Below are 56,483 nucleotides of genomic sequence, written 5' to 3'. Positions count from 1 at the left end.
ATCGCGGGCCAGGAGACCCGCCTCGAATCCTATGTGCTCCGGGCGTCCATGAGCGGCGTCGTCCTGCGCCAGGACGGCGAGGTGGGGGAGGTCGCCGAGCCTGGGACGGTTCTGTTCTGGGTGGGCGAGCCCAAGCCCCTCTGGGTGGTCGCCGACGTGAACGAGGAGGATATTCCGCGTGTGACGGTGGGTCAGCGCGCCGTTCTGAAGGCCGATGCCTTTCCAAACCGGATCCTGGAAGCCCATGTGGATTCCGTGACACCGAAAGGCGACCCCGTGGCCAAGACGTATCGTGTGCGCCTCGCCCTGCCGGACACGACGCCGCTGCGCATCGGCATGACCGTGGAGGTGAACGTGATCGTCCAGGTCTCCGCCGGCGCGCTGCTGGTGCCGACCAACGCCTTGCGCGGGAACTCTCTTTTCGTGGTGGAGAACGGCGCCGCCCGGCGGCACGACGTGACGGTCGGAATCCGCGGCGCGAGCAAGACGCAGATCGTGACCGGTCTCGATGAAACGGAGCGCGTGATCGTACCGTTTCCGGAAGATCTCGCGGACGGAGCGAAGGTGAAGGAAAGGAGAGGCTAGCATGCGCCTCATCCTGGAGCTGGCACTCACCCATATCGCCGGGCGCGGCCGCCAGACCATCGTGGCCATTCTCGGCGTGGCGCTGGGCGTGGGCTTCTCCATCGCCATGGCCGCCCTGATGCAGGGCACGGAGAAGGATTTCATCGCGCAGCTCGTCGACACCATGCCCCATGTGCAGATCTCGGACGAGCGCCGCACGCCGCGCCGGCAGCCGGCGGAGGACCTCTTCTCCGCCGTGCAGTTCGACGGCCTGCGGCCGAAGGAGGACCGGCGCGGCATTCTCAACCCGGCCGCCGCCTTCGCGTCGTTGCGGTCCTGGGTACCGGGGCGCATCGCGCAGAGCCTGCGCACGCAAGGGGTGGCGCGCTATGCCGGGCGGGATGTCGGCATATCGATCATCGGCATCGAGCCGGAGATCGAGGCGACGGTCTCCTCGGTGGTCGGCGATTTCGTGGAAGGAAGCTTCGACGCCCTGCGCGCCGGCGGCAACAACATCGTCGTGGGCGACCGTCTGGCGCAGCGCCTCGGCGCGTCCATGGGCACGACCATCCAGCTCGTCTCGGCCACGGGCCAGTCGCGGGGCTTCAAGATCGTCGGGCAGTTCCACACGGGCAACAATGCCCGCGACGAGGGCGAGACCTACGTGCTCCTGAAGAACGCCCAGATCCTCTCGGAGCGCCCCAACGCCATCAACGACATCCGGCTGCGCCTCAACGATCCCGAAGCCGCCCCGCGCGTCGCCCGCCAGGTCGAGGCGGAGCTCGGCTACAAGGCCGTGCCCTGGCAGGAGGCGAACGAATCGCTCCTCGAGGCCCTCGTGGTGCGCAACGTGGTCATGTACACGGTCGTCGGCGCGATCCTGCTGGTGGCGGGCTTCGGCATCTACAACATCATCTCCACCATCACCCACGAGAAGGCCCGCGACATCGCCATCCTGAAGTCGCTCGGCTTCACGCAAGGCAACATGCGCCGCCTGTTCCTCATCGAGGGGCTGGCCTTGGGGATGGCCGGATCGGTCGTCGGCTGGATCGTCGGTTTTCTCCTGTGCTTCGCGCTCTCGCAGGTGGAGTTCAAGGTCTCGGGAGGCGCCTTCGGTCACGAGATGACCCGTCTGCCGCTCTTCTGGTCGCCCTGGCATTACGTGATCGCCTCGGGCTTCGCGCTCGTATCCTCCGGCGTGGCCGGCTATCTGCCCGCCCGGCAGGCGGCGCGGCTCAATCCCGTCGACATCATCCGGGGGGCCACATGAGCGCGCTGATCGAGGCCGATCATCTCACCCGCGTCCTTCCCGCCATTGTGCCCGTGACGCTGGTGCGCGACGTGTCGCTCTCCGTCGGCGAACGGGAATTCGTGGCGATCACCGGCCCATCCGGCTCCGGCAAATCGTCGCTGCTCTATCTGCTCGGCCTGCTCGACCGCCCCACCAGCGGGACCTTGAGGATCGCGGGGCAGGACACGTCGCAGCTCGATGACGACGAGCTTGCCCGATTACGGCTCGAGAGCCTCGGCTTCGTGTTCCAGTTCCACTTCCTGCTGCCGGAATTCAGCGTCCTGAAGAACGTGGAGCTGCCGATGCGCAAGGCGGGGCGCCTCTCGGCCTCCGCGATGCGCGACCGCGCGGCGGGCCTTCTGGAGGATCTCGGCCTCGCCGGTCATCTCGACAAGATGCCCGACCAGCTCTCCGGCGGGCAGCGCCAGCGCGTGGCGGTCGCGCGGGCCCTGGCCAACGATCCGCACGTGCTCTTGGCCGACGAGCCGACGGGGAGCCTCGACAGTAAGAGCTCCGAGCAGGTCTTCGCCATCCTCCAGGATCTGGTGAAGAAGCGCGGCAAGACGGTGATCGCCGTCACCCACGACATGGGGATCGCCGCGCGCGTCGACCGGCGCATTCATCTCGTCGACGGCAAGGTGGTGAGCGACGAGCGGGCGGCCGAAGCGACCGCGTGAGCGTCCTCAAATCCGAACGAAGGTCAGGTAGCTCGGCATGCGGCCTTCGCGGATGGCCTTCGCTTCGTAGCGGGTGCTGGGCCAGCCCTCGTAGGGCCTGCGCCAATCGTCGGCGCGCTCGGCCGTCCAGCGGAAGTGCTCGGAGCGCAAGGCCCGGGCCAGGACCCAGCCGATGTAATCGTCGATGTCGCTGGCGAAGCGCAGCTCCGCGCCGGGCTTCATGACGCGGGCCAGCATCTCCAGCATCTCGTCGGACACGAGGCGGCGCTTGCGCTGGCGGCGTTTCGGCCACGGATCGGGGTAGAGAATGTAGACCCGGTCGAAGGTTTGGTCGGGCAGGCTCGGCAGGAGCTTGGTGACGTCGTCGTCCCACACCCGGATATTGTCGAGCCTCTCGTGATCGATGGCGGCGAGCAGTTTCGCCATGCCGTTCACGAAGGGCTCGCAGCCGATGAAGTTGACGTCCCGGTGGGCGCGGGCCTGGGCAGCGAGATGCTCGCCGCCGCCGAAGCCGATCTCGAGCCAGGTCTCGCGAGCCTTCGCGTTCGGAAACTGGCCGGAGGGGGCGCTGCCCGGGACCACGCGGATCGCGGGCAGCAGGTTCTGGATCAGGTCGTCCTGACCGGAGCGAAGCTTCTTGCCTTTCCGGCGCCCGAAGAATGCGCCGGCGCGCTGTTGTGCCTCGCTCATGACGATTAGCGGAATGCCGCCTTCAGGGTGTCGACGAGATCGGTGCGCTCCCAGGAGAAGCCGCCGTCCGCGTCGGGCTTGCGGCCGAAATGGCCGTAGGCCGAGGTGCGCGCATAGATCGGCCTGTTGAGGCCGAGATGGGTGCGGATGCCGCGCGGGGAGAGGTCCATGACCTCCATGAGCACGGCCTCGAGCTGGTCCTCGCCGACCTTGCCGGTCTCGTGCAGGTCCACGTAGATCGACAGGGGCTTGGCCACGCCGATGGCGTAGGAGACCTGCAGGGTGCAGCGGTCCGCAAGGCCCGCAGCCACTACGTTCTTGGCGAGATAGCGGGCCGCGTAGGCCGCCGACCGGTCCACCTTGGTCGGATCCTTGCCCGAGAAGGCGCCGCCGCCGTGCGGAGCCGCGCCGCCATAGGTATCGACGATGATCTTGCGTCCGGTGAGGCCGCAATCGCCGTCGGGGCCGCCGATCACGAACTTGCCGGTGGGGTTCACGTGCCAGGCGGTCTGGGGGGAGATCCAGCCCTCCGGCAGGGTCCGGCGGATAGTGGGCTCCACGATGGCGCGCACGTCGTCGGAGGAGAGGTTCTCGTCCAGGTGCTGCGTCGAGAGCACGATCTGCGTGGCCGCGACCGGCTTACCGTTTTCGTAACGCACCGTGACCTGGCTCTTGGCGTCGGGGCCGAGCTTCGCGGCGTCGCCCTGCTTCGCCTTGCGGGCGACGGTGAGGTTCTCGAGGATCTTGTGGGCGTAGTAGATCGGCGCCGGCATCAGCTCGGGGGTCTCGTTGCAGGCATAGCCGAACATGATGCCCTGGTCGCCCGCGCCCTCGTCCTTGTTGCCGGAGGCGTCGACGCCCTGCGCGATGTGCGCCGACTGGGCGTGCAGGTAGACGTCGATCTCGGCGGTCTTCCAGTGGAAGCCTTCCTGCTCGTATCCGATGTCCTTGATGGCGTCGCGGGCGAGCTGGATCACCTTGTCCTTGGTGATGGACTCGGGCCCGCGCACCTCGCCGGCGATGACCACGCGGTTGGTGGTCGCCAGGGTTTCGCAGGCGACGCGCGCCTCGGGCTCGGCCGCCAGATAGGCATCGACGACAGTATCGGAGATCCGATCGCAAACCTTGTCCGGATGTCCTTCGGACACCGACTCGCTGGTGAAGAGATAGCTTGACCGCCGCACGACAGAATTCCTTTGAGGCAGATGGGGATGAGGCTGCGCCTTGATGGGCCCACAGGCTCGCATTTTGGTCATGCCTTACGGCAAAGGAAAGGTCAAGCGAACGCGTTCTTTATGACGAACGTTCCTGCTCTTCCTGGGTAGCCAGCGATGCCACGAGCTGCACGATGCTCTTGCGGACTTTGGGGCTCTTGATGCCGGTAAAGGTGCGGATCAGCTGGAGCCCTTCCGGGGTCGACATGACGTCGGCGATGTAGGGCGGGGATTCCGCCTCCGCGAAGCTGGATTCCTCCTTGCCGCTCCTGATGCCGTCGAAGAAAAAGTGGATGTCCACTCCCAGAATCTTCGCGATGTCGACGAGACGGCCGACGCTGATCCGGTTCATCCCCTTTTCGTATTTCTGGACCTGCTGAAAGGTAAGGCCAAGCATCTCGCCAAGTTTTTCTTGGCTCATGCCGATCGAGATACGGCGCATGCGGACACGCGTGCCGATTTCCTTGTCGATTGAGCTGGTCGACTTCTTCATAGCCCCATGCTTTCTTGTCAAAGCCGATGTACCGTCGTGTCCAACTTATCCGATCAGAATGTGGCTCTTTGTTTTCGACGTACAATCACGGCCATTAAGCAGATCGTCAGCAGGGCCGTCAAAGAAAAGCTTCTTGTATTTGCAGAATAAAACGGCTCCAGCGCAACCGGTAGATCTGTATCCAGAATTCCCGCAACTCCCAGTGGAAGGCTGTCCACGATCCGGCCGTATGGGTCGACGACTCCCGAAATTCCCGTGTTGGCCGCCCTCACCAGGGGTAGTCCTTCTTCGACGGCCCGCAGGCGCGCCTGCGCGAAGTGCTGATAGGGCCCGGTGGTCTGGCCGAACCAGCCGTCATTCGTCACGTTGAGGATCAGGCTGGGTCGCGGTCCCTCCCCGGCGGCCAGGATCTCTCCGGGGAAGATCGCCTCGTAGCAGATCGTGGCGGCGACCGGCGGCAGGCCGGGAATAGCCAGGGCCTCACGCTTGTCGGCGGGCTCGAACCCGCCGGGGATATGCACGAACTGGCGCAGGCCCATGGCCCGGATCAGCGTGTCCAGAAAGGCGGGGACGTATTCGCCGAAGGGCACGAGGTGCACCTTGTCGTAGGAGCCGAGGATAGTGCCGCGGTCGTCGATCACCTGGATCGCGTTGAAGAACTTGCCGACGGCTTCACCCGGCGCCGGTTTGTCCATGCGCGCGGCGCCCGTGAGCAGCACCGAGCCGGGCTCCAGAAGCCCACCGATCTGGGCGAGCGAGGCCGGATCCCGGTGCAGCAGGAACGGGAAGGCGGATTCCGGCCAGATGATATGGGTGGCGTCCGCAAGGGTGCGCCCGTCGCGGCCGGGGCTGGCGCTCAAGGCGAGGTAGTGCCGCATGATCGCGTCACGGTTGCGCGGGTTAAATTTCGCGTCCTGGGCCAGGTTGGGCTGCATGATGCGAAGGCGCACGTTCTCCACGCTTGCAACGGGAGCGGCGGGCACGCGCCAGAAGCCGAAGGCCGCCATGGCGAGGAGAACGGCCGCCGCGAGCCCCGGCGCGAGCCAGCGCGCGTGGGGCGTCGGCCCCGTGAGGATCGCCGCCGGCGAGGCGCAGATCGCAAGGGCGAGGAAGCACAGGCCGTAGAGGCCGAGGACCGAGGCGCTCTGCATGAGCCAGAGGTTCTGGCCGAGCGCCATGCCGGGATTGTTCCAGGGAAAGCCGGTAAAGAGATGGCCCCGCAGCCATTCGCTCAGCGTGAGCGCGAAGGCGAAGGCGAGAATGCGCGAGGCGTCGGGCAGCCAGAGGAGGCGGGCGAGGGCGAAGCCGAAGGCCGTGAAGAAGGCGAGCAGGGCCGGAAGCCCCAGGACTCCGAAGGGCAGGGCCCAGGCGAATTGATCCGCCTCCACGAGAAAGGCCGCGCCGAGCCACCACAGCCCGGCCACGAAATAGCCGAAGCCCCAGAACCAGCCGATCAGCGCCGCCGATGTGAGGGATTCCCGTCGGGTCAGGCCGGGCTTGGCGGTTCCGTCGATCAGCCAGACGGCAGGCGTCAGCGACAGGACGAGCGCCGGAAGGAAGCCGAAGGGCGGCATGGCGAGCGCGCCTGCCGCGCCCGCCGAGACGCTCAGGATCCAGCGGCGCCATCCCCGGGCGAGGATGACGCGATCGGCCAGAGGGATCATTCCAGGATCATTCCGCCGCAGCGCTTTCAGGGCGCGGAGCGGCGTTCGCGGCTTCTCCGAGGATCGTCTCGGTCGCGGCGACGTGCCGGAGGATGCGCAGGCGCTTCACCCGGCGGGGATCCGCGTCGAGCACCTCGAATTCCAGGCCTCCCGGGCCCTCGATGACCTCGCTGCGGGAGGGCACGCGACCCGCCAGGGTCACGATGAAGCCGCCGATCGTGTCGATGTCCTCGGCTCCTTCCTCCTCCGAGAGGTCGACGCCGAGGGTTTCGGTCACTTCGTCGAGGCTCGCGCGGGCGTCGGCGATGTAGGTGCCGTCCGCAGCCTGCACGATGGTGACGTCCTCGTCCTCGTCATGCTCGTCCTCGATGTCGCCGACCACCATCTCCACGAGATCCTCGATGGAAACGAGGCCGTCCGTGCCGCCGTATTCGTCGATCACGAGGGCCATGTGGGTGCGGGTCGCCTGCATGCGCACCAAAAGGTCGATGGCGGGCATGGACCGGGGCACGAAGAGCACCGGGCGCAGGATGTTGGCGTCGGCCAGGGTCATGGAAAGGTCGATCTGGCCGAGGCTCGGCGGGGGCGTGTCGTCGCTCGCGCCGCCTTCCGAGGCGCCGCCGTCGGCGCGCATGGCGATGAAATCGAGGAAGTCCCGGATATGGACCATGCCCTTCGGGTCGTCGAGGGTCTCGCCATAGACGGGGAGGCGGGAATGGCCCGCCGTGCGGAAGAGGCTTAAGAGCTCGCCGAGATTGGTGCCGGCGGCTACGGCCACGATGTCGGCGCGGGGCACCATCACGTCTTCCACCCGGATGCGGTGGAAGGAGAGCACGTTCTTGAGCATCGCCCTTTCCTGGGGCGAGAAGTCCGTGTCTTCGACGGATGATTCCTCGAGGGCGTCCTCGAGATCGTGGCGGATGGAATCGCGGGGCTTCAGCCCCAAGCGGACGAGAACACGATCATACCAATGTTCTCGTGGGTCTTCGTCGTCCGAGAGAGAGCGGACAGGACGGTCGTTACGACTTCGATCTTCGTTCATATCAGTGTGAGTATCAGCTCAAACGTATTTGCGTTTACGCTGCCATATCGCGATAGGGATCGGCGATTCCAAGGGTGGCGAGCGCCTTCACCTCGAGAGCTTCCATGATCTCCGCCTCCGCTTCGGTTTCGTGGTCGTAGCCGAGCAGATGCAGAACTCCATGGACGATCAAATGGGCGAAATGATGCGCGAGTTCCTTGGATTCCTCCTCGGATTCGCGCACCAAGGTCTCGTAAGCTAAAGCAATATCGCCCAAATGGCGAGGCCCCGTCGCACCCGGCTGTTCCGGGGCCGGAAAGGACAGCACGTTCGTGGGCTTGTCCTTGCCCCGCCAGGTGCGGTTCAGCTCATGGACATGGGCGTCGTCGGTGAGCATCACGCTCGCCTCGAACTCCCCGGCGGCCTCGTAGGTGACGGCGAGCGCGGCCTCCGCCGCCTTCTGGGCCAGGGCCTCGACGTCCGGGATGGTTTCCTCCCATCCGCCGTCCTCGATCATGATGTCGAGCTCGATCACGGTCTCAGATTCCGTTCGCGGTAGGGCTGTTCCTGCGGCGGCGCCTCGCGCGCGGCGCTGTCGTAGGCCGCCACGATGCGGCGCACGAGATCGTGGCGCACCACGTCCGCCTCCTTGAAGGTCACGCGCGAGATGCCTTCGACGCCGTGAAGGATGCGCACGGCCTCGACGAGACCCGATTTCTGTCCCGGCGGAAGGTCGATCTGGGTCGGATCGCCCGTGATGATCATGCGCGAGCCTTCGCCGAGGCGGGTCAGGAACATCTTCATCTGCATGGAGGTGGTGTTCTGCGCCTCGTCCAGCAGCACCAGGGCGTTGGTCAGGGTGCGGCCGCGCATGAAGGCCAGCGGCGCGATCTCGATCATGCCGGTCTGGAGGCCGCGGTCCACGTGGCGCGCCTCCATGAAATCGTAGAGCGCGTCGTAGATCGGGCGCAGGTAAGGATCGACCTTCTCGCGCATGTCGCCGGGCAGGAAGCCCAGGCGCTCGCCCGCTTCGACGGCGGGGCGCGAGATGATGAGCCGGTCCACCTGTCCCGCCTCCAGGAGCGAGACGGCATAGCCCACGGCCAGCCAGGTCTTGCCGGTGCCGGCGGGGCCTTCGGCGAAGACGAGCTCGTTCTGCTTGAGCGCCTTGATATAGGCGTTCTGCGCCGCGTTGCGGGCGCGCACGGGGCCGCGCTTGCGGGTGGCGATGTGGTCGAAGGCGGAGAGGCCGGGGGCGGGAGCCTCCTCGGGCGAGAAGAGCGAACCCTGAAGGGTGGCCTCCTCGATGGTGCCGTCCACGTCGCCGGGGCCCAGCGCCACGCCCTGGCGGGCGCGGTCGTAGAGGCCCTCCAGAACGCGCCGCGCCATCTCGGACGATTCCGGCGTGCCCTTCACGGTCACCCGGTTGCCGTTGGCGTTGGCGGCCACGTTCAGGCGCCGCTCCAGATGAGCGAGGTTCTGGTCGTATTGTCCGAAAACCAGGCTGGCGAGGCGGTTGTCTTCGAAGGTGAGGACGATTTCGGCCTCTTCCTCGACGCCAGGATGCAAGGTGCTGGGGGATCTGCCCTTTTGCGCTCGTGCGGTCGCGTTGTCCGCTGGCCTCAAATGCCTCTCCTTACGTGCTTCGCGGCAGGATCGCCGCGAAAGAAACTCTCGAAGTCGCGGAGAGGGATGTCAGGCCGCGGCCTGACCGCCGGGCTGCACCACTTCCCCGAACAGGCTGTTAGAGCCTGCCTGCGTGATCCGCACCGTCACGATATCGCCGATCCGGTGGCTGTTCGTCTCGAACTGAACAGCCTGAAGATACGGCGATTTGCCGGCCATCTGGCCCGGGTGACGACCCGGCTTCTCCAAGAGAACGTCCAGAGTCTGACCAACGGTTCCGTGATTGAAAGCCTGTCTTTGCGTTTCCAACAGATTTTGCAGGCGGCTCAGGCGCTCCGACTTCACGGATTCGGGCAGCTGCTCCGCGATCTCCGCGGCCGGCGTGCCGGGGCGGGGGCTGTATTTGAACGAGAACGAGCTCGCAAAGCCCACATCGGCCACGAGGCGCATGGTGTCCTCGAACTCCGCATCCGTCTCGCCGGGGAAGCCCACGATGAAGTCGGAGGAGAGCGCCAGATCGGGCTGCGCCTCGCGGATGCGCGCGATCAGGCGGCGGTACTCGTCGCCCGTATGCTTACGGTTCATGGCGTCGAGGATGCGGTCGGAGCCGGACTGCACGGGCAGGTGCAGATAGGGCATGAGCGCCGGCAGGTCGCGATGGGCGGCGATCAGCTCCTCGTCCATGTCGCGCGGGTGGCTCGTGGTGTAGCGAAGCCGCGCGATGCCGGGGATCTCGGCCAGGTGATGCAGCAGGCGCCCCAGGGACCAGATCGCGCCGTCAGGGCCCTCGCCGTGATAGGCGTTCACGTTCTGGCCGATGAGGGTGAGCTCGCGCACGCCCGCATCCGCCAGGCGCAGGGCCTCGTCGAGGATCTTGGCCACGGGGCGGGAGACCTCCGCGCCGCGGGTATAGGGCACCACGCAGAAGGTGCAGAACTTGTCGCAACCCTCCTGGATCGTCAGGAACGCGGATACGCCTCGGTTCCGGATCATGGCCTTCGACGGCTGGGGTAGGTGGTCGAACTTGTCCTCGATGGGAAACTCGGTGTCGACCACGCGCTCCGAGCGCGCCTTGTTCAGCAACTGCGGCAGGTTGTGGTAGTTCTGCGGGCCCACCACCACGTCGACGGCGGGAGCCCGGCGCAGGATCTCCTTGCCCTCGGCCTGGGCGACGCAGCCCGCGACCACGATCTTCGTCTCCTGCCCTTGCGTCGCGCGCTCCTTCTTCAGTTCGCGCACGCGGCCGAGCTCCGAATAGACCTTCTCGGCGGCCTTCTCGCGGATATGGCAGGTATTGAGGATGACGAGGTCCGCCTCCTCCATGGCCTTGGTCTCGGCGTAGCCTTCGGACGTCAGCATGTCGGCCATGCGCTCGGCGTCATAGACGTTCATCTGGCAGCCATAGGATTTGACGAAGACTTTTTTCACGAGATCGGCCTGTCTGCTGGGTGTCGGCGGTCCATAAGCGAGCGCCCATTTAAGCCTTTTGGGTCTCAATGAGAATAGCGGCCTTTCGACCGATCGCGAGGACCTATTGAGGGAAGGGCCAGTTGAGCACCCATCCCTGCTCTCTCAGCACGGCATCGGTCTCGACATAGTTCTCGTACGTCTCGGCGGGGCTGACTTTGAACCGGATCCGAGTTTCGTCATCCCAGCCCACGAATTCCCAAGTCTCGTTCGTTCCATTGCTGTCGTATTTGTACAGCAAGTCCTGTTTGGCCTTGCCAGCACCGAGAGACCAGATGCTGAGGTGGTGTTCATATTCACCACCAAAGACCACGAACCAGCGTCCGGAAGGCGAGAAGTGTGGCTCGTCAGGCAAGTCCAACCGTTCTCCGGTCTTTGCGTTCAGCAGCAGAACGCTGTTGGTCTCCCATCCATGCTCGATCAAGACATAAACATTTTGAGCGGGGCGATAACCACGAAGCGAGTAACCCACGCACGCCAGTTCTTTCTCACCCTCGCAGGCTTTCGAATCCCGGATCTTCTTGATCCTCCCGTTTTCGAGCCTGATCGTCAGCACGTCGCCCTTCCGGCTCACCTTGCCCCGCAATTCGGCAAGACAATCCTCCTCCACCTGACAGGAGATAGGCTCCTGACTTGGAGGGCTCTTCTGCGCAACCGCAGGAACTGCCAGGAGGACAATCAGGAAGATCGCAGTACGCCGCATGGTCGGTCCGTCAACAAGGAACGGTAATTGTTACAATAGAACGCCCATGCTTCAAAGCAGGCTTTACCCACCTTCAGCGCCCTGCGCTCTCGGCGACGGTGGCTTCTTAGGCTCTCAAAAGAAGAGTGGGGCGCGGTGACAAGGAACCTGCGCTACCGGGCGAGCATTGAGCGACCGAACTCCGCTCTTGGAGTGCATACAGGTTCAGAGAGTCTCCGAGACGGTTCAGTCATCGGATGCTGCTCGATCTTCATGAACCGGCGGTTCCGGTAGGACCAGTTCATCCATTCGAAGCCCTCGTCGGTGTGTATGACGAGGATCCCATGAAATCCCAGAGGACTCTCGAAGAACCCTTGATCTTTGGCATACATCTCCCGCAAACCTAAATCGGAGCGGGTTTCAACGGCCCTGTATCTTGGGCCAGTGTCGCGGTTGTTCACGATCTGCAGGCAGTATGGCCGGCCCCCCGCCAATTCTTCCGCTTGTGCCAGGACAAGGCTGATGGTGGATCTGTCCCATTTCTCGAAACCTATCCAAATTCCGCAAGCCGCAGCTATCCAAATTCCGCAAGCCACAGCCAGAACGGGCAGGATGGAACGAATGCCTGTCATGGAACCCACCCGCAGCCTTTGGGTGATGCCGCCTTCAGCGCCCTGCGCACGGCGCTCTCGGCGGCGGCGGTCGCCTCCTTGCGGTTGCCGTTGAAGGGAATCGGCTCGCCCCAGGTCACCACCGCGTCGATGGGGTGGCCTTCCAGGAAGAGCCTGAGATGGGGCGCGAGGTCCATGTCGCCGTACCAGGCGATGAAGGGCCGGTCGCGCCGCGTGATGGGAAGCCCGTCGCGGCGGACGTAAGCGATGGCGAGCGGCTGCAGAAAGACCTTCTCGACGCTGTCGTGCATGAGCGCCGTCTGCGCCGCCCCCACCAGGGAGGAGCGGAAGGGCAGGAGCCGGTTGCCGTCGCCCGTGGTACCCTCCGCGAACAGCACGATCACCTCGCCCTTGACGAGGCGATGGGCGAGGGCGTCGTTCACCTCCGCGGTGGCTTTCCGGCGCTGGCGGTCGATGAAGACGGAGCGCTGGAGCCGGGCGAGCAGGCCCACCACCGGCCATCCTTCGATCTCGGATTTCGCGATGAAGGAGAGGGGGTGGACCGAGCCGATGACGGGAATGTCGAGCCAGGAGACGTGGTTGGCCACCACGAGGGTCGGCGCGTCGCCGGGGGGCGTCCCCTTCTCGATCACGCGCACGTTGAAGAGCCGCAGGAGAACGCGGTGAAACAGAACCGGCAGATGGTGGATGAAGCTCCAGCCGAAGCGGATCCCCAGCATCTGCATCGGGACGAGCACGAGGCTGCACAGCGCCAGGACGAGGAGCTTCAGGACAATGGCGATCTTCGTCACGCATCGTCCTTGTCGAGCGGCAGCGCGTAGAGCTCAAGGCGATGGTAGACCACCTTGTAGCCGAGGCGTCTGGCGATCTCGGTCTGCAGCACCTCGATCTCCTCCGAGTGGAACTCGATCACGTCGCCGGTCTCGAGATTGATGAGATGGTCGTGATGCTCGCGTGCCGCCTGCTCGTAGCGGGAGCGGCCGTCGCGGAAATCGAGCCGCTCCAGAATGCCTTCCGTCTCGAAGAGCTTCACGGTGCGGTAGACCGTGGACAGGGAAATGCGGTCATCCACCGCGGCTGCCCGGCGGTGGAGCTCCACCACGTCGGGATGATCGGCGGCGTTGTCGAGAATCTGCGCGATGATCTTCCGCTGGCCCGTCATGCGCAGGCCCTTGTCGCGGCAGGCGCGCTCGATCACGCCGGGTCGGCGGGATTTTCCGGTGCTGATGGTCCGTGCTGCCAAAATTGAAACTCACTCCTCGAACACCGGACCGAGCGCCGAAACCACGCTCCGGGTCGATCCGATGCCCGCTGTCTTCGATCGAGCGCGCCGTCCGGTGGTACCGGCAGGCCGCGTCGGCGGGAAACCGGAACCGCTTTTTTCAGGCACGATACGCCTGCCAATGCTTATAAGGGAGTTGCCGGGGAGGGGCTATAGGCTCACCGCCATGGTGAGCGCCGCGACCCGGCTGCCGTCGGGCTTCTGATAATAGCCTTCCCGCCGCCCCGCCTCCTTGAAGCCGAAGCGGCGATAAAGGGCGAGCGCGGGTTGGTTGCCCTCCTCCACCTCCAGGTGAACAACGCGGACGCCACGGCGGGAGAGTTCGTCGAGATGCCGCTCGAGGAGAGGAATCGAGAAGCCCTTGCCCCGGCTCTCGGGGGCGATGGCGACCGTGAGGATTTCCGCCTCGTCGAGCACCATGCGCGACAGCACGAAACCCGAGGGCTTCGCGGCCGGCCCGAGGAAAAGCCCGTCCCCGACCACCCCGCGCTCGCCCAGCAGCCGCTCGAATTCCAGGGTGGTCCAGGCGCGGGCGAAGGACGCAGCATGGATCGCCGCCATCCGGGCGGCGAATTCCGTGCCGAGCGGGTCGATGCGGATGCCGCCGGGCCTCTTGAACAGATCGAAGAAGCTCATCGGCGTGCGATGCGCGCGCCATCCTGAGGCTTGGCGTCGGGATCGCGGAGATAGAGGGGCTTGGGAAGAGCCTGATTCGGGTCGGCGAGGGCGCCGAGCCGCGCCACCCAGGCGATGTCGGGCGCCTGGGGCATGTCGGTCACATGGGCCTCCACGCCCTGCATGCGGGCCTCCGCCGCGAGCATGGGAGCGGCCGAGCCGCTGATCAGCAGGGGGCCGGAACCGAGCACGCGCACCGCATCGCGATAGGTCATGAGGCTCGGCTGGATGATGGTGCGTCCGCCCGCGGCGATGGCCTGGATGTAGATGTGCCCGTGCTTGGCATCGATGGCGGCGGTGAACAGGCCGCGCCGCTCCTTCACCATGAGCGGGGCGAGGAAGGCCGAGAGGGTGGCCACGCCCACCACCGGAATTCCGGCGGCAAGCCCGATCCCCCGGGCGGCCGAGATCCCCACGCGCAGGCCCGTATAGCTGCCAGGCCCCACGGTCACGGCGACCCGGTCGAGGCTCTCGAAGCCGCCTTCGACCTTGGCCGCCACCCGGTCGATGAGCGGCAGCAGGGCCTCCGCGTGGCCGCGCTCCATGGGCAGGGTCTCGCCGGCCAGGGGCGCGGCGTCGCCGGCCTGCCAGATGCAGGCCGAGCAGGCGCCGAGAGCGGTATCGATGGCAAGGACGCGCAACATTCGTCTCCGTCTGATCGTGACTTCTCTTTAGCGCATCGTGGGGAAAAGTGGACCCGGTTTTCGCTGCGCGGCCCGCTGGGTCCGCATTCGACGATGCGCTCACTGGGAAGAGAGCATCGTGGGGAAAAGTGGACCCGGTTTTCAGGGGCCTTTGACTCATCCCTTCAGGGCGATGCCGCCATAGCCGAGAAGATCGGCGAAAAGGGCTGCGGCAACGCCGCAGGCGACGAGGATCAGCCCCGCGATGAAGATCCGGACCGAGCGGTTGTATTTGTCCAGCCGGAGAGAATCGACCGCCAGAAGATTGGCCAAGGCCTTGATCTGGAACACGATCCCGAGGGTGATCGCGAGGACCGCGATGAGGTCGGACCGCTCCCAGTCTCCCGGAAGGCCGGCCCACCGGCTCAAGAAGCCCAGCGAGAAGCCGACCACGACCCCGATCGCCGTCAGCGAGCCGTTGCGGAAGGCCGCGTCGATCGTGGTGCGCTCCGGAGGCGGTTCGGGCGCGGGGTCGATCCTGTCGGTCTGCGGTGTCTCGGTCACGGCGAGCCGGTCCTCAACCATCGAATTCACATCCGATGCTTTACCCTTTTAGTCCTGAGCATCTTGTCACGCAAAACCGGTTCTCCCCGTTTGCGTTCGATGCTCTCGCGCTCACTCGATCCGGCAGAATTCCTCGAACGCGAAGCGCGGCTGGCGCGGGTGCAGCTTTTCGGGAAGCCCGTAGCCGAGATTGATGAGGAAGTTGGACTTAGTCTTCCCGTCCGGGAAGAAGGCCCGGTCCACCCCCTCGCGGTCGAACCCGCCCATGGGACCGCAATCGAGTCCCAGCGAGCGCGCCGCCATGATGATGTAGGCGCCTTGCAGGCTGGAGCCCTGGAAGGCTCCGCGCTCGATGGCCTGGGGCTTGCCCGCGAACCAGCTGCGCGCATCCTTGCTGTGCGGGGCCAGGAATCCGAGCTTCTCGTAGAATTCCATGTCGTGCGCCACGATGACGGTGGCGGGCGCGCTCATGGTCTGGCGCACATTGCCCTCGTCGAGATGGGGTTTCAGCCTCTCCTTGGCCTCCTGCGACACCACGAAGACGAAACGACCCGGTGAGGAATTGCCGCTGGTCGGCCCCATCTTGGCGAGATCGGCGATCTTGCGCAGGGTTTCCTCCGGAATCTGCCGGTCTTCCCACCAGCGGTGGGTGCGGGCGTTGCGGAAGAGCTGGTCGAGGGCGGCGTCGGACAGGGGCAGCAAGTCAAATCTCCAAACAAAAAAGCGCGGCGTGAAGGGCCGCGCTGTTCCTTATGAGAGTTCCGATCGGTGGATCAAACGGCCTGCACTTCGCGCACGTCGGGCAGGAAGTGGCGCAGCAGGTTCTGGATGCCGTGGCGGAGCGTGGCGGTGGAGGAGGGGCAGCCGGAGCACGCGCCCTTCATGACCAGATAGACCACGCCGTCCTTGAAGCCGCGGAAGGTGATGTCGCCGCCGTCGCCCGCCACCGCCGGGCGGATGCGGGTTTCGAGCAGCTCCTTGATCGTCTCGACCGTGGACGCGTCCTCGGGATCGAAGAATTCCTCGCCGTCCTCCTGGGATGCGCCGTAGCCGTTGGCGAACAGGGGCGCGCCGGTCATGAAATGCTCCATGATCGCGCCGAGGATCGCAGGCTTCAGGTGCTGCCACTCGCCGTCGGCCTTCGTCACGGTGATGAAATCGTAGCCGAAGAAGACACCGGTCACGCCCGGGACCGAAAAGAGGCGCTGCGCCAGGGGCGAGACCTCGCCCTGCGCGGGGGTCTTCGCCTCGAAGGTGCCTTCCGGCATCACGACGCGGCCGGGCAGGAACTTCAAGGTGGTGGGATTGGGAGTGGCTTCGGTCTGGATGAACATCGCTTTTTCGTCCTCTGACGCCGGTTCAAGGCCGGCCGAGTGGTGGGTTTAGAATCGTTCTAACAGGTTTCAGACGGAATGTGGAACGCTCTTGTGCGGATTCCAAGGGCGTCCTGCTTCGTCTCTGCGTTGATACTCGCTCGGTCAGGGGCAATAAACGAAAGACCTGATGTGGAAAGAACTGGCTCTGCAATGAGAAGCCGGTTCTCCCTGTATCGGCGTCTAGCACATGCTGGGGCGCAAAATGGACATCTCGGAGCAGGACGGCGCCTTCAGCCAGCAGGTTGGGCATTTTTCCATGCTGCCCCAGCTCTGCTCGCTATAGACCGAATCCGGTGCATCCAAAGGCGGGCAGCGCTGAACATCCCAGGATGCGAGATCCGTTGAGATCTTCATGCGCTCTCCCTTGAGAGACAGGATGAAGGTTTCGGGACTCGTCGGGGATGCTTCTATCTCCCCCTCCTCCCTGCACATGGTTTGCAGGCGAAAATCCGCACCCGACTTCGTGACCCTGTCGATCCGGCAGGAGGAGACGAAAATATCGATTCGCTTCGCCGTGATGGTGATGGGCCACTCTTCGAGCGGTCCCTCATGTTTGGGCGAGCACCAGAGAGGATTCTCCGACCAGCGCCCCTCGAAGGGCTGGGCCGCCATGGTTGGAACGGCGGTCATCCATACTGCTGAAAGGAACGTGCACCATCGGGCGGCTTGAAGCATAAGAAGGCTCGCGAGCGATTTCGTGTACATTGTTACACGAATGCCGGAACCTCTCTATCCCGCAAGCGCGTCGATCTCCTCGTCCGTCAGGCTTCCCGGAACGATGACGATGGGGACCGGGAAGGTGGAGGCTGCCTTGCCCGCGAGGGTGGTCACGAGTGGGCCGGGGCCGTCCTTGCCGCTGCCGGCGGCGAGCACGAGGAAGGACACATCCTCGTCCTCACGGATCAGCTTGGTGATTTCCTCCGAGCGGCTGCCGACGCGGATCACCTGCTCCGGCTCGACGCCCGCGGCGCTGCGCGCCTCGCGGGCGGCCGCCTCAAGGAGCTTGGCCGCTTCCTCGCTCGCCTCCTCGACCATGGCCTCGCCGACCCCGATCCACTCGAAATTGTCCGGCGGATCCACCACGGCGAGCATGAGCATGCTCGCTCCGGTGCGTGCGCAACGGCGCGAGGCGAAATGGACCGCCCGCGCGCATTCCGGCGTCTTGTCGACCACCACCATGAATTTCGGTCGGTGGCCCGATTCGTAGGATCGGCGCTGCCCGCTCAATGCACGCTCTCCTGCAACGGCACGATGCTGCCCTGCCCGAATGGATAGGACAAGTGCGGAGCTTTGATCTAGAGCATCGTGCGGAAAAGTGGATCCGGCTTGCCCTCGCCCCAGCGCGGCTTTCCGGGTCGGTGGAGCGGACCCGAGGGTCCGCTCCGGACGGCGATGTCACGATCGGGCCGCGTTCAGCGCGCCCGAACGAAGCCCACGATGTCCTTGACCGCGTCCATGGTCTGGGCGGCGAGCACCCGGGCGCGGTTCGAACCGTCGACGAGGATCGCGTCGATATGGGCCGGATCGTCCATGAGACGGCGCATCTCGCCGGCGATGGGGGCGAGCTTCGTCACCGCCACGTCCACCAGGGCCGCCTTGAAGCCGGAGAACTGCGCCCCGCCGTGGTCGCGCAGCACGTCTTCCGCACTCGTGCCGGTGAGCGCCGCGTAGATGGCGACCAGGTTCTCCGCCTCGGGACGGCCCTTCAGGCCTTCGATCTCGGAGGGCAGGGGCTCGGGATCCGTCTTCGCCTTGCGCACCTTCTGGGCGATGGTGTCGGCATCGTCCGTGAGGTTGATGCGGGAATAGTCCGACGGGTCCGACTTCGACATCTTCTTCGAGCCGTCGCGCAGCGACATGACGCGGGTGGCCGGGCCCTGGATCATGGGCTCGGTGAGCGGGAAGAAGGCATCGCCAAAGCCGTTCGCGGCGATCGAGGCGGCATAGTCGTTGTTGAACTTCTGGGCCACGTCGCGGGTGAGCTCGAGATGCTGCTTCTGGTCCTCGCCCACCGGCACGTGCGTGGCGCGGTAGACCAGGATGTCGGCGGCCATCAGGCTCGGATAGGCGTAGAGGCCGAGCGAGGCGTTCTCGCGGTCCTTGCCGGCCTTCTCCTTGAACTGCGTCATGCGGTTCATCCAGCCGATGCGCGCGACGCAGTTGAAGATCCAGGCGAGCTCCGCGTGCTGATACACCTGGCTCTGGTTGAAGATGATGCTCTTCTTCGGGTCGAGGCCGGCGGCGAGATAGGCGGCCGTCACCTCGCGGATCTGGCGCTTCAGGTCGGCGGGATCCTGCCAGACGGTGATGGCGTGCATGTCGACGACGCAATAGATGCATTCCATCGTCTTCTGGAGTTCGATCCATCGGATCATCGCGCCGAGATAGTTACCGAGATGCAGGTTTCCCGTCGGCTGCATGCCTGAGAAAACCAGCTCCTTGAACTGCGCCATCGTCTTGCACTCCCACGCCGGACCGGGTTGGACGCCGGCCGCGCTGTTTCCATTGTTGCGTTGCGGCGCGGTTATGACAGGGCCGCGCCACGATGCAAGCGTTTAACGGAACGAAGTCACGTCGTCACGAGTCACCGCGCCGGTCAGCCATGCCGCGAGGACATAAAGGCCGAGACCCCCGATGCAGAAAGCGGCGAGCGACAGGCTGCCCATGGGGACGAGGATTGTCTGCGCTCCCCAGAGAGCCGAGCCCATGAGAGCGGTCGAGAGGCCGATCCGGAGAAGGCGCGCGAGAAAGCGGCGGTCGGGGCGCCACAATCCGATTCGGGCCAAAAACCAGATCATCGCGAGAGCATGGGCGATGCAGCCCAGGCTGATGCCGAGCGCGATCCCGGTGGGTCCCCAGACGGGCGCGAGGAGCGCGCCGCCCGCGACGGTGACGACGATGCCGAGCACGGTACCCGCTACCGTGCTGCGCAGGGCCCCGCGCGCGAACAGGGTCTGGCTCAGCACCTTGCCGGCGGTGGCGAAGGGCAGGCCGAGGCTCAGGCCCGCGAGCACCAAAGCCGTCCCCTCGGTGTCGGATGGCTGGAAGGCTCCCCGTTCGAAGAGAACGACCGTGATCGGAAAAGCCAGGATCAGCAGGGCCGTGCTGGCGGGCAGGGCGAGGAGAAGCGCCATTTCGAGCGCCCGGTGCTGGGCCGAGACGATGGCCTCCGTTTCGCCCACGTGGTGGTGCCTGGCGAGTTCCGGCAGCAGGACGCTGGCACCCAAGGCCGCCATGAGCCCGAGCGGCAGCTGCATCACCCGGTCGGCGTAATAGAGCCAGGAAATGCCGGAGGCCCAGAACGACGCCATCTGCGTTCCCGCCAGCATGAAGAGCTGCACGGCGCCGCTGGCGACAAGGGCCGGGAAGCCCGCCAGCAGCAGGCTCTTCAGGCCAGAGGACCAGCGCGGCCTGCGAAAGCGCACGAGCGTCTCTCCGCCCCGCCGCAGCGCGATCAGCACGACGGCGAGCTGAACGAATCCGGCCAGGCTCGAGGCCGCGGAGAGCCAGGCGGCCTTGGCGTCGAGGGGCAGGGCGAAGGTGGTCTCCAGCACCACGAGCGTCAGGATCAGGCCGGCATTGACCGCAAGGGGCGCGAGCGCCGTCGCCCCATAGCGCCCGCGCATGTTGAGGATCGCGGCGGCGATGGAGGAGAGTGTCACCGCCAGGACGATGGGAAAGGATAGGCGCGTATAGAGGGCCGCCAGCGCCAGGGTTTCGGGATCTGCGTGAAGGCCGGGCGCGAGAAGAAACGCGATAGGGCCTGCGCCGATCGCGACGAGCGCGCTGAGGCAGAGAAGCGCCAGCGCGAAGACGCCGATCACGTCGCCCGCCGCCTCGGCGGCGTCCTTCGGCTCCAGGCGGCTCAGATGCGGCACGAGGGCCGGATTGAGCCCGCCCTCGCCGACGATGCGCCGCACGAGGTTCGGCAGGCGAAAGGCAGTGAGGAACGCATCCGCCACCGGCCCCGCGCCCAGGGCCTGCGCGAACAGCATGTCCCGGACGAAGCCGAGAACGCGCGAGGCGATCGAGCCGAAGCCGACCAGGAGGGAGGAGCGGATGAGCGACATGGGTGGAGTCGCGCTTAAACGCTTCTGCGGCGATTGTCTAAGAAATGGTGCGGTCTCTGTCTTCTTCTGCCTTGCCGGAAGGGATGTGAGCAGGGCGCAATATCAAACGGAATACCCCGTCATCCCCGGGCTTGTCCCGGGGATCCCCGTCTTCTCCGATGCGGCAGGCGTGCCGAGGTCCCTGGATCAGACGCAGTACCCTGCCTTGCCAGTCGCAGCCCGCTTTCGCGGGCGGAGGAAAGATCGCCCGGTCATCCCCTCGCGCGCGCAATCGCTGCGCGCTTCTGGGCGAGCGTCATGCCGCCCACATAGGCTTCCGTCGCGACGAGATAGGAGGGCGTGGCCGTGAAGCCCAGGGAATCGCCGACCTTGAACGCATTCTTCATCCACTGGGCGGTCTGCTCGGTATTCGCGACCTCCTCCAGGCGCGTGGGGTCTCCTCCCAGGCGCTCAATTTCCTTCAAAGCCCGCCCGCCGTCGACGGATCCCTTCAGCTTAAAGAGGGCGAGGTGGAGCGGCAGGTAGCGTTCGGGGCCGTAGAGCTGCAAGTAGGCGAGGGCAGCCTTCGTGGCCGTGACGGACGGGATGCCGAGCACCGCGAAATTCACGAGCACATAAGTGAGCTCCGGCTCCGCCTTGAGCAGCGCGGGCAGATCGGCGGCCGACTTGCGGCACCAGGGGCAGTTGTAGTCGAAATACTCGATCATGATCACGTCGCCGTGCGGATGCCCGATCCTGACGGCGGACGGCTGAGCCAGAGCGTCCTCGACGAGCTCGACGGGAACCATCTGCGGCTCCGGCCCGGACTGGGCGAAGGCGGGAATGCTCGCGCCGGAGGCGGCGAGACCGGCGAGAAGGGTGCGGCGGGACAGGATCATGAAAGCGACTCGTGAAACGGAAGTGCCCCGTGGTGCCGTTCGATCATGTCGGGAGCAAGGCCAAGCTTTCCGGGGTCATGCACTTGTGAAGAGGGTGGCTGCGCGCCCTCACTTGGCGATGCCGAGATCCTCGCGGCGCTGCATGTCGAGGATGTGGGACGCCAGCGCGTAGGCGTCGCGCGCCCGAACGACGCCGACGAGGGCGCGGCTGTCCGTCGGGTCCATCACGGCGATCGTCGCCCGGTCGTCGTTGCGGAAGATGTCGACGAGCTCGGCCAGGTTGGTCCGGGGCGTCACCGCCGGGTTGGTTTCGTAGACCAGTTCAGCGGCAACGACAGGCAGCTGGGTATCCTCTCCTTCGATCGCCTCCACGAGACGCGGATCGATCAGGCCCGCGAAGGAACCATCGTGCTGATAGACGGCCGTACCGCGGGCTCCGGCGGTCGAGACCGCGCGCATGACGTCGTCCAGCTCCGCATTGGCGGCGATCGAGCGCTTGGGCGGCCTGATGATGCCGGAGATCGGCGAGGCGGCGAGGCGCGACACGTCATGCCCGCCCTCGATGGCGAGCCCACGCTGCTGGAAGCGCCAGGTCGCGAAGGAATAGCCGAACAGGCGATCCGTCAGGAACGAGGCCGCCACCGCGCCGATGGCGACCACGATGGCCGCGTCGTAATCGCCCGTGGTTTCGAGCACGAGAAAGATCATGGTCAGCGGGCTGCCGATGATGCTCGCGCCGACCGAGGCCATGCCGATGACGGCGCAGAGCGCGGGACTTACCGGCGGGACCCCGGGAAGGAGGGGAGCGACCCAGGCCACGCATTGCCCGAGGAGCGCGCCGAGCAGAAGCGAGGCGCTGAAGAGGCCTCCCCGGAAGCCGCTGCCGAGGCTTGCCGCCGAGGCGACGGTCTTGGCGCCCAGCAGCCCCAGGGCGTGACGTCCGGCGATCTCTCCGTTTACGGCGTGCTCGACCGCCGCGTGACCGCTGCCCAGCACGGCGGGAAACCGGATCGCCAGGGCGGTGAGCAGCAATCCAGCCACCGCGCGGCGCATCGCATGGCCCGGGAACAGGCGCTTGAACAGACGTTCGAAAATGGTCACGAGCAACATGACCCCGATGCCGAGGAGGGCGGCGAGAAGCCCGATCGCCAGGGCGAGCGGAAAATCGGACCACGACGCCTGGGTTTCCAGCGGCAGGTCGAAAGGCTTCGCCTGTCCGGTGAGCAGCCACATGGTGATCACGGCGCAGATGGCCGCGAGGCCGATGGGCGCGAGAGTCCGCTTGGTGTAGGTGCCCAGCACCAGTTCATAGGCGTAGAGCATGCCCGCGATCGGAGCGCGATAGGCGGCCGCGATGGCCGCGGCCGAGCCTGCCCCGACCAGAAGGCGCAGGTCCGAGCGCGGCCGCCCCAATCGCCGCCCGAGGCGGCTCGCGAGCACCGCGCCGAGCTGGGTCACGGCGGCCTCGATGCCCACCGAGGCGCCGAACGAGACCGATGCGAGAATGGGAATGACGACGCCGACCGCGTCGAACCAGCTCATGGTTCCGCCGCTGAGCGCGTTGGCTTCCACGGCGTCGATGGGCTCCTTGGTCTTCCAGCGGGCGAGCAGGCGCGTCAGCACGGTGACGAGGATCGCGCTGCAGGTGAGCGCCAGCGCGATGCGCAGATAGGATGCGTGGTCGGGCAGCACGATCCGCCGCTCGGCGGCGAAACCCAGGGTCGAGCGCTGGGCGAAGACGACGAAACTCTGGATTCCGGCAACGGCGACGCCCGTCAGGCAGCCGAGGGCTGCCGCCAGCCCGACGAGACGAAACGAACCGGTGGGTTTGCGAAGATCGGGAACGGAGGAGAGCCGCGGTTCGGGACTCATTCGCAAGCCTTCGGTCATGGGAGGGAGTTTTGGGGGGAACGCCCTCGATCGGGAAAGGTCACCGCGCGATCCGCGAAACGACAATGCCGCCCGGAGGGGCGGCATTAGACGAGTCGTCCTGAACCGGCTCTGAATGCGCTTTTTTAAGCTTCTTCGCCCGTCACTCCTGCGGCGTCCTGGGCCTTGAGCACCTCGGGGCGCGGCATGGAGATGATGTTGTAGCCGGAATCCACGTAATGGATTTCGCCGGTGACGCCCGAGGACAGGTCGGAGAGCATGTAGAGGGCCGCTCCTCCCACGTCCTCGATGGTGATGTTCCGGCGCAGCGGCGCATGGGCCTTCTGGTAGGTGAACATCAGCCGCGCATCGGCGATGCCGGCGCCGGCGAGCGTCCGGACCGGGCCCGCCGAGATGGCGTTGCAGCGGATGCCCGCCGGCCCGAGATCGTTGGCGATGTAGCGCACGGACGCCTCGAGAGCGGCCTTGGCCACGCCCATGACGTTGTAATTGGGCATCACGCGGGTGGAGCCGCCATAGGTGAGCGTGAGGAGCGAGCCGCCGTTCCTCATGCGCCTGGCGGCGCGCTGCGCGACCTCCGTGAAGGAGAAGCAGGAAATCACCATGGTGCGCGAGAAGTTTTCACGCGTCGTGACCTCGGTGTAGGAGCCCTTGAGCTGCGACTTGTCCGAGAAGCCGATGGCGTGGACGACGAAATCGATGGAATCCCACCGCCTGTCGATGGCCTCGAACGCGGCGTCGACGGAGGCGAGATCCTCCACGTCGCAGGGGACCACGAGGTCCGACCCCAGGGACTGCGCCAGCGGCGTCACGCGCTTTCCGAGAGCCTCGCCCTGGTAGGTGAAGGCGAGTTCCGCGCCTTGCGCCGCCACGGCCTTGGCGATCCCCCAGGCAATGGAATGGTCGTTCGCGACGCCCATGATGAGGCCGCGCTTACCTTGCATCAGACCGCCCATACGGGTCCCCCTATGCATCGGCTCCAGTGTCGGATGCCGATCGTTAGCAAACCGTGCATCCCGAGCCTTCGTTTTCATTTCAATGAGCATGTCCATGCGAGATCCCCCTCGACGAATCGGGACATCGCATGGCGCTGTCTCAGGTTTATGACGTCTTAACCGTTATAACGGCTGAAGACGAGTGTGGCATTCGTGCCGCCGAAGCCGAACGAGTTCGACAGGACCGTATCGATCTTCGCGTCGTCGATGCGCTTGCGGACGATGTTCATGTCCGCGAAGGCGGGGTCGATCTCGTCGATATGGGCGCTCTCGCAGATGAAACGGTTCTGCATCATCAGCAGGGAATAGATCGCCTCCTGCACGCCGGTCGCGCCGAGCGAGTGCCCGGTGAGCGATTTCGTCGCAGAGATCGGCGGGCACTTGTCGCCCGAGCCGAACACCTCGCGGATCGCCTCGATCTCCTTCTGGTCGCCGACCGGGGTCGAGGTCGCGTGCGGGTTGATGTAGTCGATGGGGCTGTGAACGACCTTGAGGGCCATGCGCATGCAGCGCACCGCGCCTTCGCCCGAGGGTGCCACCATGTCGTAGCCGTCGGAGGTCATGCCGTAGCCCACGATCTCGCCGTAGATCTTGGCGCCGCGGGCCTTGGCGTGCTCCAGCTCCTCGAGCACCAGCACGCCCGCGCCGCCGGCGATCACGAAGCCGTCGCGGTTGGCGTCATAGGCGCGAGAGGCCCGTGCCGGCGTGTCGTTGTACTTGGTCGACATAGCGCCCATGGCGTCGAAGAGATTGGACAGGGTCCAGTCCAGGTCCTCGCAGCCGCCGGCGAACATCACGTCCTGCTTGCCGTACTGGATCATCTCGTAGGCGTTGCCGACGCAATGGTTCGAGGTCGCGCAGGCCGAGGAGATGGAATAGTTCACGCCCTTGATCTTGAACCAGGTGGCGAGCGTCGCGGAGGCGGTGGAGGACATGGCCTTCGGCACCGCGAAGGGGCCGATGCGCTTGGGGCCCTTGTCGCGGGTGATGTCGGCGGCTTCCACGATCACGCGGGTGGAGGGACCGCCGGAGCCCATTATGATGCCGGTGCGCTCGTTGGAGATGTCGCTCTCCTCCAGCCCCGAATCGCGAATCGCCTGGTCCATGGCCACGTGATTCCAGGCGGTGCCGCGACCGTGGAAGCGCATGGCGCGGCGGTCGACGAGGGATTCCACATCGATCTGCGGGGCCCCGTGCACCTGGCAGCGGAAGCCGTACTTCTCGTAATCCTCCGCCTTCGCAATGCCCGACTTCGCTTCGCGCAAAGAGGCAAGCACCTCCTGCGTGTTGTTGCCGATGGACGAAACGATGCCCATTCCGGTGACGACGACGCGCCTCATAGCCTACCTCTTCATAGGATCTTGGATGCCAGCCTTGTGCCCCAACACGTAAGGCCTGAACGGCTCATTCTCAACCGCGAGCCGACGGGGGATCGGACAGCGATCCCTCGAATCCGATGGCCCCGCCGGACGCGGCGGAGTCGGTTTTTTAAAAAAGATCATGTTTTGTCAACATGATGAGTGATCGGATGGTGCGTCCGCCCAACGGTCCGGCGGGCTCAGCCGCCGGCCGGGGTCTCGGCCTGGAAGAGGCCGACGCGCATGTCCTTTGCCTCATAGATGCGCCGCCCGTCGGCTTCGAGCCAGCCGTCGGCGATGCCGAGCACCAGCTTGGAGCGGAACACGCGCTTGAGGTCCACGCCGTAGACCACCTTCTTCACGGTGGGCAGCACCTGATCGGAGAACTTCACCTCGCCGACGCCCAGGGCCCGGCCGCGGCCCGGCGAGCCGCCCCAGCCCAGGAAGAAGCCGGTCAGCTGCCAGAGGGCGTCCAGGCCCAGGCATCCCGGCATGACGGGGTCGCCGTGGAAATGGCAGGGGAAGAACCAGAGATCCGGACGGATGTCGAGCTCGGCGCGCACATGGCCCTTGCCGTATTCGCCGCCGTCCTCGGCAATGGAGGTGATGCGGTCGAACATCAGCATGGGAGGCAGCGGCAGCTGCGCATTGCCGGGGCCGAACAATTCTCCGCGCCCGCAGGCGAGGAGCTCTTCGTAGTTAAAGCTGGACTGGCGGGCCATCCGGGGTGCCGATCCTTTCATCGCGTTCTCAAAAGCGGCCTAAGGGCAGGTCCCGAGGCCTTCGACGGGAGCTCTGGTAGCACAGGCTTGGCCGTGCATCAAAGGGACCCGGGCCACGGGCGGCAATTCTTTTGCGGTCCCGCTCCTAAGGATCATTCCTTAAGCGCGACCGCGGATCACCTTGCGGCGGCCCCCTCGCTTTCCTATGATTGTAATGATAGAAGCGCTCGTTCCCGCAAACAGTTCCGACGATGACCGATCCTTTGTCCGCCTATATCGAGTCCACCACGGCTCCGGCCCACCGGAGGGGATGCCCCCTGTCCGAGCTGCGCGACAAGCTTCGCCGCGTCGGCCTGCGTCCCACCCGTCAGCGGGTGTCGCTGGGTTGGCTCCTGTTCGGGAAGGGTGACCGTCACATCACGGCCGAGATGCTCTTCGACGAGGCGAGCCGCGCCCGCGTGCCCGTGTCCCTGGCCACCGTCTACAATACCCTGCACCAGTTCACCGAAGCCGGCCTCCTGCGCCAGCTGGCCGTTGACGGCTCCAAGGCCTATTTCGACACCAACCCCACCGAGCACCACCATTTCTTCCTCGAGGATGAAGGCGAGCTCGTGGACATGCCCGACACCGGCGTGAGCGTGGCCGACCTGCCCGAACCTCCGGAGGGGATGGAAGTGGCCGGCGTCGAGGTGATCGTGCGGCTTCGCCGTAAATCCTCTTAAAAAGCATTCGCGCAGGGTATATGAGCGGCGGCCTGGAGCTCCTGTCATGCCGCTGGTTCATAGTCTCGCCGCCGTTCTCGTCGCCGTCATCTGGGGTCTGAGCTTCGTGGTGATCAAGCTCGGCGTGGGCGCAATGCCGCCCCTGCTGCTCTGCGCGCTGCGCTTCTTCCTCGCCGCCTTCCCCGCGATCTTCTTCGTTCCGCGCCCCAAGGTTCCTCTCGGAAATCTACTGGCCTACGGCTTCTTCCTCGGCGTCGCCCAGTTCGGCCTATTGTTTGCAGCCATCGCCTTCGGCATGCCGGCGAGCCTCGCCTCCCTCGTCATGCAGGCGCAGGTCTTCTTCACGATCCTCTTCGCGGCCCTCTTCATGAACGAGCGGCCCGGGCCGCATCAGATCGCGGGCGGCCTCATCGGATTCTTCGGCCTCGTCGTCATCGCCGTGCCGCGCCTGTCGGGCAGCGGCGCCGGGCCGTTCCTCATGACCGTGGCCGCGGCGGCGGCCTGGGGCGTGGCGAATATCGTCTCGAAGCGCGCGGGCCGGGTGGACATGCTCGGCTATATCGTCTGGGCGAGCCTCGTCGCGCCCCTGCCGCTGCTCGGGCTTTCGTTTCTGATCGATGGGCCGGCACAGGTCGCCTCCGCCCTGACATCCATGAGCCTCGGCACCTGGGGAGCCGTGGCCTATCTCGCCTATCCCACCACGATCCTGGCCTTCGGGATCTGGGCCTATCTGCTCTCCCGGCACCCGGCGGCGACCGTGACGCCCTTCGCCCTGCTCGTGCCCGTAGCCGGCATTCTCGGCTCGGCCCTCGTCCTGGGCGAGGCGATGCGGCCCATCGAGGCCGTCGGCGGCGCGGTGATCGTGGCGGGGCTCGCGCTCAACGTGTTCGGGGGGCGGTTCCTCGGGCGGCAGAAGGCGGCCTGAGGTTCCTTCAGCGGATGAAGCCGAACCCGACCAGCGCGTAGGCGATCAGGAAGATCGCGACGAAGACGTTCAGAAAGCGCGGCGCGACGAGAGAGGCGATGCCGAGGATCACGGCGAGGATCGGCAGGAGCTTGAAGCTTAAATTCACGGACATGGCGCGGGTCCCGGTGAGGAAAAAGAGATATCCTGTTACCTAGTCGGGCATTCCTTGATAAATCGGAAAGACGTTCCGGGCCGGCTGCCCATCTCTGGTCGATCCGCGCCTATTCGATCTGCTCGTTGGGATAGACGCCCCAGAGCTTTTCCTGCTGCACGTAGCCGTTCAGGTCCCGCGCGCGATCCATGGTGATCATGACGCGGCACCATTTGCCGTCGCACGCCTTCACGTTGGTGATCACGCCGGGCTGCATCTGGGCGACGATGCCCCCTTTGTCGTCCGGCCGGTCCAGCAGGTTGATCGGCGGCTCGCCGGGCTTCGCCCAGGGCATCACGAGGGCCGTGCGCCGTCCGGACAGAAGGGAGTGCAGCACCCAGCCTTCGGTGCCCTCCGAATCGCGGATGCGGCGCCAGGTCTCGTATTCGGCCACGATCTCGACGGGCAGGCCCGCGCGCTGGAAGACCCAGGCCGTCCGGTGATCCTTGGAGGGCCCCTCGCGTAGGTTCACGCGATCGGTCTTCAGGCTCACGTAGCGCGGCACCGGCAGGCCCGTGCCGAGGCGTCCGCCGGGAGGCTGCTGCGCCTGGGCCGACACTGCGCCGAGAAGGAAAGCGGCAATGACGACGGCGATCTTGCGCATGGAACCTCTCTCGGCGACTTTGTGTCTGCCCAAGCCTCTGATAGAGAAGCTTGACTTAAGCCGCCACGCGGCGGCTCGTCGCTTTTGTTGCCGGAGCAGGGTTAAGGGATTGTGAAAACGCGCCCGAAAACCTGGCCGTTCTGACGCGGGAGATCGCTGGAGCCGATGAAAAAGAGACCTGTCGTCGTCGTCACCCGCCGTCTCCCCGACGTGATCGAAACGCGCCTGCGCGAGCTGTTCGATACGCGCCTCAATCTCGAGGACAAGCCTCTCTCCCGCGAGGAGCTGATCGAGGCGGTGCGCACGGCGGACGTGCTCGTGCCCACCATTACGGACGAGATCGACGCCGCGCTGCTGGATCAGGCGGGGCCGCATCTCAAGCTCATCGCCAATTTCGGCAACGGCGTCGACAATATCGACGTGCCGGCGGCCGTCGCGAAGGGCATCACGGTCACCAATACGCCGGGCGTGCTCACCGAGGATACGGCCGACATGACCATGGCGCTCATCCTGGCCGTCGCCCGCCGCATCCCGGAAGGCGCGAGGGTGATCCCCGAGGGGAATTGGGCCGGCTGGTCGCCGACCTGGATGCTGGGCCGGCGCATCACCGGCAAGCGGCTCGGCATTGTCGGCATGGGCCGCATCGGCCAGGCGCTCGCCCGCCGCGCCCGGGCCTTCGGCCTGTCGATCCACTATCACAACCGCCGCCACGTGCCGCCGAAGATCGAAGCGGAGCTCGAGGCGACCTATTGGGAATCCCTCGACCAGATGCTGGCGCGCATGGACATCGTGTCCGTCAATTGCCCGCACACGCCCGCAACCTACCACCTGCTCTCCGCCCGGCGTCTCAAGCTGATGAAGCCCGACGCCATTCTCGTGAACACCGCGCGCGGCGAGATCATCGACGAAGGCGCGCTCACCAAGCTCATCGAAGCCGGAGCCATCGGGGGCGCGGGCCTCGACGTGTTCGAGGAGGAGCCCGCCGTCAATCCGCGTCTCGTGCGGCTCGCGCGTCAGGGCAAGGTGGTGCTGCTGCCTCACATGGGCTCGGCCACCGTCGAGGGCCGCATCGCCATGGGCGAGAAGGTGATCGTCAACATCAAGGCTTTCATCGACGGGCACAAGCCGCCGGATCGCGTGCTGCCGAGCATGCTGTAATCGGCGGAGGCGGAGAAGCCCCGGTCATATAACATATGTGAGTGCGAGGCTTGACCGGAAGCGGCCAGAAGGAACGTCCCTTCCTTCTGAAAAGCCTTCATGAACACCAATCCCTTCGTCCTCAAACTCGAACAGCGCGACCAACTCTCGGACGACGAGAAGCGCGTTCTCGAAAACGCCATTTCGCGCGTTCGGGTGGTCGAGGCCGACGAGGACATCGTGCATGAGGGCGCCACCCCGTCCGAGAGCAATCTGCTGCTCGACGGATTTGCCGCGCGCTACAAGATCTTCTCCAACGGGCGGCGTCAGATCACGGCCATCCACGTCGCCGGCGATTTCGTCGACCTTCACAGTTTTCTCCTGAAGGCCATGGATCACGGCGTGCTGGCGCTCACTCCCTGCCGCGTCGCCGTCGTGCCTCATGCAGCGCTCGAGAGAATCACCGACGAATACCCGCATCTCACGCGGCTGCTGTGGCTCAACACGCTCATCGACGGCGCCATTCACCGGGAATGGCTCACCACCATGGGCCGTCTTTCGGCCACGGCCCATATGGCGCATTTCATGTGCGAGCTCTTCCTGCGGCTCAAAGCCGTCGGCCGCACGGATGGCGACACGATTCAGCTGCCCCTCACGCAGGCGGAACTCGGCGACACGCTGGGACTTTCCACCGTACACGTGAACCGCGTGCTGCAGGAACTGCGCAAGGAAGGCCTCATCCGATGGCAGGGCGACGCCCTGACAATTCTCGATTGGACGCGGCTGGAAGCGGTGGGTGAGTTCACGCCGACCTATCTCAATCTCCAGTTCGAGCAGCGATAGATGACGGTACAATCCGCCCTGAACATCCGTCTTCAACCCATTTCCGTCCTGAGTGACGGCGGCAGCCACGAGGGACGGCTCGTCATGACCGGCGACGATCTCGTCGCCGTCTTCGCCAAGGTCTCGGAGGAGGAGAACGCGGGCAGCCCCCGTCCCACCGGAGGCTGGTTCCTGGAGGCGGGCTTCGGTCCCTGCAGCATCCTTATGACGCCCAGGCCGTCCGTCTTCCCGACTTTGGAGGAAGCGGTCGCCTGGGTGCGCGAGCGCCTGGAATCGGGGCTGTCGTCACCGTGAGACATTGAGCAATTCGGCGATTTCGTCCGCGCCTGGGCAGCGTATCCTGCCTGGAAGGTCTCCTAAACGGGTTTAATAAGTTCCCAGACGCGCAGGATCAGGCCCACGACAATCACGACAAGGCCCAGCCCGCTTCCGATCCAAGCCAGCAGCCCTAATCCCACCGGATTGCTTCCTCCCAGGCCTGTCGCGCCGATCAGGAGAAGAGGAACCCAGGCTGCGACGAAGATCAGCACACCGATCAAGAGGACTTTACCGGAAGGATGTCTGCGGCCCGTGACTGCCGCAATGATCGCGAGAACGAGTGCGGCGACGTATACCGCATCAGGCAGATCCGTCAGAAACAAATATAATTGAAAAAGCACGGTGCACCCCTCCTGAGCCGGGAGGAGTAACACGAGTTTTTGAAACTGTATATCATATAAAAATGCGAGGGCTCCCGACTCAGGCGCAGGTAGGTCGCACAGCGGCGATGATTTCGCCGGCAGCCCGCTCACCTTCCTCCCACGCGCCCCCGGCCGTGCCCCATTGGGCGCGCGACAGCGCCTCGCCCGCAAACCAGATACGCTCGGCCACGGGCGCCTTCAGGGAAAGGCGGATGGGCGCGAGCCCCGGCGGCACCACGGCCCAGGAGGCGCGCGACCAGGGATCGTTCCTCCATGCGGTGGCATGCAGCACGCTCAGGTTACGGATGGCGCGGGAGCCGAAATGCTCCGACAGAACCTCCCTGGCGAAGCGCGCGGGCGCATCGGGGTCGCGCCGGTCGAACCGTGCCGCGTGGGGCTGGTCGAGCTCGAAGAAATGAAAGGGCGTGTTGTCGATCCGGGTGAGGAGGCCCGGCGGCGCGTGGCGCGTGCCGGTGAGCGTCGCGAGCCGGTCGGGCCCTCGGAAGGGCGCGTCGGGCCAATGCAGGATCACGTGCTCGTAGACGCCCTGGCGAAAACCATGGATCGCTTCCACAATCCCGGTCGGCAGGGCGGGCGCGAAACGGATCGCCTGGGCCTGCAGCAGGGCCATGGGCGTGGTGACGATGACGGCCTTCGCGCGGAAAGTTCCGGCGGAGCTTTCGACCCGCACGCCCTGGCCCGACCAGTCGATGGCGTGAACCGGGGTCCGCAGGCGGACCGGCAGACCCCGCCCGAGCCGCGCCACATAATTCCCGAGGCCGCCCGCGATGAACAGGTTGTCGGCGTATTCCATGCTCGGGAAATCGTGCAGGCTCACCTCGTCGAGCGGCCGTCCGGAGACCAGGCCGTGAATGTCGAAGACGCGGCGGCCCTGCGGACCCATGCCCGCCGGCAGGGCCTTCGCGGCGGGGCGGTCCTCGTCCGCCCTGGCGGCCTGGGTCATGGCCCTGTCCGCCATCGCGAAGGCGCGGTCGAGGGCGGCGGACCGGGCGCGGCCCGCGGGCTTCCCGCGCACGTAGAAATGCCCCTCCGTCGGCGCGCGGCGCAAGGGCTCGCCCCGCTCGAAGCCCAGCGTCACGAGCGGGTTGATGGGCCCGGCATGGAGCCAATGGGCGCCCAGATCCACCGGATGCCCCCTGAAGGCGCGCGTGACGGCGCGTCCGCCGATCCGGTCCCGCGCCTCCAGCACCGCGACCGTGCGGCCTGAGGCGAGCAATCGCCGCGCCGCCGCGATGCCGGCGCTTCCGGCGCCGACGATCACCACGTCGGGCTCCTGCGGGACATGGGCGGAAGAGCTATCGGGCGGCACGGATCGTTTCCATTCTCTCGCACCCTCTCGCGATCCGAGAGGTCCGTTCATAAGTAAAGGCCACGCCTCCTCCGGCGAGGCGGCTCTTCAGGAAAGACGAACGAGACATGCTGATCCAGACGGTCTTCGCGGCGGCCCGCGATGTGTTCTCCCCGGCGCTGCGGCGCATCCTGTGGAAGTCCATCGGTCTGACCGCCGCGCTGCTGGCGCTGGTGTGGCTCGGCCTGACGCGGCTTCTCAACGCCTTTCTCGCCGGCCATCACCTGAGCGAGGCATACCCGATCCTCGACACTCTCGCGTTCTTCCTGGCGGGCTTCGGGCTCTTCGTCGCGCTCGCCTATCTGCTGCCCGCCGTGTCCGCCGTCGTGGCGGGCTATTTCCTCGACGACGTGGCCGAAGTGGTGGAGAGCAGGGATTATCCCGCCGACCCGCCGGGCCGGCCGCTGCCCTTCGGCAAGGCCATTCTCTACGGCCTGCGTTTCGCGGCCCTGTCGCTGGCGGTGAACCTCGTCGCCCTGCTTCTGCTGTTCGTGCCCGGCATCAATATCGGCGTGTTCTTCGCCGCCAACGCCTATCTGCTGAGCCGGGAGTATTTCGAGCTGGCGGCGGGCCGCTTCTGGAGCCCGGAGGACGTGAAGCGCCTGCGGTCGGAGCACCGGGGCACGGTGCTCGCCGCAGGCATCGTTCTGGCGGGTCTCGTTCTCGTGCCGGTTCTGAACCTCATCACCCCGATCTTCGGTGCGGCGATGATGGTCCACCTGCACAAGGCCTTAATGGCTCGACGACTGGCCGACGGCCGGTCCGGAGGCCCGCTCCGGGTGGAAGTCGGACGACGCGCCTCCTGACCGGGGCGCCAGCAGGTCCGGCGTGGTCGGGGCGGTGTTGCGCTTGAGGTCGAACTGGCCGGTCTTGCGGAAGCGCACGAGGTAGGACGGCACGATGGCCTCGATGGTGGTGGGCGTTACGCCCATGCCCTCGAGGGTGCGCCCTTCAGCGATGGCGGCCTCCGACACCACGTTGTCCGTCTCGAGCAGGATCGCCTGGTCGTGGGTGGTGACGATCTCGTTCGGCAGCAGGCCGAGGGTGAGCTTGTCGAGCGCGCCCATGACCGTGCCCTGGAACCGCGCGACTGCGTTCGGGACAGGAATGATGACCCGCTTTCGCTCGGTGACCTCGCAGACGAATTCCATGATCTGACAGAGGGTGCGGATCTCGGGGCCGCCGAGCTCGTAGATGCCGGGCTTCACCGCGCCGTCCACCGCGCGCACAATGGCCTCGGCCACATCGCCCGCATAAACCGGCTGGAAGCGGGTATTGGCGCCGGGCAGCGGCAGCACGGGCAGCATGCGGGCGAGCGACGCGAAACGGTTGAAGGAGCTGTCGCCCGGTCCGAACATGATCGAGGGGCGTACAATCACCGCATCCGGCCGGACCTTGAGGATGTTCTCCTCGCCCGCCGCCTTGGAGCGGGCATAGGCCGATTCTGAGTTGGCATCGGCGCCCAGTGCCGAGACATGGGTGAAGGACACGGCCTTCTCTGCGGCCTCGGCGATGAGGCGCGGAGCGTCGGCATGGACCGTGTCGAAGGTCTGGCGGCCGCCTTCCTGCAGGATCCCGGTGAGGTTGACCACGTGATCGGCCCGCATCACCGCATGCCGGATCGACTCCGGATGACGGATATTGGCTTGGATCGCGTGGACCTGCCCCACCTTCCCCATGGGAAAGAAGCTCGCCTGGTTCGGCTGGCGGCTTGGCACCAGCACGCGGTAGCCGCGCTTGGCCAGGAGGCTGACCACATAGCGGCCGAGAAAGCCCGATCCGCCGAAGACCGTGACAATTTGCTGCTCAGGCGTGCGTAGGGCGCCGATCATGAAATCCTCCTGGTCACATGGGTCTGACCGCTCAAGGGACAGGCCAGTCAAGAATATGCCGATCAATGACTTGGCCCTGAATTGAGCCATGTCTCTAGTCAAACGCCGCCCCCCTGTGAAGGGGCGTCGCGCCAAGAAAGCGCATCGGATGCATTTTCAGTGATTGACGAACCCCGAGAAGCACCGTAAACGAACCCTCGCCGAACAGGCATGCCCAGGTGGCGGAATTGGTAGACGCGCTGGTTTCAGGTACCAGTGGTGAAAGCCGTGGAGGTTCGAGTCCTCTCCTGGGCACCAACCCTTCTCTAAGGGGTTGATGCAAAAGAATTCCAGCAAAATCAGTGGCTTCAGGCTGCCCGAGTGGTACAAGCGGGTGGTACAAATGGCCCTGGCAATGGCACGTCCCTGGAAACATCCCAAAACAGGTATCTACTGGCTTCGGAAGGCTGTCCCCGAAGATCTGCGCTCTCTCGTCGGCAAGCGGGAGGAAAAGCGCAGCCTGAAGACACGCGACCCTGCCGAGGCGAAGCGCCTGCACCTGGAAGCTTTGGCCCAGCTTGAGGCTCAATGGGCAAACCTGCGATCTGGACCACAGACACTATCGGAGCGAGACGCCCACGAGCTGGCGGCCTCCGTCCATGACCATTGGCTGGCCCTTCACAAGGACAATCCGAGCGATCAGGTCTTCTGGCCGGTCGACTTAGGAGACAAGCTCTTCCCGCCCACGCCCTCGATCTGGGCTTCGACAGGCGCAGACCTCAGCCTGACCACCCTCGACTTCGAGGAGCTCAAGCGCCAGGAACTTGAGACTTGGTGCCTGCGCCAAGCGGACGAGCATCTGGCCTTCCGGGGATTAAGGGTCGATGAGGCTAGCCGCTTGAGACTTGCCAAGGCGGTTGCTGTGGCGGTCCAGCGGGCCAGTCTGACCCTCGCCCGATTCGCACGGGGCGAGTTCAATCACCCCTCGATTGAGATGTTTCAACCGCTTCGTAACCCTGGCTTGCCGTCTACGAGCTCAGGCCTCACACGCCGTATCAGTTTCGATGAACTCGTAAGAGATTGGGCGGCAGAGACGCACCCCCGTGAGAAGACGCTGTACGAGTGGGAGCGGGCGGTTCGACGATTAACGACTTTTCTCGGCCATGATGACGCCGCACGTCTTACGCCGGACGATCTTATCGCCTGGAAAGGATCTCTCATTGAGAGTGGTTTAAGCCCGAAAACGATCCGAGATGCCATGCTCGCAGCCATCCGAGCCATTCTGCAGTGGGCGGTCAACAACCGTCGGCTGGCAAGCAATCCCGCCGAGCGCATCGTCATCGATGTCAAAACGAAGCCGTCCGACTCGCGACGCAGCTTTACCGATGCGGAGGCGGCCATTGTCCTCAAAGCCGCTCTTGCGGAGACGGATCCCGTCCGCCGGTGGGTGCCCTGGTTGTGCGCTTATTCCGGGGCACGGGTGGCGGAAATCTGTCAGCTCCGGGTTGAGGATGTCGTTCAGATCGACAGCATTTGGTGCATGAAAATTGATCCAGAAGCTGGACCTCTGAAGACCCGCAGCTCCGAACGGGCTGTCCCGCTTCATCCGGCTCTGATCGAGAGTGGCTTTCTAACGTTTGTAGCTACGGTCAAATCTGGCCCCTTATTCTCCAGCCTCCCGCCCAATCGTTTCGGCAGTCGGGGCGGCAACGGAACGAAGATTCTTGGTCGATGGGTGCGTTCCCTCGGGCTGACGGACGCTCGACTGGCGCCGAACCATTCCTGGCGGCATCGTCTTAAGACCCTCGGCCGCCGGCACGGACTGGCACCGGACATTGTCGACGCAATTACTGGCCATGGGCCTAAGACAGTTTCCGACGGTTACGGCGAATTTCCGATGGAAGCGCTGGAACGAGAGTTAATGAAGATTCCAGCGGTGAATCTATCTCTTCCCTGATATGAGGCCGGGTCGACGCTCTCCCTTTGGGCACGCTCTCGCTACACCGGAGGATCGGCGTTCGTTTAGCGAGCTAAACAGTCTTAGCTTTTGCGCCTTGGAAAGGTGGTGAAATTGCAGTCGGTCGGGTTGCTGCTCTCGAGTGTGCATAATCCGCGGCCGAGCCGCGTCATGATCCGAAAGTGCTTGACTTTGTTACGTGCCGTCGGAGAGAAAAAATGCTTGGGAAAAGACCTGAGTGTGATCTAGACCGCACTCGTAGCGTTAGACCCAATCACGTATTTTTACAGCCCGGCTCCTTAGCAGGCGCCTAGGCCTGCCAGTCAAGGTGATGGTATTTGGCTGATCCAGTTGTCGCCCCCTTTCGAGCCCGTGCCCGTATTCTGGCGCTGCTCGGCGATCAGCTGATTGGCAGCGACCAGTTAGCTATCTTTGAACTCGTTAAGAATGCCTACGACGCCGATGCTGAAGCGGTGACGGTCACGCTTGGCGGCCTTGAAGAAGGTCAAAGCCCCGAGATCGAGGTTATCGATGATGGGGACGGCATGGATCTCGACACAATCAGGTTCATCTGGCTTGAGCCAGCCAGTGATCATCGGGAAATCCAAAGACTAGAGAGACGGCGAACGCCGCGATTTCATCGCCTGCCCCTAGGAGAAAAGGGAGTAGGTCGGTTTGCCGTCCATAAACTCGGCCGTCGGATTGAGCTGCTCACGCGCGCTCGTGGTGAGAAAGTCGAGCGGCAAGTCATTTTGGATTGGGATGCACTGACCAGTGTTCGGTATCTGGATGAGACAAAAGTGCAGATCCAGACGCGGCCGGCGGAATTCTTTGTGCCTCAGCAAGGACGGAAGCCGCACGGTACACGTATCGTTATCAAAAACCTGAGAAAGACGCAGTGGAGACGGGGTGAAGCCCGCCAGCTGCACCGGTCTATCACGGCAATTAATTCTCCCTTTGATGCCTCTAAAGAATTCTCTGCTACCCTCAGCATTCCGGGGCATGAAGACTGGTTGGAAGATATTCTTGAGGTCGGAGGTCTGCTGGACCTAGCGCCTTGGCATTTTACTTTCAGTTTCAATGGTGGCCTCGACTGGAAGTACGAGTTCCGTTCCCCTATCGGTCGTCGTCTGGAGGGGCGCATCAAGTCGAGTCAAGGCGACAAGCTGCTCCTGGAAAAGTCGGTCGCCGATCGATCTAGTCCAGTAGCGGATGAGAGCATCTTGGACGGCATCGGAGCTATCAGCGGAGAATTCGTCGCCTTTGACCGTGACCGAAAGGTATTAGGGCTTCTTCCGCAGAATGCACTCGTGAAGCAGTTTCTCGACGCTCAGGGTGGGGTTCGCGTCTATAGAGACGGCGTTCGCGTCTATAACTATGGAGAGCCCACCGATGACTGGCTCCAGCTTGACCTGCGTCGCGTCAACCGGCCAACCCAGCGATTAAGCCGCAATATTGTACTTGGTGCGATAAATCTGAATTTGGAGACAAGCGGCGGGCTCCGGGAGAAGACAAATCGGGAAGGTTTTGACGAAACCGAGGTCTTTACCCGGTTCCGCTCGGTAGTAACTGCCATCATCCACCGGTTTGAGGTCGAGCGAGCTCTCGACAAGGATCGACTCAAGCGACTGCTTGAGGACGCATCTGACAAGAACGAGATCCTTGTTGAAACTCCACTTCGTCAGCTCCGCGAGGCCGTTGCTTCATCGGCTGACGCTGCACGGATCCTCCCCATCGTGGAACGGGTTGAGGCAGAATACTCCGAAATGCGAGATCTCCTGCTCCGCGCGGGGATGTCAGGACTTAATCTCGGGATCGTCATTCATGAGGTTGAAAAGGGCGTTCGTGCAATTCACGAGGCGGTTCGGAGCAAGGCCTCTATTGAGACACTCGAGAAACAGTCGCGCGGCCTTATGGGACTGGTCGAGAGTGTCGGCGGCCTCCTTAGGGAGAAGTCCAAGGACGGAGTGAGCGTTCGAGAGCTCGTGCAGAATGCCGCGGAGATTAACGTCAGAAGATACCGTAGGCATCAGGTAAAGGTGAGCTACTCGCTCCCGGGTGATGCTGCAGGACCCCTCCTGGTAGCAGGGTCATCGGCGCTACTCCAAAACGTACTAGTCAATCTTATTGATAATGCGATCTACTGGCTTCGTGTCCGCTGGCCCGACCAGCAGGAATCTGAAGAGTTCACGCGGCAGCTTCACATCGAATTCACCGAGGACCTCCCCGGTGGCCCAGCACTCGTAATCGCAGACAATGGTCCTGGCTTTCAGGACTTACCAGAAATCGTGACCAAGCCTTTCTTCACGCGTCGACCTGATGGAATGGGACTAGGTCTCTATTACGCATCCCTGGCTATGTCACTCGCTGGCGGCACTCTTCTCTTCCCGGACAGGGAAGATTTGGAGCTTCCTGAATGGGTCGATGGCGCTGTGGTGGCGATGCAGTTCTCCGGTCTTAAAAAATGATTCAGCCGCCTAGTGTGATTGCTGTGGACGACGATCCCAGCGAGCTGCGTACCATTGTTGATGCCCTCAGACACTTGGATGTTGCATGTCTACCCATCCTCGCCAATGGGACAAGCGTTGACATTCAAGCTCCGCTACGAGGCGTCCGGCTCGTGTTCTTCGACATCAACTACCTCAAGGGAGTTACGAACGAGGTCGCGATGTTCGAAGCTGCGGCCACCATCCTCACCAAGGTTCTTGCTCCTAACAATGGCCCATACGTTCTCATTACTTGGAGTACCAAGTCGGATACCCATGATCGGCTCATGATGCATTTCGCTGAGCAGGTTCCGGAAATTCCAGCACCTGCGGTCACGGGATATCTACAGAAGGAGAGATTTACCCCCGCGGGAGCTGCGTTGGATGGGGGAGCAAGCCTCCGTGAAGAAATCATGCGAGTAATTGCCGATCATCCACAGATCGAGGCTCTCATGCGGTGGGAAGCGTCGGCGCGGCGCGCGGCGGGAGACGTTGTGTGTTCTCTCCTGGACCTTTTCTCTCGTCAGGATCGGTTCGCTGCTCGGGTAGGGGGAAGTCTTCACAGTATTCTGACACATGTAGCCAAGGCAGCTGTCGGAGCAGGCAACGTGGCAAGTGACCGCCGTGGTGCCATTCATGAGGCACTTGTGCCTATCCTTTTTGATCGCCTAACTCATGAATCGCCAAATGCGGATGAAGAAGACCTGTGGCAGCGTGCCATCACGCTCCAAGGTGTGGCGCCCCCACCTCCAGATCATGGCCCTAAACTGAACGCGCTCAGCCACATAGCTCGGGTTGGTTCCGGGCCAATGGAGCCAGGTGATCGTGGAGTGGTCTTCACGCTTCCCGCAGGGGCTGGAAGCGTTCTAGCACAGCGCGCCGGGATCAATCTTCAGGATGTTGCCGCCGATTTTCTTTCCAGCTTTCCGGTCGGAGCACAGGACCAACTCCCGCCTGACATGGCCGAACTACAGGCAAACTGCCGCTGGGCTTTCGTCGGCGTACGCGCCATTTGTGATCAAGCTCAGAGCAAGGGGGTCATGCGTCCGGTTGTTCTCGCACTGGAGGTACCTGGCTCATTGCGTAATAGTGGACGCGGCCTGCGGCTCACCAACCACGGCGCGCTTTCAATGACGCCAAAGTTCTCGATTCCGCTCGTCAATGGAGGGCCGGAGCAGGAGCGAAAGCTTGTCATCGACTGGCACTGGACAACATCTCTCGCACCGGCTGAGATGATAGGGGCTAACGTACTCTACCGTTTGCGCGAGCCTCTCATGTCACAAATAGCAGGCCAAATGAGTGGCTACACGGCTCGCCCGGGCATCATCACCTTTGATTAAAGTATCGAGGGTTCTCGAGCGGAATGACCCAAAGATGCTTGCTGTAGCCAGTCCGAACCTTTGGTGGAGAGGCTGATTGCAGATCATCGCATTTGACGCCTTAGCCACGTCTGACCTCCAGGTCGATGCTGTTTATCAGAGCGGCAGAGCCGGAAATGCCGGAGATGATCCTTTCCCGAGACTCTTGGGAATGAGTAACCAGGGCGGCTTCCGGTATCGCGGGGACATGAACGGCCAGATTGAGTTGCTGATCCTGACAACAAGTCTAGGAGATCCGGACTGGCCTGATGCGATCGATCGTGAGACTGGTGTCTTCACCTACTACGGAGATAACAAGAGCCCTGGAAGAGCGCTTCACGATACTGGAAGACGAGGGAATCAGCTGTTAAAGCGCTTGTTCGAGGACGCTCATGCCGGGCCCGAAGGACGCAAGCGCGTTCCTCCCATTTTGCTGTTTGCACGCCATGGTGGCTGGCGGGACGTGATGTTTTTGGGGCTCGCTGTCCCGGGAGCTTCAGACCTGACATTGACTGAGGATCTCGTTGCGATCTGGCGCTCAGCCAGAGGCAAGCGTTTTCAAAACTACCGAGCGCTCTTTACGGTCCTTGACGAGGCTACAATTTCTCGTAGATGGCTGGATAGCATCATAGCTGGACAACCAAATGATGCGCTGGCTCCAGTCGCATGGCGTCGCTGGGTAGAAACCGGCAGGCGAACACCGCTTCTTGCCACGAGATCACTCGAATATCGGAACAGAAACGAGCAAACTCCGACCGACCCACAGGACGCCCTGCTGCTGCAGGCAATCCGGCAGCACTTCCAAGACCGTCCGCACGCTTTTGAGCATTGCGCCGCTGCCCTGGCTCGGATGATGATTCCGGATATCGCGTCGTTAGACGTAACCCGGCCATCACGCGATGGAGGCCGTGATGCCGTTGGCCAGCTGCGAATTGGCAATGGTCCAAGCGCAATCCTTGTAGAGTTCGCGCTGGAAGCAAAGTGCTATTCGCCGCCAAATTCTGTAGGAGTCCGGGACATCTCGCGACTAATTTCCAGACTTCGTCACCGGCAGTTCGGCATCCTCGTCACGACCACTTGGCTAGACCTGCAGGCCTATAAGGAGATCAAGGAAGACCAGCATCCAATTGTCGTAATTTCAGCCGCTGATATCGCTCGACTGTTACGATCGAGAGGACGGGGTGACATTGCCGCTGTTTCGGCATGGCTTATCGAGGAATTCCCAGTCGTTGAAACAGACTGAGGTCATCGCATCGGATGCTAGAGGCCCTCCTCATGGCAGAATTCGCTTGAGAGCACTGATTGCGTCAATTACTATCGGCATCAATCCAGTCGCCTTTGCAACTGCGACAGGTGCAAGAACTGTCAACGCTGCGTCTGTAAACTTTGTAGCGCGCTCGCCAAGCCAAAGAGCAATCTTCAGGCCAAAGTTTAGCAATCGATTTGAGTGCTCCTGCGTCAATTCAGGATCGGGCTTCGACTTTCGAGCCTCTTGTTCCAGTGCGATAATGTCTTCGCGAGCATGCTGGAAATCGGTGCGGTCAAGTCCTCCGTGCGAAAGTGGCTCAGGCGGCCGGTTGTGTCCAACCCCCAGCAACTGACGTTCAAGGTCATCAACATAAAGGCGTAGAGCAGCTAGGTGTGCCAGAGCCTCTGATTGCGGATCAGCAACTTCATTCGCGGGAGAAGAGCCACCTCCCGAGGTATCCTGCAGGATTTGCGCGAAACCCGGGTGGACCAGAAGCATCGTGCGTATTCGTTCATGTACGTTCCGGCCAACTTGGCTTGCCGGTGAGTAAATATTTAGTATAGGAGCTCCCAGTTCACTCACGACGGCCGAAATATTGCGCATTCTATAACGAATAGACGCATCGTTGCGGACGTTCAGCGGCCCTGTAGTGAGCAGCTTTAGCGCATCCTCCTTTCGGTAATGTATGCCCGCAATTTGCAGACGGAGTAAGAAGACGTAGACTTCGACTGCTCCGGCGAGTTCTTCGTCACGCCAGAGTACGTTGGCACTCTTAGGCAACTGGACCAGCCTCCCCGTTACTAGTGGTAAGCAGATCTGCCGCTTCCACGGCTCTTAGAGCTTCAAGTGCCGGTTTTGCCTGCTTCGCCGAAGGCTTTCGCTCCCAACCACCTGCAGCATACCCAGCTAAGGTTCGGCAAATTCCTGCGACCTTCCAGTGAATCACGCCAGCCCGTTGCCCGCGTTCAGCGGCGGCCAGCCAAGTTGCACCGTCTACGGCCATGCAGCGTGCAATTCGATCGTAGTCCTCCGCGGAAAACGACGATGGTGAGGCCGCTCCCGCGGATAGCTCACCAGCCTCGCTGTATGACAGCTCTGGAGGTAAGGGATCAGAAAGGTTCGGGAGGTGGTCCCGCAGCCCTATCCAGCAATCCTCTTTCTTGTACCACTCGCTTGGGTTCCGCTGCCCGGCCGACTCCCGCATCGCTTGGTCGATGAGTGGAGCCCACGCCTTGACGAGACGCTCGATGTCACTACTGACCCCCTGCTTGGCCCAGATTCTTGTAAAATCGATCCGTCCACCCGTACGATAGCTCAGGCCCGCTACAAGGTAGGCTACTATTTGCGCACCGTACGCGGGAAATTTCATTGCACGTACTGTGCGTTCTACGCTCCGGTACAATATGGCAACAGCCACTAACCTCTTGAACCATGTAGTGTCGAGCGGTGGCGGAGGCTCATCCTTCAACCGTTGCATGAAGTGCTGGAAGTTCTTCTGACCGCCAAGACACACCCGGTGAGGTAGGCCTGACCATGCGGACAGGTAACGAGCAACATCGAGCTTGTTCAGACGGCGTTGCTTCGGCGTTTGAAGTCGGAAGACTTGTTGCTCAGCTTTGCGATAAGCGGCTTTCTGCTCAGCAGCAAGGTATGCCCCACGTGTTCGTTCGTAAAACCAGCGTCCTTTGCCATCCTCTAGCCAGGTATTGTTGGCCAGCGCCTCAAGTTGCTGGTGGAAAGGATCGTTAGCGGAGAAGTCAGCGAGCTGTACCGTGTTCTGGCGGTTGGCAGCGCGAGAAATTGAGGTAACCATCTCCCCAAGGTCGGCCCCACCAACTTTGATGATCTTCACGGGGACTGCCACATGATCAAGAGCTAGGCTCTCCTTCCGCCGGGCACGATGCAGAGAGGCAGTAGTCTGACCACCATTGACAATTTGTAGGCCCTTGAGACGTCGAATAGCTGTAGCGCCGTCATCGCGCCGTTCTAACTCGATAGCATCAGCCGTGGCCACAATACCATTGTTGAACGCCAGAAACATGGAGGGCTGCTCGACGATTGTCCGGCGCAGCTCTGCATTCACACTCTTACGTCCTTGCAAGCCCAGAAAGGCACGCACGTTGAGCTCGAGCAAGCGGACACCGTAACGATCATAAATCTGTGAGAGCACGTCACCAGGTAACACGGCGAGGTATGCATCATAGCCGTCATCGATCGAAGGAACGTGAAGACAGGGGATAGACCTACCAGATAGCGAGACGAGATCCACATCGATATCGGCCCGTGTCTCACCTTCACCGAGAACGCGCTGGAGTCGGACAATATCGTAAGCATCGTACTCGACTGTACGCTCCTTCCACTCTCCGTTTGCGGGTATGGGACCCGCCAACGTGCCATCGGTGAACAATACTATTCGGACGCCGGAAAGCGCAGAGGCTTCTGCCTCAATTCGACGCGCCAGATCGCTAGCATCTGTGTTGGATGGTTCAAGTCGACTCGCGAGCCCATCAACGCAAGCGCTTGCAAAGCGCAGTGCCCGCTCAAAGGCGCGAGTTGCGTCAGCCGCTGGGACGCGAGTCGGCGGAGTCTCGCCGGTATAGAGGGAAGTGAATAGATCAAGGCGGCCGCGTTCATCGTCGAAGGCGTACCCGTCGATCCGATAGCTGGCTTTTCCGAGACGTCCCTCCTGGTGGAGGTCAAAGGTATTGTCGAGGTGACCGGCCTCCTCTAACCGCTCCAATACAAGACGGGTGAAAATGCCTGCCGAGAACGGCATCTCAGCACTTAGTCCATCCTCGACATCAGCGGCAAGAGACTCCGCAAAACGCAGTACAGCATCGTCAACCATGCGGACCAGCCCCTGCGAACTCCGTCAAAACGCTGTCCACATCACATGAATGCTCGGCAATAGCTCGCAATTCAAGCGCATAATCGGCTTCAGCCACCGCGACTGGGACAGCAGATCGGATCAGACGCGGAAAACCTGTTTGTACACGGTAAGCAGTTACTCCTCGTAGTTCCACGACCGGTGCAGCTCGCGCAGAAAGATCGTCTGGCATGAGCCCTCGACGCAGCAACGCATTACTGAACGCCCTTCGGGACGTCTCATCGAGCAACTCCGCCTCGATACTACTAACCAGTTGTTCGAGTGACTGGCCACTGGGTGTTTCAGCTAGACGCACATGAAGCAGATCCAGGCGCCGCAAACCGCTGTCGTCGAGCTGATCCAGCGTCGAAATGCGGACGCTGGTCGCCACACCGAGGGAGGTCTTTATTTCAAGTACGTGTCCAAGGTGTTCAAAATCATGAAGCCCATCATCAGGCGAAACCCAAGTCGTCTGCAGACGGATGTCTCGAGAAAGGATTTGCTGTAAAACAACTAGCTCGCCGATGAGGCCTGTCACTTCGTTCCGGGAAAGTCCTGCACGTCGCTCCCGAAGAAAGCGTCTCCAGGCATCAAGTCGTTCCAGGAAGCGGGCGAGACCTTCGTCATGGCTGGCAGCATCCGCGGCCTGGACTGCGTCCGAACAAACAGTCAAGAAGAGATCTGAGCGGGCTGGGTCCTCGAGCGAAAGCACGAGGAGCGGACCTTCTTCCCCAAGTGCAGTGCCCAATCGCATTCCGCCGACCTCAAACAGTGAGGAAGCAGGCACGACTGCCGGCAGAAGCAAGCAGGGTGCGTCGTCAATCGCGCGGAGCGCTGCATACAGATTCAGTTGCAGGTCCGCAGACAGACGACGTGTCCTGAATTGTCGCGTCCGAGCTGGATACTGGCCGAGCTCGGCCCAGGCCTTACGAAGGTTCTCTATCAAGCTTTTTGTCAAAGCCGCTGCTCCCTGCGACTAACGGTGTTCTCAAGGTACACGCGTTGAAGTGCAGTGACGCTGTCTGGGAAACTCACAACGAGTCCAATGAGCGGCCGATCAGTCCCAACACCAGCTTTCTCAGGGTCGAGCGGGTAAATAATGAGCAGCCCGTTCTGCGGCCGTTGGCCTCTGACAGCGCGGATGCTCGGACCAGATGGACGATCTGTTTCGCCTTGGCCTGACAGGCGGCGTTCGGCGTTGGTTTGTGCCAGCGCGCTGGCATATTCGGCATCGCTTAAATCGATTGCTTCGTCGGGTGGGTTCAGGATTGAGCGGACAATGAAGCGGGTGGCAGTAGACCGATCTGTGCGAGGGTTGCGGACGATGCTGCGGAAAGTGCGGCCACCGAGCTCGACTGTCTTGCCTCGGTCTCCCGTCGCGAGAAGCACTGACCATTCTGTCAGCTCGCCAGCACGGATCTGTTCCTCGATGTAGGTGGCTAGGCGTCTACCTTCAATTTCGTAGTTCTCAGGCGGAAAGGAGAAGTTTCGGAGATAATCCGCTACAGCACGGCCGGGAACGCCGTCCCACAGCTCTCCATTAGCATTCGCATTGGATCCTGGTCTTCGCGGCATTGCGATGCCGCGGCCCAGGCCTTCCAGAAAGTTGTCGGTGAGGAGTGCGTTTTGCTCGACATTTGTGGCATCACGGAACAGAACAGTCTGGATCTTGCCCTCGCCCGCATATCCGACCTGACATTGTGTGGCATAACGCTGCTTATTCGCGGCCGTGACCGTCATAATGCTATGACCCGCAACTCGAAGACCGTACTCCTTCGGAGTAGCGAGCATCAGTTGCATGTGAGCAAACTGAGAGCGGAGCTCCTGGTTAGCAGTAGCGACGTGCCGGAACCAGTCTTCCATATCTGGTGTGGTGTAGAGCCGGCACAGGTCGGCGAAGCCTCGTCGGTAGCCGAACCAACGGCCCATCTGAAGGAGACTGTCGTACTGTCTCGAGATACGCAGGAAATAGCTAACAGTTAGACCCTCCAGCGTCAGGCCGCGGGATAGTTTATCTCCGCCGATCGCAATCACTGACAGGCCCGTCTCCTTGTAAGCATCATAGTCAAGTCCCACTTTAGAGCGCCCGTTCGTGACGACTACCCGAATCTTGTCAGAGCTGTCGGGAAGTTTAGCGGCCACATCAGACCATGACACGGCCAGTGTATTCCGACCAAAGACTGTCCGAGCTACAGCTGCCGTTGTCGGCATGAAGTCTTCTTCCCACAGGGTCCGAAGTCGATCCATAGTCTCGCGGTCTCCGCCAGAGATGAGGGCTCGAACCGTCTCAAGCTGTCGCAACACTTGGCGATGAACGACATCATGCACATCGACAAAACGCGAAACATGCACAAGCATCGAATTATGCATATGTCCCTGTCCACGTGCCGCGCGCGCTGCGCAGGTTAGCAGGAACGCGTCAATTGCATGCTCCAAGCTAGGTGGAATACCGTCCTGCCCATGGAAGACCGGGCGTAGCGTCTTGTCATGGACGTCAGGGATCCAATTCTCTCCGGTTTGGTCGATGTGCCGGATCAGGGGTAATCCTCCCTCGTCACCCTCATCGTTTGTTCCGAATACAGCGACTGGACCGAAATAATCGTCAGGTGGGGTTAGCGATATAATGAAGGTCGAGGGGAAAAGATCGGCTCCATAGTCTTCAGCCGTTCGCTCGTCGTGCATAAGAATGTTTGCGAATGGCGTCGCCGTATAGGCAACATAAGCAGACCGGCCGAAGGCGTTCAGAAGCTTTCGGATCTCGCCGTTGATTCGAGTGGGGTCATAGTCTTCGTCGAACGTGCCATCCGGCAGCAGTGGCTGATCGCGGGTATCAACCGATGCTTGGTCGGCTTCATCATCAATTACGAGCAGCGGCACTGCCCGAGACTCATCGGGAAGGCGAGCTATCCAGCGATTTAAATTCCTGAGAATGCTACCGTTTTTCTTGACTACAAACAGGCATGGCTGACTCAGCGGCGCGAAGTTGGCTTGACGGGCAATTTGAATGCTGAAGTCGCCATTTGGAACAGCGAAAGTCAGACTGTCTACAATCTGACGTGGCGGGATGAGGCCAACCCCGATAGCTTTGCGTCGGCCATTTGCGCCAAAGGAATCCGGGTTCGTGTCCCACCCAAGGAAGTCTGTCTCGAGGCGTTGTTGCGTTTGTAATCGCAACACATTGTGCATCCCCGCGAGTACAATAATTACGCGGTAACCAGCATCGGCTGCACGATTGATCACACCAGCGTAGTGGGCTGTCTTTCCGGACTGGACGTCACCGACGACAAGCCCGCGCCAGTCCCAGGGGCCTTCACGCTGTGGGTCATCGAGAACCTCCAGAACACGTGCCGTGCTATCGCGTAGCTCATCTACAGACCGGATGGGCCAGCCGTCCTCAGCCAGCTTTTGAAGGTAGCGCCCCATGAAAGGGCCAGGCCGACGTCGCTCACCAACATACCAGTCGGGGGGGCGTCGCTTATCAGTCAGAGCGAGGGCTGCACCCTGCTCAACAACAAACAAACCCTCAAGAACACGAACTACAGCTGAAAGCTCGTCAGGCCTAAAGGAATGACCCGACGTTGCACTCACAATCGGCGCCACGGCGGCCAGCGCTTTCTCGATGGTCTCTCGATCTACAACACTACCGGACTGCGAAGTCAGAAGCTGGCGGGCCATGTTCGTTAGAGTGGAGAGCGGATCACTGCTCATGATGCAGCCTCGACGCGCTGGAGGACGGCACGCCGCAAAATGCTCGTGTCGCCAGGAAGATGGCGAATTAACTGATCGATTCTCTCAACCAATGGTTTGTCGACAGGGAGGGTAGCGATCAGAGCTGCGAGTTGCGTTGCAATAGTCGGGATCTCTTCAGTGGTGAATGAGGAGGCACTCGCGCCCTCAGCTTCAGAGACGTCCAGCCAGATTCGTTCAACCGGCACACTGCGCTCGATGATTGCAAGCAAGCCCTCAAGCAAGACTGACTCATCATCTAGAACTTCCATTACGGCTCTCACGGCAGGGTGCCCGCGACTGATCCGATATCGTTGGCTGCCATTCCTGGCAGCGACCCAGACCTCGTCCGGCGAAGCCCGGTGAGTTTGACCCCGGGCGCGGCTTCCGCGCCAAGCAAAAACCTCTCGCGCCTTGTCGCGACAGAGTCCCGCGATACTCGTCAAACGGGGCCTTAGTGGACCTGGTGGTCGGGCTTGCGACTTACGAACATCAATGCGCCAGTCGGCGTCCAGCCCTGTCGGGAGATCGATCGCAATTCGGGCTAGTCGACTAGATTCCTCGCGTGTCCAAGAGCGAGCACCGCCAAGGCCGAGCCAGCCTCCGGGTACGAGAAGACGGTGACCTCTATACACGTAGAAGCCCTGACGCTCACCCCAGCCACGTGGCCCGCCTGCAGCTTCGTATTCCGCATCATTTGCAAAACGGTCCCTGTGCGGGAGAACATAGGGCGTAATGCTCAGGTTCGCACCTCCATACCGGACCCGCTCTGTCTGCATGGTGATTGTTGCCGGATGAGATCTCTGGAAGGGATCCCAGGCACGGACTGGCCGGCCATTCACAGTGACGCTGATTCGCCTCGCGTCACCGGCGATGAAACGGTGAAAAACCATTCCAAGGTGCACGCTAATCTCTCGAACCCGGAGGAAGAATGCCTCGCGGTCGAGCCTCGAAAGCCCACCGATCGCATCCATTCGCTCCCATAACACCAGCGTGCCTCGCGGATGCGTAAGCAGAGCCTCTAGTTGGTCTGAGATCAATGGCTCTGGTACGATTGCGTCCCAGCGACGTCGGCTGATTACTTCGTCAATATCCCATGCAAGAGCGTGCGTAACGCCCTGGCCCTTGCTGATTACCGTCATACAGCGACACTGAGACAGCGAAGCTGTCTTGAGGCCGAGGCCAAAGCGGCCGAGATCACCTTCACCGCGGGCCGCCGAAGGGCCGTCACCTCCAAAGCACATAGCCTGTATGAGGGCAGCTTCGTCCATACCACTGCCGTCATCGAGCACAGTGACCCGTGGATCGCCGTCATTCCAATCGAAATTGATATCAATCGTTACTGCGCCTGCGGCGATACTGTTGTCGATGAGGTCTGCAAGTGCAGTTTCGGGCGAGTAGCCGAACCCACGCAGCGACTGCATCAACGCGGAGGCTGACGGGACGATCTCAACAGTACGCACCAGACTCCCCCAATCTGCGAAGCTGCACCTATGTTTAGGCGTGCTCCAGTTCTCATTTGTTTTGTGACCCTCATTCAGGCCGCCATGTCTTTGACGTCCTTGCGAACAGGTAACTTCATCAAATCGAGCTTTAGTCTTGTGGCAACGGCAAAAGCCAACAGAGGCGGTACAGCGTTTCCAATTTGGCGGAAGGCCGCATTCATGGCACCGGCGAACTCAAAGCCGTCAGGAAATGATTGCAAGCGAGCTGCTTCACGAACGGAAACTGTCCGTTGCTGACGCGAGTCCCAGTGAATATGCGAGTACGTATCCTTCCCCATGTGTGCGGTTAGAGTCCGTGAAGGCAGGGCTGGATCCAGTTTCCACCATTTATTCGGAAACTTACCCGGATCGTAGGGTGGTACACACTCACTGCGAATTTCTTTCCAGCGGGCCGACCCTCGTGCTGGACGAGTACGCTCTTGCTTCAGACGTGTCATGAACAGTTGTTCGGCAATCTTCAGTGCCTTTGGATAATCGGCACCTTTGGGCATTGCCCTGAAAATTGGAAAGTCACGCGGAGTGAGGCGCACGACATTTCCGGAGACTTCACCGGCGGACGCGTAACCCGGCCAGTCCCGCATCATGTGCTGATAGAGTGTGAGGTTGGTAAATTCACGATACGGGAGCTTTTCCGACACCTTCCGACGGCGCATCACTGCCGGATCACGATAGTGTTCGGAAATGTAAGGAAGATCCGAAAGCGCCGCTTTTACATTTACTGCCGCTGGCAATCCTTCGGTTGGAGCGGGAATAGATATAAAATGCCCATCATCCGGCACGTGCTTCAGAGCCACGCTTCGGGCGCCTTCATATCCGGATGGTAGATCGGCATAATGGGAAGGATCTGGAAAACCGGGCCGTATCCCGAGCGACCGATCAATTGCTATCAGGAACAGCCTCTCGCGCATTTGCGGCACGCCGTAGTACGCAGCGTTCAGAAGGGTATATCCAGTTTCATATCCGCGTTTCTCAAGTGTCTCGCAAATCTCTTCTGGCACATTGTGACCGCCGAAATTTAGAATATCCGGGACGTTTTCAATGAGCACGGCAACAGGCTGAACTGCATCGACGTATTCGAGAAATCGCTTGTACAATTTCGCTCGGGGATCGGTGCGGAACGCGTCTTCCTCGCCCCGAATGGATCGGAGCTTCGAACGGCCTATCCGCGCGAAGGCTTGGCAAGGTAATCCCGCCGCCAGGACGTCGAATGTCTCGGCAGTTCTACTTTTAATCCCGAGTTCAGCAACCAAATCAGCTGCACTGACCTCCTCCATGTCACGCGGCTTCGACCAAATTTCCGGCGCAGTAGACAGGGGTGGAGGAAAGTTGAGGGCAAAGCTTTTGGCAGCTGTCGGATCGCTTTCAACATGCGCAATGAGCTCAAAGCCAGCCGAGGCAAGTCCGAGAGACATCCCACCACAGCCCGAGCAGAGTTCCAGGACGCGCGGCGCACTGCCGCTTCTAATGCGTCGCAGCTTGGCTGCCCTTATGTCAGTTCTGTGATTCATGGCCCCCACCATGCCCGAGATACGAAGCAATGCGCACCCTTAGACCCTCCAGATCTCGGGTTTCGCACTCCCAAATTACGAGTGTATCCCAGCCCTGGTTACGGAGCTCTGAAAGGGTGCGTTGGTCCCGTTCTTGGTTCTTTTCAAACTTCCTCTGCCAGAAACTTGTATTGCTTTTTGGCTGATATGCAAAGCGGCAGCCCGGGTGGCGATGCCAGTAACATCCATGTACCATGATAACCTTTCCCAGCCTCGGAAACACGAGATCTGGCGAGCCAGGGAGATCTTTTCGGTGCAACCGGAAGCGATAGCCCAGTGCGTGTGCTACACGGCGCACCTGCATCTCCGGACGCGTGTCTTTGCTTCGGATACCCGCCATCATTGCAGAGCGTTTGGACTTGTCGACGATGTCTATTCTGTTCTCCATCAACCTTAAGTAGAGCCTGCTGCACGGCAATGGTAAGCAGGCAGCTGCTGGATAGGCGCACTGGGTCTGGATTGTAGCGGGAGCCGCAAACTTCCCCATGATCCTTTCCAATTGTGTCACGCGCTTGAGAAAATATAACAGTGCCACACTCTGCCAAGGGAGGACTTCGGGGCAACTACCGGAAATTGTACGCCAGTGTTCGTAGTCTACCCCGGTCCGCTCTACTCTCGGCTCGCGCTCGACAGCCCGGTAATCTTAAGCAACCTGCCGAATATTATCCGCTGGATTCGCGTAACGGAGGCACGAGCAGGTCTTTCGCTTCTGGACTCCTCATCGCATGCTTACGACCTGATGCTGTGGCAGTGTCGAGATCGCCAGCCCCCAATGGGCTCCGGTCCTTGACGCTAGCCAAGCGAAATCGGGGACAGCCGGAACGCAAGCCGAAGGGCATCGGCAAAAGCGGCACCAAAGCCGCAGGAGTGGGCTCCGAGTAGCTTCGACCCACAGACAACCATGTCGTCGTCGGATCGAACGGCATGGTTCGCTCCGCGTCAGACACCAGAAGCGTGTGTAAAGGCCAACAGCCTGACCCTGGCCTTCCCGTAGTAGGGTTGCATTCGATCCAACAGCTTACCGACGGCATGGCTCCGGGGTTCGAGAGCAGCAGTGGTAGGCAAGGCTTCGCCGCCGCTAGGCGAAGCCTTGCCTTCGGCAAGGAACAGCCTCCCTCAAGCATTCACCAAGGTTCGAGAGCAGGTTAACAACAGAGACCCTCGCCAACCCCGCTTAAGGAGCAGCAGGGCACTTGAGCTAAAAAGCCAAGTGCCCCTCTTCAGTCAAAGGTTGAGAGTAGCGAGCATCTGCTCGACGCGGCGCTGTTCGGCTTCCTCAAGTCGTTTCTGGCGCCAAGCCTCAAGTTCCGAGCCGTCATAAAGCTGATCCCATTCACCCGTCCGATAGCGAGACCTGAAACCTGCCCTGCGTTGCGCTTCCGTCCAGATGTTGCGAGATCCAGACGCGAGCTGGCTACAGGAGACCGGCTCTGCCTCGATGAACGGTCTCGGCTTGAAGATTGCTCGGGCCTGTACCCACTCGCCGTTTCGTGCCTCTACGAGAACACAAGGGCTCAGGCTTTTCGTGATATACCGAAACCAGTCCCACAAGCGGGCCACAGCATCGGCTTCGTTGCGCGGCTTGTAAACACGGAGGCAGAACGCATCAGGGTGGACTCGCGTTCGCCCGGACAGCCGTGCCAAGCAGCTGAACGCCCATTGTTCGAAGGAATCCTTCTTCTCGGGTGGAATGAGAGCAAGTTCGTGCGAATGAAAGCCCTGCTCTCGCGCGTTCTCATGCGCATAAACGTAGACGTGGGGCGAACCGCCTTTCCATGCCCGCTTCGTCATTCGCTGCCTGTCGTCTGACGGAAAGCCAACGGCAAGCCACTTGCCAGCTTCGTGATTGAACCGAGTGAGCAGCCGCGCAGCATGAGCGTGGTCGTGTATGTCTAACAATCCCCATGTAATCGTAAGATGCGCGTTCAGCACGATCCCATGATGGCGCATGGCAAACGAGATCGCATCGTAGATCCTGCCAGCCTCGTACAGAAGCTTTGCGGGGCGGACCTGCACCGGCGTTTCCGATCTAAACGGATTGCACCATCCGCCACCGTCATTCTGAGGTGACGGGTACGTGGGTTGAGGAAGGATCGGTCCGACGACGTGAGGCCAGAATTCGTGCTGACGCTCGAACGACAGCCAGGCAACGGCTTGAGCAAGATTATCGTTCGTCTGCGGCCGGGTAGGATACACGGGAGCTGTATTGGGGTTTTCAGAAGTGTTCATGGACGGGTCCAGACAGGAGGAAGTTGCGCCAGCGCGACGCACGCGCTGGCTTGCTCATACGGAGGTCGACGAGTAGCGCCCTGTTAGACAGCCGCACTATCTGCGGCCGGAGCAGAAGTGCCGCCGCGTGCCGGCCGGCGCTTGCGGCGATTTCCTTTCGCCGCCATCACCTCGGGAAGCCACTTCTGGAGTTCGGCTGCGTAGATGCTGGACCCGCTTGTCCGCCGGATTAGATCATGAACCTGAGGGCAGGTCAGATCAAAGCTCTCGATCCGGCACCAGAGTTCGTAAGCGATGTCTTCATCGGACAGCTGGGCCAACTTTTCTAAAGAGCCACATTCCGGTGCGGAGACGTCGTCAGAAACGTCAATGCGCGGCCCGATGGGAGCAGGCCAAACATCTACGACGCCCAAGTTCGGGCTCTCATCAGCGGCGGTTCCCTCTGCGGGATTGCCAGGAACGGCAGGAGAAGCTTCGAGCGGCACGCGCATCTGTCCTACAGCCTGCGTCGGCTGCTGGCGTACAAAAAGCATGGTGGCGGTAGACGTGAGCAGGGACGGAATATATACCTTCATCATACGGTCCTCTTGATGCAGAGGAGCCGCCTCGACGAGGCTGAAGTCGCTGAAAGCTCTCCTGCCTATACATATAGAGAGAAGGGGGGTGCTCCCCACACGTCCCAGCGAAAAAAACTTGGTCAGTCGCCCTCAGCTTTGCGCTACGGGCATACAAATCGGCTCATTTGGCTTATTTCTGGAATTCTTATTCAGCTGTCGCATAGCTGCCTATAGGGCCGGTTTCCAGGGCAGGATGCATGCCGTTAAAAACTTGGAGCAAGAGACGCCGCTGATAATGTTCCTATAAACGCTCAGGGACTGACGCTCTGACCTCCTGTAGACAAGCTGTCTTCGACACTATGTTCGCGTAAGACTCTTCAACTCTCCCTACCTCCACCGGTGCTCCTGCACCGGCACAGACCTCCACCCTAACCTCACCACCCACTTCCACTTACTGCCACCTAATCCCCTTTACCCCTCCACACTCGGCATACACCTGCCGCAATGCCGTTAACTCCTTTACAGCCCCTGTGAACCCTCTCCGCCGCACTCCGCGGTAGAGGACACACAGGCCCATGGCCCCATTCCCCACCAGCATTACACAACCCGCCGGCCTCGGCTTCATCGCCCAGGCCCCACTCGTTCCCGAAGCCATCCTTCGTCGCCACCACTGCCACTGGCCCAGCGACCATCGGTTCAAGGCCGCCGCCCGTCTCCTCCAAAGCCTCTGGCGCGAGGACAAAGGCCTGCCCGCTGGCACCTTCGTCACGTCTGATGGCCACCGTCGCCGCCTTGGCTCAAAGCTGACATTCATGGCCGGCCAGATAGGCAGTAACTTCCTTTCCCACTCCATCGCAGACCTTGCTTGGCGCGAGCTCGTTCATCGTGAGATCGGGGCTGTTTACGACGTCGACCGGCTTCGTATGAATCTGCTCTCGTCCCAACCCTTGGCCTTCAATGCCTTCGCGCCCCTGAAGCTGGACCTCGACCTCGCCACGCGAGTTTTCTCGGAACTCCTGCCCGGCCTCATCACCGATGTCACAGAAATTCTCTTCGAGCACAGCCCCGCCAGGGGACATCCGGCCCTCACCGGCGACTACACGGCCTTCGATATTCTCATTCGGGGACGCACAGCCACAGGACAGCGCGCCTTCGTCTCTATTGAAATCAAATATGCGGAGGCTCTAAATGAGGCTAATCGCGCGCCGAACGCCCGCTACGACGAGCTGGCCAAGATCTACGGCCTATACAACGATCCCGACGATCTAGCACTCCGGACAACCCCGCTTGGACAGCTCTTTCGGCAGCATTGCCTCTCTCAATGTATGCTGATCCGTGATGTGGCAGATATTGGTGTTTACCTTTTTGTTGCCCCTCGACTGAACCACCTCGCCCAGGGCGCTGCCGAGCTCTATCAGACCAAGCTTGACGAACATGGGCCAGGTCGCGTGCCGTTCGTCGCCATCACGCTTGAGCAGCTGATCGAGGCCATTGCGGCGGCGGGGGAACAGCACCATGCCCGCGCACTTCATCGCCGCTACACTGACTTCACCTTGGTCGACGGTGAGATCGAGTTGGCTCAAGCCGAAGAGCAACAGCGGCTCCGGGCAAGCAGCCACACGCCAGAACACGTCTCAATGCCGGACTGTGAAAGTGAGCCCGGCGATGGCCCGGAAAGCTCTCTTACCGCTTCGTAAGTAGCTGATCGCGCGAATCCTCACAAATCAACCTCAATGCGTTCTTGTGTCTCTCTCCGAAGGGGAGGCACAAGGCGCGGGAGCTCCCCCATGTCTTCATTCTTGTTTACCGAAAACCAGCGTCTAACGCTTGTTGCCAATGGCCTTCGTTCCAGCTGGGACGACCAATTCGATCCAAAGCCCGTCGTGAAGCTCTTCAGCCCTGACGCCAACTGCACGTGGCTTCTCAGCGAGCTCGATCCAACCGATCAAGACCGGGCCTTCGGCCTCTGCGATCTCGGTCTGGGTTGCCCTGAACTCGGCTACGTGAGTCTGACAGAGCTTGCGGGAATTCGTGGACCACTTGGTTTGCCCGTTGAACGAGATCGGCACTTCAAAGCCAACAAACCACTGTCCGCCTACGCCGCTGAGGCACAGGCCGCCAGTCGGGTGCAGGCATGAATATCTCCTCTCCACCAAATGAGCCCTGGCTCGCTCGCGTTCGGAACGGTGACTTCTCGGCCCTCCCGAAGCCATTGCACTACAAGGCCACCCTGTACTTCGCTCACTTGATCAACGGATATTTTGT

The 56,483-nt window shown here is 62.4% G+C and carries 55 protein-coding genes, 1 tRNA gene and 1 pseudogene (2 of these 57 running past the window's edge); 17 read left to right on the top strand and 40 right to left on the bottom strand.

Annotated elements, in window-relative coordinates; genetic code table 11:
• The 3 genes in view from ACS5Q0_RS01305 to ACS5Q0_RS01295 are tightly spaced (at most 1 nt apart) and all read left to right on the top strand, a layout consistent with a single transcriptional unit that may run on beyond the window.
• Positions 1-585, top strand: the 3' portion of a protein-coding gene (locus ACS5Q0_RS01305) for an efflux RND transporter periplasmic adaptor subunit (protein WP_473124785.1). Its footprint begins 414 nt before the window's first position; only the last 585 of its 999 coding nucleotides appear in the window; its start codon lies off the left edge, out of view; the stop codon is at positions 583-585.
• Between the two features lies 1 nt (position 586).
• Complete coding sequence (locus ACS5Q0_RS01300) at positions 587-1,834, top strand: ABC transporter permease (RefSeq protein ID WP_473124784.1); 1,248 nt, start codon at positions 587-589, stop codon at positions 1,832-1,834.
• Positions 1,831-2,532: an ABC transporter ATP-binding protein gene (locus ACS5Q0_RS01295; protein WP_473124783.1), complete on the top strand. Its 702-nt coding sequence runs from the start codon at positions 1,831-1,833 to the stop codon at positions 2,530-2,532. The genes ACS5Q0_RS01300 and ACS5Q0_RS01295 overlap by 4 nt, the downstream gene beginning before the upstream one ends.
• A gap of 6 nt (positions 2,533-2,538) precedes the next feature.
• Here the strand turns inward: ACS5Q0_RS01295 and trmB are convergent, their stop codons facing one another.
• From trmB to fabA, 25 genes are all read right to left on the bottom strand, one after another.
• Complete coding sequence (gene trmB / locus ACS5Q0_RS01290) at positions 2,539-3,222, bottom strand: tRNA (guanine(46)-N(7))-methyltransferase TrmB (protein WP_473124782.1); 684 nt, start codon at positions 3,220-3,222, stop codon at positions 2,539-2,541.
• 5 nt (positions 3,223-3,227) lie between these two features.
• Complete coding sequence (gene metK / locus ACS5Q0_RS01285) at positions 3,228-4,406, bottom strand: methionine adenosyltransferase (protein ID WP_473124781.1); 1,179 nt, start codon at positions 4,404-4,406, stop codon at positions 3,228-3,230.
• 109 nt (positions 4,407-4,515) lie between these two features.
• Complete coding sequence (locus ACS5Q0_RS01280; protein ID WP_473124780.1) at positions 4,516-4,929, bottom strand: helix-turn-helix domain-containing protein; 414 nt, start codon at positions 4,927-4,929, stop codon at positions 4,516-4,518.
• 53 nt (positions 4,930-4,982) lie between these two features.
• Positions 4,983-6,593 (bottom strand): apolipoprotein N-acyltransferase, encoded by a 1,611-nt coding sequence (lnt, locus tag ACS5Q0_RS01275; RefSeq protein WP_473124779.1) that lies wholly within the window; start codon positions 6,591-6,593, stop codon positions 4,983-4,985.
• A 7-nt stretch (positions 6,594-6,600) separates the two neighbouring features.
• A complete protein-coding gene (locus ACS5Q0_RS01270) occupies positions 6,601-7,635 on the bottom strand; it encodes a hemolysin family protein (protein ID WP_473124778.1) in 1,035 nt (344 codons plus the stop codon).
• Positions 7,636-7,669: 34 nt separating this feature from the next.
• Positions 7,670-8,131: an rRNA maturation RNase YbeY gene (gene ybeY / locus ACS5Q0_RS01265; protein ID WP_473124993.1), complete on the bottom strand. Its 462-nt coding sequence runs from the start codon at positions 8,129-8,131 to the stop codon at positions 7,670-7,672.
• Positions 8,132-8,145: 14 nt separating this feature from the next.
• A complete protein-coding gene (locus ACS5Q0_RS01260; RefSeq protein WP_473124777.1) occupies positions 8,146-9,183 on the bottom strand; it encodes a PhoH family protein in 1,038 nt (345 codons plus the stop codon).
• 126 nt (positions 9,184-9,309) lie between these two features.
• Positions 9,310-10,668: a tRNA (N6-isopentenyl adenosine(37)-C2)-methylthiotransferase MiaB gene (miaB, locus tag ACS5Q0_RS01255; protein WP_473124776.1), complete on the bottom strand. Its 1,359-nt coding sequence runs from the start codon at positions 10,666-10,668 to the stop codon at positions 9,310-9,312.
• A gap of 103 nt (positions 10,669-10,771) precedes the next feature.
• On the bottom strand, positions 10,772-11,410 hold the full coding sequence (locus ACS5Q0_RS01250) for a hypothetical protein (RefSeq protein ID WP_473124775.1): 639 nt from the start codon (positions 11,408-11,410) through the stop codon (positions 10,772-10,774).
• A 607-nt stretch (positions 11,411-12,017) separates the two neighbouring features.
• The gene (olsA, locus tag ACS5Q0_RS01245) at positions 12,018-12,812 is read right to left on the bottom strand and encodes a lyso-ornithine lipid O-acyltransferase (protein ID WP_473124774.1); all 795 of its coding nucleotides are present in this window, start codon (positions 12,810-12,812) and stop codon (positions 12,018-12,020) included.
• The gene (locus tag ACS5Q0_RS01240; protein WP_473124992.1) at positions 12,809-13,183 is read right to left on the bottom strand and encodes a Fur family transcriptional regulator; all 375 of its coding nucleotides are present in this window, start codon (positions 13,181-13,183) and stop codon (positions 12,809-12,811) included. Before ACS5Q0_RS01240 ends, olsA begins: the two co-directional genes overlap by 4 nt.
• Positions 13,184-13,453: 270 nt before the next feature.
• Positions 13,454-13,939, bottom strand: a complete 486-nt coding sequence (locus ACS5Q0_RS01235; protein ID WP_473124773.1) for a GNAT family N-acetyltransferase — start codon at positions 13,937-13,939, stop codon at positions 13,454-13,456.
• Positions 13,936-14,619: a tRNA (adenosine(37)-N6)-threonylcarbamoyltransferase complex dimerization subunit type 1 TsaB gene (gene tsaB / locus ACS5Q0_RS01230; RefSeq protein ID WP_473124991.1), complete on the bottom strand. Its 684-nt coding sequence runs from the start codon at positions 14,617-14,619 to the stop codon at positions 13,936-13,938. The genes ACS5Q0_RS01235 and tsaB overlap by 4 nt, the downstream gene beginning before the upstream one ends.
• A 159-nt stretch (positions 14,620-14,778) precedes the next feature.
• On the bottom strand, positions 14,779-15,186 hold the full coding sequence (locus tag ACS5Q0_RS01225; RefSeq protein WP_473124772.1) for a hypothetical protein: 408 nt from the start codon (positions 15,184-15,186) through the stop codon (positions 14,779-14,781).
• A gap of 90 nt (positions 15,187-15,276) precedes the next feature.
• Complete coding sequence (locus ACS5Q0_RS01220; protein WP_473124771.1) at positions 15,277-15,867, bottom strand: malonic semialdehyde reductase; 591 nt, start codon at positions 15,865-15,867, stop codon at positions 15,277-15,279.
• A gap of 71 nt (positions 15,868-15,938) precedes the next feature.
• On the bottom strand, positions 15,939-16,499 hold the full coding sequence (locus tag ACS5Q0_RS01215; protein WP_473124770.1) for a NifU family protein: 561 nt from the start codon (positions 16,497-16,499) through the stop codon (positions 15,939-15,941).
• 222 nt (positions 16,500-16,721) lie between these two features.
• Positions 16,722-17,171 (bottom strand): hypothetical protein, encoded by a 450-nt coding sequence (locus tag ACS5Q0_RS01210; protein ID WP_473124769.1) that lies wholly within the window; start codon positions 17,169-17,171, stop codon positions 16,722-16,724.
• 99 nt (positions 17,172-17,270) lie between these two features.
• A complete protein-coding gene (locus ACS5Q0_RS01205) occupies positions 17,271-17,768 on the bottom strand; it encodes a universal stress protein (RefSeq protein WP_473124768.1) in 498 nt (165 codons plus the stop codon).
• 185 nt (positions 17,769-17,953) lie between these two features.
• On the bottom strand, positions 17,954-18,994 hold the full coding sequence (trpS, locus tag ACS5Q0_RS01200) for a tryptophan--tRNA ligase (protein ID WP_473124767.1): 1,041 nt from the start codon (positions 18,992-18,994) through the stop codon (positions 17,954-17,956).
• Positions 18,995-19,096: 102 nt separating this feature from the next.
• Positions 19,097-20,611, bottom strand: a complete 1,515-nt coding sequence (murJ, locus tag ACS5Q0_RS01195; RefSeq protein ID WP_473124766.1) for a murein biosynthesis integral membrane protein MurJ — start codon at positions 20,609-20,611, stop codon at positions 19,097-19,099.
• A gap of 251 nt (positions 20,612-20,862) precedes the next feature.
• Entirely contained in the window at positions 20,863-21,489 is a 627-nt protein-coding gene (locus ACS5Q0_RS01190) for a thioredoxin domain-containing protein (RefSeq protein WP_473124765.1), read from the bottom strand.
• A 108-nt stretch (positions 21,490-21,597) separates the two neighbouring features.
• Positions 21,598-23,361 (bottom strand): chloride channel protein, encoded by a 1,764-nt coding sequence (locus ACS5Q0_RS01185; RefSeq protein ID WP_473124764.1) that lies wholly within the window; start codon positions 23,359-23,361, stop codon positions 21,598-21,600.
• Between the two features lie 143 nt (positions 23,362-23,504).
• Entirely contained in the window at positions 23,505-24,335 is an 831-nt protein-coding gene (gene fabI / locus ACS5Q0_RS01180) for an enoyl-ACP reductase FabI (protein WP_473124763.1), read from the bottom strand.
• Positions 24,336-24,490: 155 nt separating this feature from the next.
• Complete coding sequence (fabB, locus tag ACS5Q0_RS01175) at positions 24,491-25,714, bottom strand: beta-ketoacyl-ACP synthase I (RefSeq protein ID WP_473124762.1); 1,224 nt, start codon at positions 25,712-25,714, stop codon at positions 24,491-24,493.
• A 218-nt stretch (positions 25,715-25,932) separates the two neighbouring features.
• On the bottom strand, positions 25,933-26,454 hold the full coding sequence (fabA, locus tag ACS5Q0_RS01170; protein WP_473124761.1) for a 3-hydroxyacyl-[acyl-carrier-protein] dehydratase FabA: 522 nt from the start codon (positions 26,452-26,454) through the stop codon (positions 25,933-25,935).
• 251 nt (positions 26,455-26,705) lie between these two features.
• On the opposite strand from fabA, the gene irr reads away from it, so the two are divergent.
• Together irr and ACS5Q0_RS01160 are read left to right on the top strand one after the other, a co-directional pair.
• Entirely contained in the window at positions 26,706-27,176 is a 471-nt protein-coding gene (gene irr, locus ACS5Q0_RS01165) for a Fur family transcriptional regulator Irr (protein ID WP_473124760.1), read from the top strand.
• Between the two features lie 46 nt (positions 27,177-27,222).
• The gene (locus ACS5Q0_RS01160; protein WP_473124759.1) at positions 27,223-28,101 is read left to right on the top strand and encodes an EamA family transporter; all 879 of its coding nucleotides are present in this window, start codon (positions 27,223-27,225) and stop codon (positions 28,099-28,101) included.
• A gap of 7 nt (positions 28,102-28,108) precedes the next feature.
• On the opposite strand, the gene ACS5Q0_RS01155 is transcribed toward ACS5Q0_RS01160, so the two are convergent.
• Complete coding sequence (locus tag ACS5Q0_RS01155) at positions 28,109-28,255, bottom strand: DUF3096 domain-containing protein (RefSeq protein ID WP_473124758.1); 147 nt, start codon at positions 28,253-28,255, stop codon at positions 28,109-28,111.
• A 109-nt stretch (positions 28,256-28,364) separates the two neighbouring features.
• On the bottom strand, positions 28,365-28,898 hold the full coding sequence (locus ACS5Q0_RS01150; RefSeq protein ID WP_473124757.1) for an SH3 domain-containing protein: 534 nt from the start codon (positions 28,896-28,898) through the stop codon (positions 28,365-28,367).
• A 165-nt stretch (positions 28,899-29,063) separates the two neighbouring features.
• Here ACS5Q0_RS01150 and ACS5Q0_RS01145 point away from each other — a divergent pair, with 165 nt between their 5' ends.
• From ACS5Q0_RS01145 to ACS5Q0_RS01135, 3 genes are all read left to right on the top strand, one after another.
• Positions 29,064-30,056: a 2-hydroxyacid dehydrogenase gene (locus ACS5Q0_RS01145; RefSeq protein WP_473124756.1), complete on the top strand. Its 993-nt coding sequence runs from the start codon at positions 29,064-29,066 to the stop codon at positions 30,054-30,056.
• 99 nt (positions 30,057-30,155) lie between these two features.
• Positions 30,156-30,878 carry a Crp/Fnr family transcriptional regulator gene (locus ACS5Q0_RS01140; protein WP_473124755.1) on the top strand — a complete coding sequence of 241 codons (723 nt, stop codon included), beginning with the start codon at positions 30,156-30,158 and terminating at the stop codon, positions 30,876-30,878.
• Positions 30,879-31,172, top strand: coding sequence for a hypothetical protein (locus tag ACS5Q0_RS01135; protein ID WP_473124754.1), 294 nt, complete (start codon positions 30,879-30,881; stop codon positions 31,170-31,172).
• Between the two features lie 62 nt (positions 31,173-31,234).
• Here ACS5Q0_RS01135 and ACS5Q0_RS01130 read toward each other — a convergent pair whose 3' ends face one another.
• Together ACS5Q0_RS01130 and ACS5Q0_RS01125 are read right to left on the bottom strand one after the other, a co-directional pair.
• Positions 31,235-31,537, bottom strand: coding sequence for a hypothetical protein (locus tag ACS5Q0_RS01130; RefSeq protein WP_473124753.1), 303 nt, complete (start codon positions 31,535-31,537; stop codon positions 31,235-31,237).
• A gap of 79 nt (positions 31,538-31,616) precedes the next feature.
• Complete coding sequence (locus ACS5Q0_RS01125) at positions 31,617-32,888, bottom strand: flavin monoamine oxidase family protein (RefSeq protein WP_473124752.1); 1,272 nt, start codon at positions 32,886-32,888, stop codon at positions 31,617-31,619.
• A gap of 107 nt (positions 32,889-32,995) precedes the next feature.
• On the opposite strand from ACS5Q0_RS01125, the gene ACS5Q0_RS01120 reads away from it, so the two are divergent.
• Entirely contained in the window at positions 32,996-33,733 is a 738-nt protein-coding gene (locus ACS5Q0_RS01120) for a sulfate transporter family protein (RefSeq protein ID WP_473124751.1), read from the top strand.
• Here the strand turns inward: ACS5Q0_RS01120 and ACS5Q0_RS01115 are convergent.
• Positions 33,659-34,759 carry a complex I NDUFA9 subunit family protein gene (locus ACS5Q0_RS01115; RefSeq protein ID WP_473124750.1) on the bottom strand — a complete coding sequence of 367 codons (1,101 nt, stop codon included), beginning with the start codon at positions 34,757-34,759 and terminating at the stop codon, positions 33,659-33,661. The two genes, ACS5Q0_RS01120 and ACS5Q0_RS01115, sit on opposite strands and share 75 nt — an antisense overlap.
• Positions 34,760-34,971: 212 nt before the next feature.
• Here ACS5Q0_RS01115 and ACS5Q0_RS01110 point away from each other — a divergent pair.
• From ACS5Q0_RS01110 to ACS5Q0_RS01090, 5 genes are all read left to right on the top strand, one after another.
• Positions 34,972-35,056, top strand: a tRNA-Leu gene (locus tag ACS5Q0_RS01110).
• A 19-nt stretch (positions 35,057-35,075) separates the two neighbouring features.
• On the top strand, positions 35,076-36,695 hold the full coding sequence (locus ACS5Q0_RS01105; protein WP_473124749.1) for a DUF6538 domain-containing protein: 1,620 nt from the start codon (positions 35,076-35,078) through the stop codon (positions 36,693-36,695).
• Positions 36,696-37,033: 338 nt separating this feature from the next.
• Positions 37,034-39,163, top strand: a complete 2,130-nt coding sequence (locus ACS5Q0_RS01100) for an ATP-binding protein (protein ID WP_473124748.1) — start codon at positions 37,034-37,036, stop codon at positions 39,161-39,163.
• A 152-nt stretch (positions 39,164-39,315) separates the two neighbouring features.
• On the top strand, positions 39,316-40,521 hold the full coding sequence (locus ACS5Q0_RS01095; protein ID WP_473124747.1) for a hypothetical protein: 1,206 nt from the start codon (positions 39,316-39,318) through the stop codon (positions 40,519-40,521).
• Between the two features lie 76 nt (positions 40,522-40,597).
• Positions 40,598-41,782, top strand: a complete 1,185-nt coding sequence (locus ACS5Q0_RS01090) for a restriction endonuclease (RefSeq protein ID WP_473124746.1) — start codon at positions 40,598-40,600, stop codon at positions 41,780-41,782.
• A gap of 30 nt (positions 41,783-41,812) precedes the next feature.
• Here ACS5Q0_RS01090 and ACS5Q0_RS01085 read toward each other — a convergent pair whose 3' ends face one another.
• The 10 genes and pseudogenes from ACS5Q0_RS01085 to ACS5Q0_RS01040 form a co-directional block, all read right to left on the bottom strand.
• Complete coding sequence (locus ACS5Q0_RS01085; RefSeq protein ID WP_473124745.1) at positions 41,813-42,568, bottom strand: hypothetical protein; 756 nt, start codon at positions 42,566-42,568, stop codon at positions 41,813-41,815.
• Complete coding sequence (locus tag ACS5Q0_RS01080; protein WP_473124744.1) at positions 42,561-44,636, bottom strand: AIPR family protein; 2,076 nt, start codon at positions 44,634-44,636, stop codon at positions 42,561-42,563. Before ACS5Q0_RS01080 ends, ACS5Q0_RS01085 begins: the two co-directional genes overlap by 8 nt.
• A complete protein-coding gene (locus tag ACS5Q0_RS01075) occupies positions 44,629-45,600 on the bottom strand; it encodes a PD-(D/E)XK motif protein (RefSeq protein ID WP_473124990.1) in 972 nt (323 codons plus the stop codon). Before ACS5Q0_RS01075 ends, ACS5Q0_RS01080 begins: the two co-directional genes overlap by 8 nt.
• 8 nt (positions 45,601-45,608) lie before the next feature.
• Complete coding sequence (locus tag ACS5Q0_RS01070) at positions 45,609-48,362, bottom strand: Z1 domain-containing protein (RefSeq protein ID WP_473124743.1); 2,754 nt, start codon at positions 48,360-48,362, stop codon at positions 45,609-45,611.
• Positions 48,359-48,652, bottom strand: coding sequence for a hypothetical protein (locus ACS5Q0_RS01065; RefSeq protein ID WP_473125002.1), 294 nt, complete (start codon positions 48,650-48,652; stop codon positions 48,359-48,361). Before ACS5Q0_RS01065 ends, ACS5Q0_RS01070 begins: the two co-directional genes overlap by 4 nt.
• A gap of 825 nt (positions 48,653-49,477) precedes the next feature.
• A pseudogene (locus tag ACS5Q0_RS01060) lies at positions 49,478-49,804 on the bottom strand (ATP-binding protein); the annotation flags it as partial.
• A gap of 113 nt (positions 49,805-49,917) precedes the next feature.
• The gene (locus tag ACS5Q0_RS01055; protein ID WP_473124742.1) at positions 49,918-51,393 is read right to left on the bottom strand and encodes a DNA cytosine methyltransferase; all 1,476 of its coding nucleotides are present in this window, start codon (positions 51,391-51,393) and stop codon (positions 49,918-49,920) included.
• Entirely contained in the window at positions 51,377-51,820 is a 444-nt protein-coding gene (locus ACS5Q0_RS01050; protein ID WP_473124989.1) for a very short patch repair endonuclease, read from the bottom strand. The genes ACS5Q0_RS01055 and ACS5Q0_RS01050 overlap by 17 nt, the downstream gene beginning before the upstream one ends.
• An 836-nt stretch (positions 51,821-52,656) precedes the next feature.
• On the bottom strand, positions 52,657-53,661 hold the full coding sequence (locus ACS5Q0_RS01045; RefSeq protein ID WP_473124741.1) for a hypothetical protein: 1,005 nt from the start codon (positions 53,659-53,661) through the stop codon (positions 52,657-52,659).
• An 83-nt stretch (positions 53,662-53,744) separates the two neighbouring features.
• Positions 53,745-54,239, bottom strand: a complete 495-nt coding sequence (locus ACS5Q0_RS01040; RefSeq protein ID WP_473124740.1) for a hypothetical protein — start codon at positions 54,237-54,239, stop codon at positions 53,745-53,747.
• Between the two features lie 554 nt (positions 54,240-54,793).
• Between ACS5Q0_RS01040 and ACS5Q0_RS01035 the strand changes: the two genes are divergently transcribed.
• From ACS5Q0_RS01035 to ACS5Q0_RS01025, 3 genes are all read left to right on the top strand, one after another.
• On the top strand, positions 54,794-55,915 hold the full coding sequence (locus tag ACS5Q0_RS01035) for a PGN_0703 family putative restriction endonuclease (RefSeq protein ID WP_473124739.1): 1,122 nt from the start codon (positions 54,794-54,796) through the stop codon (positions 55,913-55,915).
• Positions 55,916-56,005: 90 nt separating this feature from the next.
• Complete coding sequence (locus ACS5Q0_RS01030; RefSeq protein WP_473124738.1) at positions 56,006-56,356, top strand: DUF2958 domain-containing protein; 351 nt, start codon at positions 56,006-56,008, stop codon at positions 56,354-56,356.
• Positions 56,353-56,483 carry the start of a hypothetical protein gene (locus tag ACS5Q0_RS01025; protein ID WP_473124737.1) on the top strand. It continues 295 nt past the right edge of the window, so the window shows 131 of its 426 coding nt (coding positions 1-131); the start codon lies at positions 56,353-56,355; the stop codon falls past the right edge of the window. The genes ACS5Q0_RS01030 and ACS5Q0_RS01025 overlap by 4 nt, the downstream gene beginning before the upstream one ends.

Source organism: Microvirga sp. HS2 (assembly GCF_055792805.1).
This window is presented reverse-complemented; position numbering and strand designations above follow the sequence as displayed.

Excerpts from the sequence above, each read along its gene's own strand:
- ACS5Q0_RS01300 (WP_473124784.1), top strand. The coding sequence starts at position 587 with ATGCGCCTCATCCTGGAGCTGGCACTCACCCATATCGCCGGGCGCGGC.
- ACS5Q0_RS01295 (WP_473124783.1), top strand. The coding sequence starts at position 1,831 with ATGAGCGCGCTGATCGAGGCCGATCATCTCACCCGCGTCCTTCCCGCC.
- trmB (WP_473124782.1), bottom strand. The coding sequence starts at position 3,222 with ATGAGCGAGGCACAACAGCGCGCCGGCGCATTCTTCGGGCGCCGGAAA.
- ACS5Q0_RS01280 (WP_473124780.1), bottom strand. The coding sequence starts at position 4,929 with ATGAAGAAGTCGACCAGCTCAATCGACAAGGAAATCGGCACGCGTGTC.
- lnt (WP_473124779.1), bottom strand. The coding sequence starts at position 6,593 with ATGATCCCTCTGGCCGATCGCGTCATCCTCGCCCGGGGATGGCGCCGC.
- ACS5Q0_RS01270 (WP_473124778.1), bottom strand. The coding sequence starts at position 7,635 with ATGAACGAAGATCGAAGTCGTAACGACCGTCCTGTCCGCTCTCTCTCG.
- ybeY (WP_473124993.1), bottom strand. The coding sequence starts at position 8,131 with ATGATCGAGGACGGCGGATGGGAGGAAACCATCCCGGACGTCGAGGCC.
- ACS5Q0_RS01250 (WP_473124775.1), bottom strand. The coding sequence starts at position 11,410 with ATGCGGCGTACTGCGATCTTCCTGATTGTCCTCCTGGCAGTTCCTGCG.
- ACS5Q0_RS01240 (WP_473124992.1), bottom strand. The coding sequence starts at position 13,183 with ATGACGGGCCAGCGGAAGATCATCGCGCAGATTCTCGACAACGCCGCC.
- ACS5Q0_RS01235 (WP_473124773.1), bottom strand. The coding sequence starts at position 13,939 with ATGAGCTTCTTCGATCTGTTCAAGAGGCCCGGCGGCATCCGCATCGAC.
- ACS5Q0_RS01225 (WP_473124772.1), bottom strand. The coding sequence starts at position 15,186 with ATGGTTGAGGACCGGCTCGCCGTGACCGAGACACCGCAGACCGACAGG.
- ACS5Q0_RS01215 (WP_473124770.1), bottom strand. The coding sequence starts at position 16,499 with ATGTTCATCCAGACCGAAGCCACTCCCAATCCCACCACCTTGAAGTTC.
- ACS5Q0_RS01210 (WP_473124769.1), bottom strand. The coding sequence starts at position 17,171 with ATGACCGCCGTTCCAACCATGGCGGCCCAGCCCTTCGAGGGGCGCTGG.
- trpS (WP_473124767.1), bottom strand. The coding sequence starts at position 18,994 with ATGGCGCAGTTCAAGGAGCTGGTTTTCTCAGGCATGCAGCCGACGGGA.
- murJ (WP_473124766.1), bottom strand. The coding sequence starts at position 20,611 with ATGTCGCTCATCCGCTCCTCCCTCCTGGTCGGCTTCGGCTCGATCGCC.
- ACS5Q0_RS01190 (WP_473124765.1), bottom strand. The coding sequence starts at position 21,489 with ATGATCCTGTCCCGCCGCACCCTTCTCGCCGGTCTCGCCGCCTCCGGC.
- ACS5Q0_RS01185 (WP_473124764.1), bottom strand. The coding sequence starts at position 23,361 with ATGAGTCCCGAACCGCGGCTCTCCTCCGTTCCCGATCTTCGCAAACCC.
- fabI (WP_473124763.1), bottom strand. The coding sequence starts at position 24,335 with ATGGGCGGTCTGATGCAAGGTAAGCGCGGCCTCATCATGGGCGTCGCG.
- fabB (WP_473124762.1), bottom strand. The coding sequence starts at position 25,714 with ATGAGGCGCGTCGTCGTCACCGGAATGGGCATCGTTTCGTCCATCGGC.
- fabA (WP_473124761.1), bottom strand. The coding sequence starts at position 26,454 with ATGGCCCGCCAGTCCAGCTTTAACTACGAAGAGCTCCTCGCCTGCGGG.
- irr (WP_473124760.1), top strand. The coding sequence starts at position 26,706 with ATGACCGATCCTTTGTCCGCCTATATCGAGTCCACCACGGCTCCGGCC.
- ACS5Q0_RS01160 (WP_473124759.1), top strand. The coding sequence starts at position 27,223 with ATGCCGCTGGTTCATAGTCTCGCCGCCGTTCTCGTCGCCGTCATCTGG.
- ACS5Q0_RS01155 (WP_473124758.1), bottom strand. The coding sequence starts at position 28,255 with ATGTCCGTGAATTTAAGCTTCAAGCTCCTGCCGATCCTCGCCGTGATC.
- ACS5Q0_RS01150 (WP_473124757.1), bottom strand. The coding sequence starts at position 28,898 with ATGCGCAAGATCGCCGTCGTCATTGCCGCTTTCCTTCTCGGCGCAGTG.
- ACS5Q0_RS01145 (WP_473124756.1), top strand. The coding sequence starts at position 29,064 with ATGAAAAAGAGACCTGTCGTCGTCGTCACCCGCCGTCTCCCCGACGTG.
- ACS5Q0_RS01140 (WP_473124755.1), top strand. The coding sequence starts at position 30,156 with ATGAACACCAATCCCTTCGTCCTCAAACTCGAACAGCGCGACCAACTC.
- ACS5Q0_RS01135 (WP_473124754.1), top strand. The coding sequence starts at position 30,879 with ATGACGGTACAATCCGCCCTGAACATCCGTCTTCAACCCATTTCCGTC.
- ACS5Q0_RS01120 (WP_473124751.1), top strand. The coding sequence starts at position 32,996 with ATGCTGATCCAGACGGTCTTCGCGGCGGCCCGCGATGTGTTCTCCCCG.
- ACS5Q0_RS01115 (WP_473124750.1), bottom strand. The coding sequence starts at position 34,759 with ATGATCGGCGCCCTACGCACGCCTGAGCAGCAAATTGTCACGGTCTTC.
- ACS5Q0_RS01105 (WP_473124749.1), top strand. The coding sequence starts at position 35,076 with ATGCAAAAGAATTCCAGCAAAATCAGTGGCTTCAGGCTGCCCGAGTGG.
- ACS5Q0_RS01080 (WP_473124744.1), bottom strand. The coding sequence starts at position 44,636 with ATGGTTGACGATGCTGTACTGCGTTTTGCGGAGTCTCTTGCCGCTGAT.
- ACS5Q0_RS01070 (WP_473124743.1), bottom strand. The coding sequence starts at position 48,362 with ATGAGCAGTGATCCGCTCTCCACTCTAACGAACATGGCCCGCCAGCTT.
- ACS5Q0_RS01065 (WP_473125002.1), bottom strand. The coding sequence starts at position 48,652 with ATGGAAGTTCTAGATGATGAGTCAGTCTTGCTTGAGGGCTTGCTTGCA.
- ACS5Q0_RS01055 (WP_473124742.1), bottom strand. The coding sequence starts at position 51,393 with ATGAATCACAGAACTGACATAAGGGCAGCCAAGCTGCGACGCATTAGA.
- ACS5Q0_RS01050 (WP_473124989.1), bottom strand. The coding sequence starts at position 51,820 with ATGGAGAACAGAATAGACATCGTCGACAAGTCCAAACGCTCTGCAATG.
- ACS5Q0_RS01045 (WP_473124741.1), bottom strand. The coding sequence starts at position 53,661 with ATGAACACTTCTGAAAACCCCAATACAGCTCCCGTGTATCCTACCCGG.
- ACS5Q0_RS01040 (WP_473124740.1), bottom strand. The coding sequence starts at position 54,239 with ATGATGAAGGTATATATTCCGTCCCTGCTCACGTCTACCGCCACCATG.
- ACS5Q0_RS01035 (WP_473124739.1), top strand. The coding sequence starts at position 54,794 with ATGGCCCCATTCCCCACCAGCATTACACAACCCGCCGGCCTCGGCTTC.
- ACS5Q0_RS01030 (WP_473124738.1), top strand. The coding sequence starts at position 56,006 with ATGTCTTCATTCTTGTTTACCGAAAACCAGCGTCTAACGCTTGTTGCC.